This is a genomic window from Anoxybacteroides tepidamans (genome assembly GCF_014201465.1).
GTDB lineage: Bacteria > Bacillota > Bacilli > Bacillales > Anoxybacillaceae > Anoxybacteroides > Anoxybacteroides tepidamans.
The window spans coordinates 445,887-501,792 of record NZ_JACHEP010000001.1 but is presented as its reverse complement, the minus strand read 5'-3'; the positions used below and the strand labels follow the sequence as shown (position 1 = coordinate 501,792).

General features: G+C 45.8%; 66 protein-coding genes and 1 pseudogene (2 of these 67 only partly in view). 57 read left to right on the top strand and 10 right to left on the bottom strand.

Annotation, left to right across the window (positions count from 1 at the left end):
- Positions 1-483, top strand: partial view of a LysM peptidoglycan-binding domain-containing protein gene (locus tag HNQ34_RS02570; protein ID WP_183251172.1) — the 3' portion only. Its footprint begins 114 nt before the window's first position; only the last 483 of its 597 coding nucleotides appear in the window; its start codon lies beyond the left edge, outside the window; it ends in the stop codon at positions 481-483.
- A gap of 133 nt (positions 484-616) precedes the next feature.
- On the top strand, positions 617-1,018 hold the full coding sequence (locus HNQ34_RS02565) for a YpbF family protein (RefSeq protein WP_183251335.1): 402 nt from the start codon (positions 617-619) through the stop codon (positions 1,016-1,018).
- A 32-nt stretch (positions 1,019-1,050) separates the two neighbouring features.
- On the opposite strand, the gene HNQ34_RS02560 is transcribed toward HNQ34_RS02565, so the two are convergent.
- The 3 genes from HNQ34_RS02560 to HNQ34_RS02550 are packed head-to-tail and all read right to left on the bottom strand — an operon-like array spanning position 1,051 to position 2,127.
- A complete protein-coding gene (locus HNQ34_RS02560) occupies positions 1,051-1,620 on the bottom strand; it encodes a manganese catalase family protein (protein ID WP_183251170.1) in 570 nt (189 codons plus the stop codon).
- Between the two features lie 19 nt (positions 1,621-1,639).
- Positions 1,640-1,900 (bottom strand): spore coat protein CotJB, encoded by a 261-nt coding sequence (locus tag HNQ34_RS02555; RefSeq protein ID WP_183251168.1) that lies wholly within the window; start codon positions 1,898-1,900, stop codon positions 1,640-1,642.
- On the bottom strand, positions 1,897-2,127 hold the full coding sequence (locus tag HNQ34_RS02550) for a spore coat associated protein CotJA (RefSeq protein ID WP_183251167.1): 231 nt from the start codon (positions 2,125-2,127) through the stop codon (positions 1,897-1,899). Before HNQ34_RS02550 ends, HNQ34_RS02555 begins: the two co-directional genes overlap by 4 nt.
- A gap of 107 nt (positions 2,128-2,234) precedes the next feature.
- Between HNQ34_RS02550 and HNQ34_RS02545 the strand changes: the two genes are divergently transcribed.
- From HNQ34_RS02545 to HNQ34_RS02520, 6 genes are all read left to right on the top strand, one after another.
- Positions 2,235-2,630, top strand: a complete 396-nt coding sequence (locus tag HNQ34_RS02545) for a hypothetical protein (protein WP_183251165.1) — start codon at positions 2,235-2,237, stop codon at positions 2,628-2,630.
- 8 nt (positions 2,631-2,638) lie between these two features.
- A complete protein-coding gene (locus tag HNQ34_RS02540) occupies positions 2,639-3,412 on the top strand; it encodes a metallophosphoesterase (protein ID WP_183251163.1) in 774 nt (257 codons plus the stop codon).
- A complete protein-coding gene (locus HNQ34_RS02535; protein WP_183251162.1) occupies positions 3,399-4,241 on the top strand; it encodes a MerR family transcriptional regulator in 843 nt (280 codons plus the stop codon). The genes HNQ34_RS02540 and HNQ34_RS02535 overlap by 14 nt, the downstream gene beginning before the upstream one ends.
- Before the next feature lie 123 nt (positions 4,242-4,364).
- Positions 4,365-4,958 (top strand): genetic competence negative regulator, encoded by a 594-nt coding sequence (locus HNQ34_RS02530; RefSeq protein WP_183251159.1) that lies wholly within the window; start codon positions 4,365-4,367, stop codon positions 4,956-4,958.
- 247 nt (positions 4,959-5,205) lie between these two features.
- Positions 5,206-6,483: a Glu/Leu/Phe/Val family dehydrogenase gene (locus tag HNQ34_RS02525; RefSeq protein ID WP_183251158.1), complete on the top strand. Its 1,278-nt coding sequence runs from the start codon at positions 5,206-5,208 to the stop codon at positions 6,481-6,483.
- Between the two features lie 69 nt (positions 6,484-6,552).
- On the top strand, positions 6,553-7,533 hold the full coding sequence (locus tag HNQ34_RS02520; protein WP_183251156.1) for a YpdA family putative bacillithiol disulfide reductase: 981 nt from the start codon (positions 6,553-6,555) through the stop codon (positions 7,531-7,533).
- Between the two features lie 25 nt (positions 7,534-7,558).
- Here the strand turns inward: HNQ34_RS02520 and HNQ34_RS02515 are convergent, their stop codons facing one another.
- A complete protein-coding gene (locus tag HNQ34_RS02515) occupies positions 7,559-8,530 on the bottom strand; it encodes an asparaginase (protein WP_183251154.1) in 972 nt (323 codons plus the stop codon).
- Between the two features lie 93 nt (positions 8,531-8,623).
- Here HNQ34_RS02515 and prsW point away from each other — a divergent pair, with 93 nt between their 5' ends.
- The 9 genes from prsW to fni all read left to right on the top strand — a co-directional run bounded on the left by prsW (position 8,624) and on the right by fni (position 16,216).
- A complete protein-coding gene (prsW, locus tag HNQ34_RS02510) occupies positions 8,624-9,298 on the top strand; it encodes a glutamic-type intramembrane protease PrsW (RefSeq protein WP_183251152.1) in 675 nt (224 codons plus the stop codon).
- Positions 9,299-9,391: 93 nt separating this feature from the next.
- On the top strand, positions 9,392-10,183 hold the full coding sequence (gene sleB, locus HNQ34_RS02505) for a spore cortex-lytic enzyme (protein WP_409978347.1): 792 nt from the start codon (positions 9,392-9,394) through the stop codon (positions 10,181-10,183).
- A gap of 17 nt (positions 10,184-10,200) precedes the next feature.
- A complete protein-coding gene (ypeB, locus tag HNQ34_RS02500; protein WP_183251148.1) occupies positions 10,201-11,544 on the top strand; it encodes a germination protein YpeB in 1,344 nt (447 codons plus the stop codon).
- A gap of 74 nt (positions 11,545-11,618) precedes the next feature.
- Complete coding sequence (locus tag HNQ34_RS02495; protein WP_183251146.1) at positions 11,619-12,290, top strand: flagellar brake protein; 672 nt, start codon at positions 11,619-11,621, stop codon at positions 12,288-12,290.
- Positions 12,291-12,342: 52 nt separating this feature from the next.
- On the top strand, positions 12,343-12,525 hold the full coding sequence (locus tag HNQ34_RS02490; RefSeq protein WP_183251144.1) for a DUF5359 family protein: 183 nt from the start codon (positions 12,343-12,345) through the stop codon (positions 12,523-12,525).
- A gap of 84 nt (positions 12,526-12,609) precedes the next feature.
- The gene (gene cmk, locus HNQ34_RS02485; protein ID WP_183251143.1) at positions 12,610-13,278 is read left to right on the top strand and encodes a (d)CMP kinase; all 669 of its coding nucleotides are present in this window, start codon (positions 12,610-12,612) and stop codon (positions 13,276-13,278) included.
- Positions 13,278-13,865: a lysophospholipid acyltransferase family protein gene (locus HNQ34_RS02480; protein ID WP_183251142.1), complete on the top strand. Its 588-nt coding sequence runs from the start codon at positions 13,278-13,280 to the stop codon at positions 13,863-13,865. The genes cmk and HNQ34_RS02480 overlap by 1 nt, the downstream gene beginning before the upstream one ends.
- A gap of 131 nt (positions 13,866-13,996) precedes the next feature.
- Positions 13,997-15,154 carry a 30S ribosomal protein S1 gene (gene rpsA, locus HNQ34_RS02475; RefSeq protein ID WP_183251141.1) on the top strand — a complete coding sequence of 386 codons (1,158 nt, stop codon included), beginning with the start codon at positions 13,997-13,999 and terminating at the stop codon, positions 15,152-15,154.
- Between the two features lie 12 nt (positions 15,155-15,166).
- A complete protein-coding gene (gene fni / locus HNQ34_RS02470) occupies positions 15,167-16,216 on the top strand; it encodes a type 2 isopentenyl-diphosphate Delta-isomerase (RefSeq protein ID WP_183251140.1) in 1,050 nt (349 codons plus the stop codon).
- A 62-nt stretch (positions 16,217-16,278) separates the two neighbouring features.
- Here the strand turns inward: fni and HNQ34_RS02465 are convergent, their stop codons facing one another.
- The 5 genes and pseudogenes from HNQ34_RS02465 to HNQ34_RS02445 all read right to left on the bottom strand — a co-directional run bounded on the left by HNQ34_RS02465 (position 16,279) and on the right by HNQ34_RS02445 (position 20,666).
- The gene (locus tag HNQ34_RS02465) at positions 16,279-16,503 is read right to left on the bottom strand and encodes a hypothetical protein (RefSeq protein WP_183251139.1); all 225 of its coding nucleotides are present in this window, start codon (positions 16,501-16,503) and stop codon (positions 16,279-16,281) included.
- Entirely contained in the window at positions 16,503-17,702 is a 1,200-nt protein-coding gene (locus HNQ34_RS02460) for a Ger(x)C family spore germination protein (protein ID WP_312856081.1), read from the bottom strand. Before HNQ34_RS02460 ends, HNQ34_RS02465 begins: the two co-directional genes overlap by 1 nt.
- Positions 17,699-18,810, bottom strand: a pseudogene (locus HNQ34_RS02455) (GerAB/ArcD/ProY family transporter). The gene HNQ34_RS02460 and the pseudogene HNQ34_RS02455 overlap by 4 nt, the downstream one beginning before the upstream one ends.
- Positions 18,807-20,381, bottom strand: a complete 1,575-nt coding sequence (locus tag HNQ34_RS02450; protein WP_183251137.1) for a spore germination protein — start codon at positions 20,379-20,381, stop codon at positions 18,807-18,809. The pseudogene HNQ34_RS02455 and the gene HNQ34_RS02450 overlap by 4 nt, the downstream one beginning before the upstream one ends.
- Before the next feature lie 150 nt (positions 20,382-20,531).
- Positions 20,532-20,666 (bottom strand): YpzI family protein, encoded by a 135-nt coding sequence (locus HNQ34_RS02445; RefSeq protein ID WP_183251136.1) that lies wholly within the window; start codon positions 20,664-20,666, stop codon positions 20,532-20,534.
- Between the two features lie 134 nt (positions 20,667-20,800).
- Between HNQ34_RS02445 and HNQ34_RS02440 the strand changes: the two genes are divergently transcribed.
- The 35 genes from HNQ34_RS02440 (at position 20,801) to ypjB (ending at position 51,990) form a co-directional block, all read left to right on the top strand.
- Entirely contained in the window at positions 20,801-21,397 is a 597-nt protein-coding gene (locus tag HNQ34_RS02440) for a YphA family membrane protein (protein WP_458294267.1), read from the top strand.
- A 92-nt stretch (positions 21,398-21,489) separates the two neighbouring features.
- Positions 21,490-22,800: a ribosome biogenesis GTPase Der gene (gene der, locus HNQ34_RS02435; protein WP_183251134.1), complete on the top strand. Its 1,311-nt coding sequence runs from the start codon at positions 21,490-21,492 to the stop codon at positions 22,798-22,800.
- A gap of 19 nt (positions 22,801-22,819) precedes the next feature.
- On the top strand, positions 22,820-23,848 hold the full coding sequence (locus HNQ34_RS02430; RefSeq protein ID WP_183251133.1) for an NAD(P)H-dependent glycerol-3-phosphate dehydrogenase: 1,029 nt from the start codon (positions 22,820-22,822) through the stop codon (positions 23,846-23,848).
- A 234-nt stretch (positions 23,849-24,082) separates the two neighbouring features.
- Complete coding sequence (locus HNQ34_RS02425; protein WP_183251132.1) at positions 24,083-24,286, top strand: DUF2768 domain-containing protein; 204 nt, start codon at positions 24,083-24,085, stop codon at positions 24,284-24,286.
- Between the two features lie 26 nt (positions 24,287-24,312).
- Positions 24,313-25,032 (top strand): hypothetical protein, encoded by a 720-nt coding sequence (locus HNQ34_RS02420; protein ID WP_183251131.1) that lies wholly within the window; start codon positions 24,313-24,315, stop codon positions 25,030-25,032.
- Positions 25,033-25,187: 155 nt separating this feature from the next.
- Complete coding sequence (spoIVA, locus tag HNQ34_RS02415) at positions 25,188-26,666, top strand: stage IV sporulation protein A (protein WP_183251130.1); 1,479 nt, start codon at positions 25,188-25,190, stop codon at positions 26,664-26,666.
- Between the two features lie 328 nt (positions 26,667-26,994).
- Entirely contained in the window at positions 26,995-27,267 is a 273-nt protein-coding gene (locus tag HNQ34_RS02410; protein WP_149917072.1) for an HU family DNA-binding protein, read from the top strand.
- 156 nt (positions 27,268-27,423) lie between these two features.
- Complete coding sequence (gene folE, locus HNQ34_RS02405) at positions 27,424-27,990, top strand: GTP cyclohydrolase I FolE (protein ID WP_183251129.1); 567 nt, start codon at positions 27,424-27,426, stop codon at positions 27,988-27,990.
- 17 nt (positions 27,991-28,007) lie between these two features.
- Positions 28,008-28,229 (top strand): trp RNA-binding attenuation protein MtrB, encoded by a 222-nt coding sequence (gene mtrB, locus HNQ34_RS02400; protein WP_183251128.1) that lies wholly within the window; start codon positions 28,008-28,010, stop codon positions 28,227-28,229.
- Positions 28,230-28,323: 94 nt separating this feature from the next.
- The gene (locus HNQ34_RS02395) at positions 28,324-29,139 is read left to right on the top strand and encodes a heptaprenyl diphosphate synthase component 1 (RefSeq protein WP_312856080.1); all 816 of its coding nucleotides are present in this window, start codon (positions 28,324-28,326) and stop codon (positions 29,137-29,139) included.
- A 4-nt stretch (positions 29,140-29,143) separates the two neighbouring features.
- Positions 29,144-29,848 carry a demethylmenaquinone methyltransferase gene (gene menG, locus HNQ34_RS02390; RefSeq protein WP_183251127.1) on the top strand — a complete coding sequence of 235 codons (705 nt, stop codon included), beginning with the start codon at positions 29,144-29,146 and terminating at the stop codon, positions 29,846-29,848.
- Positions 29,849-29,879: 31 nt separating this feature from the next.
- A complete protein-coding gene (hepT, locus tag HNQ34_RS02385) occupies positions 29,880-30,842 on the top strand; it encodes a heptaprenyl diphosphate synthase component II (RefSeq protein WP_183251126.1) in 963 nt (320 codons plus the stop codon).
- Positions 30,843-30,943: 101 nt separating this feature from the next.
- Positions 30,944-31,390 (top strand): nucleoside-diphosphate kinase, encoded by a 447-nt coding sequence (ndk, locus tag HNQ34_RS02380; protein WP_183251125.1) that lies wholly within the window; start codon positions 30,944-30,946, stop codon positions 31,388-31,390.
- Between the two features lie 77 nt (positions 31,391-31,467).
- Positions 31,468-32,241, top strand: a complete 774-nt coding sequence (locus HNQ34_RS02375) for a CheR family methyltransferase (protein ID WP_183251124.1) — start codon at positions 31,468-31,470, stop codon at positions 32,239-32,241.
- A 114-nt stretch (positions 32,242-32,355) separates the two neighbouring features.
- On the top strand, positions 32,356-33,519 hold the full coding sequence (gene aroC, locus HNQ34_RS02370; protein ID WP_183251123.1) for a chorismate synthase: 1,164 nt from the start codon (positions 32,356-32,358) through the stop codon (positions 33,517-33,519).
- A gap of 2 nt (positions 33,520-33,521) precedes the next feature.
- Positions 33,522-34,628, top strand: coding sequence for a 3-dehydroquinate synthase (aroB, locus tag HNQ34_RS02365; RefSeq protein ID WP_183251122.1), 1,107 nt, complete (start codon positions 33,522-33,524; stop codon positions 34,626-34,628).
- A complete protein-coding gene (gene aroH / locus HNQ34_RS02360; protein ID WP_183251121.1) occupies positions 34,621-35,001 on the top strand; it encodes a chorismate mutase in 381 nt (126 codons plus the stop codon). Before aroB ends, aroH begins: the two co-directional genes overlap by 8 nt.
- A 187-nt stretch (positions 35,002-35,188) precedes the next feature.
- Entirely contained in the window at positions 35,189-36,712 is a 1,524-nt protein-coding gene (trpE, locus tag HNQ34_RS02355) for an anthranilate synthase component I (RefSeq protein ID WP_183251120.1), read from the top strand.
- Complete coding sequence (gene trpD / locus HNQ34_RS02350; RefSeq protein WP_183251119.1) at positions 36,705-37,724, top strand: anthranilate phosphoribosyltransferase; 1,020 nt, start codon at positions 36,705-36,707, stop codon at positions 37,722-37,724. Before trpE ends, trpD begins: the two co-directional genes overlap by 8 nt.
- Entirely contained in the window at positions 37,717-38,493 is a 777-nt protein-coding gene (trpC, locus tag HNQ34_RS02345; RefSeq protein ID WP_183251118.1) for an indole-3-glycerol phosphate synthase TrpC, read from the top strand. Before trpD ends, trpC begins: the two co-directional genes overlap by 8 nt.
- Positions 38,432-39,130: a phosphoribosylanthranilate isomerase gene (locus HNQ34_RS02340; protein ID WP_183251117.1), complete on the top strand. Its 699-nt coding sequence runs from the start codon at positions 38,432-38,434 to the stop codon at positions 39,128-39,130. Before trpC ends, HNQ34_RS02340 begins: the two co-directional genes overlap by 62 nt.
- Positions 39,111-40,325 (top strand): tryptophan synthase subunit beta, encoded by a 1,215-nt coding sequence (gene trpB, locus HNQ34_RS02335; RefSeq protein ID WP_183251116.1) that lies wholly within the window; start codon positions 39,111-39,113, stop codon positions 40,323-40,325. The genes HNQ34_RS02340 and trpB overlap by 20 nt, the downstream gene beginning before the upstream one ends.
- Entirely contained in the window at positions 40,300-41,097 is a 798-nt protein-coding gene (gene trpA / locus HNQ34_RS02330; RefSeq protein ID WP_183251115.1) for a tryptophan synthase subunit alpha, read from the top strand. The genes trpB and trpA overlap by 26 nt, the downstream gene beginning before the upstream one ends.
- A 29-nt stretch (positions 41,098-41,126) precedes the next feature.
- On the top strand, positions 41,127-42,224 hold the full coding sequence (gene hisC / locus HNQ34_RS02325; protein ID WP_183251114.1) for a histidinol-phosphate transaminase: 1,098 nt from the start codon (positions 41,127-41,129) through the stop codon (positions 42,222-42,224).
- Positions 42,225-42,276: 52 nt separating this feature from the next.
- A complete protein-coding gene (locus HNQ34_RS02320) occupies positions 42,277-43,380 on the top strand; it encodes a prephenate dehydrogenase (protein WP_183251331.1) in 1,104 nt (367 codons plus the stop codon).
- Between the two features lie 11 nt (positions 43,381-43,391).
- Positions 43,392-44,684 (top strand): 3-phosphoshikimate 1-carboxyvinyltransferase, encoded by a 1,293-nt coding sequence (gene aroA, locus HNQ34_RS02315; protein WP_183251113.1) that lies wholly within the window; start codon positions 43,392-43,394, stop codon positions 44,682-44,684.
- Between the two features lie 90 nt (positions 44,685-44,774).
- The gene (locus HNQ34_RS02310) at positions 44,775-45,674 is read left to right on the top strand and encodes a hypothetical protein (RefSeq protein WP_183251112.1); all 900 of its coding nucleotides are present in this window, start codon (positions 44,775-44,777) and stop codon (positions 45,672-45,674) included.
- A gap of 13 nt (positions 45,675-45,687) precedes the next feature.
- Positions 45,688-46,947, top strand: coding sequence for a tetratricopeptide repeat protein (locus HNQ34_RS02305; RefSeq protein ID WP_183251111.1), 1,260 nt, complete (start codon positions 45,688-45,690; stop codon positions 46,945-46,947).
- A 54-nt stretch (positions 46,948-47,001) separates the two neighbouring features.
- Positions 47,002-47,535, top strand: a complete 534-nt coding sequence (locus tag HNQ34_RS02300) for a ReoY family proteolytic degradation factor (RefSeq protein ID WP_183251110.1) — start codon at positions 47,002-47,004, stop codon at positions 47,533-47,535.
- 84 nt (positions 47,536-47,619) lie between these two features.
- Positions 47,620-48,075, top strand: coding sequence for a YpiF family protein (locus HNQ34_RS02295; RefSeq protein ID WP_183251109.1), 456 nt, complete (start codon positions 47,620-47,622; stop codon positions 48,073-48,075).
- Positions 48,076-48,221: 146 nt separating this feature from the next.
- Positions 48,222-48,731, top strand: coding sequence for a QcrA and Rieske domain-containing protein (locus tag HNQ34_RS02290; protein ID WP_183251108.1), 510 nt, complete (start codon positions 48,222-48,224; stop codon positions 48,729-48,731).
- A gap of 3 nt (positions 48,732-48,734) precedes the next feature.
- Positions 48,735-49,409, top strand: coding sequence for a menaquinol-cytochrome c reductase cytochrome b subunit (gene qcrB, locus HNQ34_RS02285; RefSeq protein WP_183251107.1), 675 nt, complete (start codon positions 48,735-48,737; stop codon positions 49,407-49,409).
- A gap of 53 nt (positions 49,410-49,462) precedes the next feature.
- On the top strand, positions 49,463-50,230 hold the full coding sequence (locus HNQ34_RS02280; RefSeq protein ID WP_183251106.1) for a menaquinol-cytochrome c reductase cytochrome b/c subunit: 768 nt from the start codon (positions 49,463-49,465) through the stop codon (positions 50,228-50,230).
- A 321-nt stretch (positions 50,231-50,551) separates the two neighbouring features.
- Positions 50,552-51,145, top strand: a complete 594-nt coding sequence (gene lhaT, locus HNQ34_RS02275; protein WP_183251105.1) for a lipoprotein heptaprenylglyceryl N-acetyltransferase LhaT — start codon at positions 50,552-50,554, stop codon at positions 51,143-51,145.
- 59 nt (positions 51,146-51,204) lie between these two features.
- Entirely contained in the window at positions 51,205-51,990 is a 786-nt protein-coding gene (ypjB, locus tag HNQ34_RS02270) for a sporulation protein YpjB (protein WP_183251104.1), read from the top strand.
- Between the two features lie 33 nt (positions 51,991-52,023).
- On the opposite strand, the gene HNQ34_RS02265 is transcribed toward ypjB, so the two are convergent.
- The gene (locus HNQ34_RS02265; protein WP_183251103.1) at positions 52,024-52,899 is read right to left on the bottom strand and encodes a YitT family protein; all 876 of its coding nucleotides are present in this window, start codon (positions 52,897-52,899) and stop codon (positions 52,024-52,026) included.
- Positions 52,900-53,034: 135 nt separating this feature from the next.
- On the opposite strand from HNQ34_RS02265, the gene HNQ34_RS02260 reads away from it, so the two are divergent.
- The 5 genes from HNQ34_RS02260 to HNQ34_RS02240 all read left to right on the top strand — a co-directional run.
- A complete protein-coding gene (locus tag HNQ34_RS02260; RefSeq protein ID WP_183251102.1) occupies positions 53,035-53,370 on the top strand; it encodes a nucleotide pyrophosphohydrolase in 336 nt (111 codons plus the stop codon).
- Positions 53,370-54,170 carry a 4-hydroxy-tetrahydrodipicolinate reductase gene (gene dapB / locus HNQ34_RS02255; RefSeq protein ID WP_183251329.1) on the top strand — a complete coding sequence of 267 codons (801 nt, stop codon included), beginning with the start codon at positions 53,370-53,372 and terminating at the stop codon, positions 54,168-54,170. The genes HNQ34_RS02260 and dapB overlap by 1 nt, the downstream gene beginning before the upstream one ends.
- 13 nt (positions 54,171-54,183) lie before the next feature.
- On the top strand, positions 54,184-54,606 hold the full coding sequence (mgsA, locus tag HNQ34_RS02250) for a methylglyoxal synthase (protein WP_183251101.1): 423 nt from the start codon (positions 54,184-54,186) through the stop codon (positions 54,604-54,606).
- The gene (gene bshB1, locus HNQ34_RS02245) at positions 54,596-55,306 is read left to right on the top strand and encodes a bacillithiol biosynthesis deacetylase BshB1 (RefSeq protein ID WP_183251100.1); all 711 of its coding nucleotides are present in this window, start codon (positions 54,596-54,598) and stop codon (positions 55,304-55,306) included. Before mgsA ends, bshB1 begins: the two co-directional genes overlap by 11 nt.
- Positions 55,307-55,414: 108 nt before the next feature.
- Positions 55,415-55,906, top strand: the 5' portion of a protein-coding gene (locus tag HNQ34_RS02240; RefSeq protein WP_183251099.1) for an RNA-guided endonuclease InsQ/TnpB family protein. The gene runs 669 nt beyond the window's last position; the window shows 492 of its 1,161 coding nt (coding positions 1-492); its start codon is at positions 55,415-55,417; its stop codon lies off the right edge, out of view.

Below are 55,906 nucleotides of genomic sequence, written 5' to 3'. Positions count from 1 at the left end.
AAAGAAAAGCAAACGAAAAAGAAAACGAAATGGAAAATCAAATATCCGCTTATTCGGCTGTTGGCGCTCTTTTTTATTTTGTTGCCGATATCTATTTTAGGCATTTATTATGCGAACGATACGCCGTCTATTGTTACCGTGAAAAAAAGTGCCAGCTATGAGCCGATCGATATCGAAAATGAAACCGCGCCGTCTTCGTCATTGCCATCAGAAAATGAACTGAAAAAAGATCCTCTTTCTGATGCAAAAGCAACAGACAACAAAAAGCCACCTTCCGATTCAAGCGCGTTAGCGGAGAGAGCATCCGATCAACAAGTAATCACGCACGTCGTTCAGGAAAACGAAACGCTCTATAGCATTGCGATGCATTATTACGAAACAAAAGAAGGAATGGACATTATTAAAAAGTGGAACCATTTAAAAACGTCACAGCTTCATAAAGGACAAGTATTGCAAATACCAGTAGTCGACTTGTCAAAATAAAGGGACGAAATGCGTCTCTTTTTTGTTCTAAATGATGGCGCTTGTACATATGTTGGCAATAAAGACGGAATAAAGGAGAACGGTCGTGGTGGATAACTGGCTCTCTGAATTGACAGATGAAGTGACGAAGCAAATGTTATTTAGTGTGATTGAAAAAAAGGAAAAATGGGAACGGTTGAAAATCAAAGTGAAGGTATTGCAAGTTTTTACAAGCGTTGGATTTGCGGTATTTTTCATCTATATCGTTTGGAAATTAATCATCCCAAACGAAACAATCACTTCCGTTACTGCGGCATTTTTAGGCCGCTTGGAACATTTGTATATATTGCTGTTGTTGTTTACATCGTATGGGGGGATTTTGTTTTATAAAAATAAATGCGATAAAGCAGAAGGGGAGTTTCATGCGCTGCGCTGTGAAATTATTCAAAAAAGCGCGGATTTATGGCGAGGCGAACAGGAATGGAACGAACGGCATAAATGGTTTGAAATCATGAAAACGAAATACGGAATCAACTTATTTTACGAAAATAGCTGAATGAACGGTGCCATTCAGCTATTTTCCCATCATTAAAAAATTTTCTTGCGATCACGCTCTTCTTTTAAAATTTCTACCGCTTCTCGAAACCGTTGCGCATGGATGATTTCGCGTTCGCGCAAAAAGCGAAGTCCGTCGTTTAAGTCGGGATCGTCGCTCATGTTAATGATCCATTGGTACGTCGCTCTCGCTTTTTCTTCGGCGGCAATATCTTCATATAAGTCGGCAATCGGATCGCCTTTTGCTTGAATGTACGCCGCCGTCCACGGTACGCCGCCGGCATTATGATAAAAGAGGGCGTGGTCGTGATTGACATAATGGGCGTCTAACCCTGCTTCTTTCAGCTGTTCAGGTGTTGCATCTTTTGTTAATTTATACACCATCGTTGCAATCATTTCTAAATGGGCAAACTCTTCGGTGCCGATATCGGTTAACAGTCCGATCACTTTATCCGGAATGGAATAGCGCTGGTTTAAATAGCGAAGTGCGGCTGCGAGCTCGCCGTCCGCGCCGCCATATTGTTCGATTAAGTATTTGGCTAGCTTCGGGTTGCATGTGCTGACGCGTACCGGATATTGCAGCTTTTTTTCATAAATCCACATGTTCATTTCCCCCTCGATTTTATACTTGCCAAGGCCATGGAGTGTCATCCCAGTTCCAAGGATAGTTTGAGTAGCTGTTTCCGTACTGTTGGAGAGGGCCGTATGTCGTTTCGTATTGCTTTTTCAACTGCTTTCGTTGTTGGGAGAGCTGGTTGAATTGCTGAATCGCTTGATAATCGTTTGGATGGGTATCAAGGTAAAGCGTCAAATCGACTAAGGCAAAATCGACGGTTTGCAGCTGTTCGAGAAGTTCATAATATTCTTTTGGCATTTGTTTCATTGATGATCACCTTTGATATTCATTTCATACGGGCTGTAATACGGATCGTAAAACATTTTCCAAAGCGTTCCTTTTTTTAATGCTTCATGAAGAGGAAATTGCGGCAAGTTCGGCGGTTGAAAGCCGACGTAAAGGTTCGGTGGCGTAACGTACGTTTTGACGCGAATTGGCATGCACGGATCAAACGGGCTTGCGTACGGTTCGTATTGTTTGCGTGTCGTAAACACACATAACCCCTCCTTTGTAAAACAAAGATTCAGTCTATGTTTATGACCGTTTTTTTTTGTTCATTCCTTTCATTTTTATGAATACATCTAAAGGAAGGGGGGGTTCCATGCGCCGTCAACTTTTCTTGATCGCGATCGGGAGTGTATGCGGCTATTTAATGATTTCATGGGTACCGAACGTGACTCCGTTTGTGTGGGCCAATTTTATTACCGATTTTATATTTCGTCCGCTCCGTTCTTTTTTAGCGATGATTTGTTTTTTTGTCGGCTTTTTGGCGAATGCAGCCGTGATTCGGACGTTTATCGAAGGAATGATTCGCTTCATATGGAAGCAAACATCCCACTTTAGGGAATGGTTCGCAAGCTGCGGGATCATCGGAAGTTTTTACTGGCTGTTTCAGTTAAACGCGCGTCTTGCGCTCTTATTTTTCATTTTTTCCGTTGTCTATGGTATGATATCGATAGATTTTGCGGGAAGCCGCCGTTATAAAAAGCTTTTGTAGGAGGAGCTATGTTTGTTGCTATTTTTCTTTTATTATGCTTTGTCGTTTATATGTGGTGGGAAGCGCACCGAAACCGCGTCGTTTCTGTAGAGTTAGCATTGGCGGATTTTCCGGAAAGCGTTCGGGCGTTGACCATCTTTTTTATTTCGGACATTCACCGTCGGAAAGTGTCCGAGGAAATTATTGAGAAAGTGGAAGGAAAAGCAGATTTTGTGCTAATTGGCGGGGATTTGATGGAAAAAGGGGTGCCGTTTGCGCGCGTCAAAGAAAATCTTCGACGGTTAAAGCAAATTGGTCCGGTATATTTTGTGTGGGGGAACAATGACTATGAAGCGGATTATCACGAGCTTGATGCGCTTTTATTGCACGAAGGGGTACGCATATTAGATAATTGTGCAGTGATGTTTGAATCGGAAAAAGGGGAAAAAGTGGCCCTTATAGGCGTAGACGATATTAGCAAACGACGCGCCCGTCTTGATTTAGCGCTATTGGATGCGGATGATGCGGCGTTTCGCATCGTCGCTTGCCATAATCCAGAAATTGTTCGAGCGATTCGTCCTGAGCATCGCATTTCGCTCGTATTAAGCGGACATACGCACGGGGGACAAATTCGTTTTGGGAGTTTCGGACTTTATGAAAAAGGCGGCGTCAAGCAAGTGAACGGAACGACCGTTTTTATAAGCAACGGATACGGAACAACGAATCTTCCACTTCGTTTCGGCGCGCCGGCGGAAACAAATTTGATTACGATCCGACGAGGTGAGGAAGATGACCGCTCATAAAGGAAAATACAACATTAAAGCGGTGTCGAATATGCTTGGAATTCCGCCGGGGACGCTTCGCATGTGGGAGCGGCGTTACCAGATGATCGCGCCAGTGCGAAGTGAATCCGGTCATCGTTTATATACAGATGCGCAAGTGGAACTGTTAAAAAAAATTGTCGCGAAAACGAAAGAAGGGTTGACGATCCGCCAAGCTGTTGCGCTGTTGGAGGAAGCGGAATCGTCGTACGCGGAAGCGGACGACCGATTCGCAGAGTGGCTGCAGGCTGTGGTTTCGTTTGATGACCGACAGCTGCAGCAAGTGTGGGATCATTGGTTTAGCTTATATAGCGTAGAAAAAGTGGTGTGTGATTGGTTTCCGTTGTTTGCATCCCGTCTCAATCAATGGGAACGTGGCGGGAAGCTGACGAGCGCTCACCGGCAGTTTGCTCGTTCGCTTTTAACATATAAACTTGGCATGATGCTGACGACTTTTCCGGTCGTTTCTTCATCTTCTACTGCGCTGTCAATTGTGGGTCCTGATGAAACGGACGAGCTGCCGCTGCTTTTATTTTCTGTTTTTCTTCGCTTAAAGGGCTGCCGCGTCATTTATATAGGAGAGCACGTAGCCGAAACGGATGTGCTGGCGGCGATCGGACAACTCCGGCCGGCGTTTCTTTTTACCATTTGTACGGATCCATCGTCAATTGAACGGGTGAGCGAATGGATTTTGTTCATTGGGCGACATGTTCCTGATGTTTCGATCGGCCTTATCGGCGAAGGGGCAGAACATCATCCGCTCTATATTGGAAAGACGAAAATGGAATGGGAGAAAAAACTGCATATATAAGCATATTATGCTTGTCTAAATCACCAAAAACGATGTAAACTCAATAATAACAATAGAACCATTTGCCGTTTCTTTCATACAATGAACATAAGAAAAGTGCTGTGTAGGTAAGGAGGGGTGTTGATGCGCTTGGAACGCTTAACCCACAATAAAATTAAAATTTTCCTCACGTTTGACGATTTAATGGATCGTGGCTTGACAAAGGACGATTTATGGAAAGATACGTTTAAAGTACAACAATTATTTCGCGACATGATCGAGGAAGCAAGCGAAGAACTCGGCTTTGAAGTGAACGGGTCTATTGCGGTGGAAGTCTACTCTTTACCGGCACAGGGAATGGTTGTGATCGTAACGAGCGAGGACCAAGACTTCGACATCGACGAAGAGTTCACTGATGACGATTATATTGAAATGCAAGTGACGCTCGATGAGAGCGAAGATATATTTTACGAATTTCAAACGTTTGAAGATGTGATTCAGTTAGCTCATCGTCTGTCGACAATCGGCTGCGCAGACGGCACGCTGTATTCATATAATCAACGCTTTTATTTGCACGTATCAGAAGAACCGCCGATTGCAACCGATGATTTTATTGCCATCTTAGCTGAGTTCGGCAGTCCGTCGACGATTACGATTCATCGTGTGGCGGAATACGGAAAAAAATTAATGAACCATCGCGCGATTGAACAGCTTGTTCGTTATTTTCCGACTCGCTAATTTGCCCTAGGCTCCCTCTGTTTAGTGGGGGCTGATTTTATTTTTTTAGAAAACATTATGCGTGAATGAATAGGAATAAGCACGCTGAAAAATTTGTTAGCATAAAAACGATGAAAGCGATTACAAAATAAGGAGTTCCCTCTAAAAAATCGATTTTTTCTGCTTTGCATAAACAGAAGGAAGGTGTATACTATGACATGAAAGGTGGACAATATCATTAAAAGTGAGTTGTATGGGAGGTTTACGTATGGTAGCCGACAAGCATACGAGCGAGGAAAAGCATGAAGAGAAGCACGACGTTTTAAAAGCAACGCAAATCGTCATACATAGAGCGTTGGAAAAGCTCGGATATCCAGAAGAGGTATACGAGTTGTTGAAAGAACCGATTCGCATGCTGACAGTGAAAATTCCTGTGCGCATGGATGACGGTACTGTGAAAATTTTTACCGGCTACCGTGCCCAACATAACGATGCGGTTGGACCAACAAAAGGGGGCATTCGTTTCCATCCAAACGTGACAGAACGAGAAGTGAAAGCTCTGTCGATTTGGATGAGCTTAAAGTGCGGCATTGTCGATTTGCCATACGGCGGGGGGAAAGGCGGCATTGTTTGTGATCCGCGTAATATGTCGTTCCGCGAGCTAGAGCGGTTAAGCCGCGGCTACGTTCGTGCGATCAGCCAAATCGTCGGCCCGACAAAAGACATTCCGGCGCCAGACGTCTTTACAAACTCGCAAATTATGGCGTGGATGATGGATGAATATAGCCGCATTGACGAATTTAACTCGCCTGGATTCATTACAGGAAAGCCGCTTGTGTTGGGTGGTTCACACGGTCGTGAAACAGCAACAGCTAAAGGGGTAACGATTTGCATTCGGGAAGCGGCGAAAAAGCGGGGCATTGAATTGGAAGGAGCTCGCGTCGTCGTTCAAGGATTCGGAAATGCGGGAAGCTATTTAGCGAAATTTATGCACGATGCCGGTGCGAAAGTCATCGGTATTTCCGATGCGTACGGTGCGCTATATGATCCAAACGGATTGGATATTGATTATTTGCTTGATCGTCGCGATAGCTTCGGAACAGTCACGAAGCTATTTAAAAATACAATTACGAACAAAGAATTGCTGGAGCTAGAGTGCGACATTTTAGTTCCGGCAGCGATTGAAAACCAAATTACAGAAGAAAACGCCCACAACATTAAAGCAAAAATCGTCGTCGAAGCAGCAAACGGTCCAACGACGCTCGAAGCGACAGAAATTTTAACGCAGCGCGGCATTTTAATCGTTCCAGACGTACTCGCAAGCGCTGGCGGTGTGACAGTTTCTTACTTCGAATGGGTGCAAAATAACCAAGGCTATTACTGGTCGGAAGAAGAAGTCGAAGAAAAATTAGAAAAAGTGATGGTCAAAGCGTTCAATAACGTATATGAAACGGCGCAAACTCGTCGCGTTGACATGCGCCTTGCGGCATATATGGTCGGCGTTAGAAAAATGGCAGAGGCGTGCCGTTTCCGCGGTTGGATTTAATTGCAATCTGCGGCAAAATCCCCTATCATGTTTACGGTAGGGGATTTTTTGCTGTTAGGAGGGAAAGCCATGAAATTCGAAAAAATCATCATCATTGGCGGCGGGCCTTGTGGACTTGCTGCGGCAATAGCGTTGCAAGATGTTGGTTACAAGCCATTAGTCATAGAAAAAGGAAATATTGTGAATGCGATTTATCATTACCCAACACATCAGACATTTTTTAGCACAAGCGATCGGTTAGAAATTGGCGGTGTTCCATTCATCACCGAAAATCGGAAACCAAAGCGAAACCAAGCGCTCGCTTATTACCGTGAAGTCGTGACACGCAAGCAAATTCGTGTCAATACGTTTGAAAAAGTAGAAGCGGTCGAGAAACAAGCGAATGGGAAGTTTATCGTAACAACGGCAAAGGACAAATACGAAGCCGACTATGTCATTATTGCGACTGGATATTACGACCATCCGAACTACATGAACGTGCCGGGAGAAGAATTGCCGAAGGTGACACATTATTTTAAAGAAGGGCATCCATACTACAACACGGATTGTGTCGTTATCGGCGGGAAAAACTCAAGCGTCGATGCGGCGTTAGAACTTGTCAAAGCGGGTGCACGCGTAACCGTTTTGTATCGGGGCAGCGCGTATTCGTCGAGCATTAAGCCATGGATTTTACCGGAATTTGATTCGCTTGTCCGGCAGGGGGTTATTCAAATGGAATTTAACGCCCATGTGAAAGAAATTACGGAAGATGCGGTCATTTATACAGTCGGTGATGAAGTGAAGAAAATTAAAAACGACTTTGTGTTTGCAATGACAGGGTATCATCCGGATCATGAATTTTTAAAAACGATGGGAGTCGGCATTGATGAAGAAACCGGCCGGCCGCTTTACGACCATGAAACGATGGAAACGAACGTCCGTGGCATTTTTATCGCTGGTGTCATCGCGGCAGGAAATGACGCGAACGAAATTTTTATTGAAAACGGCCGCTTTCACGGGGAGCAAATTGCAGCTTGTATTGTGAAACGGGAAAAAGCCGATCAGCGCTGATCGGCTTTTAGTATTATGCGGATGCTTATTCCATAAATACTTGTTGCAACGTTTGCGGCTCGTTCGTCATTTCAAGCGCCACAAGCAGCTTAATGCGCGCTTTTTGCCCGCTTAATCCGTTGGAAAAGATGACACCCATTTCTTTCAGCTGTTTGCCGCCGCCTTCATAGCCGTATATGTCTTGGACGATGCCATTAAAGCAGCGAGAAACAAGGACAACAGGAATGTTGGCAGCTAACAAGGAACAGACGCCTTTGGCAGCCCTTGGCGGAAGGTTTCCTTGCCCTAGCGCTTCAATAACGACGCCGTCTAAAGGTAGCGTTTGAATCGCTCGAAACAAGCTTTCATCCATGCCGGCATACGCTTTTAATAATATGACGTTTTTAGAAATGCGTTCGATCGGATATGTCGCTCGTTTCGTCGGCGCGTGATGGAAAAACACACCGCGCTTAGTGACAATGCCGATCGGCCCATATTGCGGACTTTGGAAGGTCGCCACGTTTGAAGTGTGCGTTTTTGTGACGTTTTTGGCCGTGTGAATCTCATCATTTAAGACGACTAACACCCCTTTGCCGCGCGCTTCATCGCTTGCGGCGACTTTAACGGAAGAGATGAGATTATACAGCCCATCGGCGCCGATTTCGTTGCTTGAGCGCATTGCTCCGGTAACGACGATCGGCACGTCCGCTTGCACGGTTAAATCGAGAAAGTAGGCCGTTTCTTCTAACGTATCCGTCCCGTGCGTAATCACGACTCCTTCGATTTTTTCTTTTGTCACTTTTTCTTCGATTTTATTGCGCAATACAAGCATTTCCATCGGCGTGATATGCGGCGATGGCAGATGAAACAGCTCTTCAACGTGAAGATCTGCGAGGTTCATGAGCGAGGGTGTCGTGTCATGAAGCGGATTTTTCTCATCCGGTTGAACAGCACCTGTTTTTTCATCTTCTTTCATCGAAATCGTTCCGCCAGTATGAATAATTAAAATTTTTTTCATGCTGTATTCCCTCCATGCGTTGAGCGAAAGGTTATTCTCAATTGTGATAATCTTATGTTACCATATAATAAACAGATGGAAACGGGGATTTATATGTTTACGATTATTTCTGCTGGCATTGCCCCAGGTGTGGCGCTACTCAGCTATTTTTATTTAAAAGACGAATACGAAACCGAGCCGCTGTCGCTCGTATTGCGCACGTTTATATTTGGTGCGATTCTCGTGTTTCCTATTATGTTTATTCAGCATGTCCTACAGCTCGAAGGGGTCGTGACCTCCAAATGGGCGCAGGCGTTTTTATCTTCCGGTTTGCTTGAGGAGTTTGTCAAATGGTTTGTCGTGTACTTTTTTATTTTTGACCATCGCGAGTTCGATGAACCGTATGACGGCATCGTCTATAGCGCCAGCGTGTCGCTCGGGTTTGCAACGCTCGAAAACATTCTTTATTTACTTGCCAACGGTGTCGAGTTTGCCGTCACAAGAGCGCTTCTGCCAGTTTCCAGCCATGCGCTCTTTGCAGTGATGATGGGCTTTTATATCGGAAAAGCGAAATTTCAAGGGCGAAAGCGTTTTTACTTAGTGCTTTCTTTTGTTTTACCGTTTTTGTTGCACGGCACGTATGACTTTATTTTGCTTACGCAAGAAAAGTGGGCTTATTATATGGTGCCGTTTATGCTTATGTTATGGTGGATGGCGCTACGAAAAGTAAAGCAAGCAAAAGGAATGTATGCCAACTCAATCGTTCCTTCCATGAAAAGTCAAGCGTAAAGCTTGGCTTTTTTTTTTGCATAAAAAGGCAATTTAGGCGAAAAATACGGATATAGCCAGATCGATGAAGGAGGGTTATGAATGCGCTGGCGAATGATTGTATGTTTAGTCATTTTTTTATGGACGTATGAATGGTCTACGAAGGAAGTACACGCGTTTTCGAGTCAAGTGATTCAGCGTGGGGCGGTTGGCGACGATGTCATTGAGTTGCAAGCGAGACTGCAATATATCGGGTTTTACAACGGGAAAATTGATGGGGTTTTTGGTTGGGGTACATATTGGGCGGTGCGCAACTTTCAGTATAAGTTCGGACTGCCGGTGGACGGATTAGTCGGCGAAAGCACGAAAGCAAAACTTGTGAAAGTGTCGAAGTATTATGAATCGTTTGTAAAAGAACAAATTCGAAACGGCAATTCCTTTACCCATTACGGCGGGAAACCGTTAAGCGAGCAGGTGAAACGGGAGGGGAACCGAAACCAAAAAGCCGCATCGTCTGGGAGAGCGACAGCGACAAACATTCCAAAAGGGTTTTCGCAAAATGATATTCAATTAATGGCAAACGCGGTATATGGTGAAGCGCGCGGCGAACCTTACATTGGCCAAGTGGCGGTAGCGGCGGTCATTTTAAACCGCCTCGAGCATCCGTCGTTTCCAGATAGCATAGCCGGGGTGATTTTTCAGCCGGGAGCATTTACGGCGGTTGCTGACGGACAAATTTGGCTGACGCCGAATGAAACAGCGAAAAAAGCGGTGTTGGATGCGATTAACGGTTGGGATCCTTCCGGCGGGGCGATTTATTACTTTAACCCGAATACGGCAACGAACGGGTGGATTTGGAGCCGTCCACAAATTAAGCGAATCGGAAAGCATATTTTTTCTAAATAAAAAGGCAGGTGATCAATATGTTACGGGTGTTGCTTATTGGTTTTTTATCGCTTGGCATCGTCGGAACGGCGTATTGGGGATATCGGGAACATCAAGAAAAAAACGCGATTTTAGTGCACGCCGAGAACAACTACCAACGGGCGTTCCACGATTTGACGTACAAAATCGATTTATTGCACGATCAAATCGGCACGACATTGGCGATGAATTCGAAAGTATCGCTATCTCCGGCGCTTACGGAAGTATGGCGCATCGCTTCTGAAGCGCATTCCGATGTCGGACAGCTGCCGCTTTCTCTTCTTCCTTTTAATAAAACGCAGCAATTTTTGTCGCAAATCGGTGCGTTCAGCTACCGCACGGCCGTTCGCGATTTGGAAAAAGAGCCGCTGACAAAAGAAGAATATAAAACGCTCCAGACGCTTTACCAAAAATCGGCAGATATTCAAAACGAACTTCGCAACGTGCAGCATTTAGTATTAAAAAACAATTTGCGCTGGATGGATGTGGAACTTGCGCTGGCAACGAACAATCGGCCGAGTGATAATACGATCATTGATGGATTTAAAGCGGTCGAAAACAATGTCGAATCATTTTCCGAAACGACCGATTTTGCGCCGACATTTACAAGCATTACGAACAGAGAAAAAGGATTTATTCGGGCGCAAGGAAAGCGGATTACAAAAGAAGAAGCAAAAGCGATCGCCACATCGTTTTTAGGACTCAAAGGAACAGAGAAAATCACAGTAGTTCGCAGCGGCAAAGGAGCGGATGACCGCTTTTATAGCTTAACGATTTACGATCCGAAAACGAGAACCGAAACATATATGGATATTACCGAAAAAGGCGGTTATCCGATTTGGGTGATTGATAACCGTCCGATTAAAAAACAAGCGATCAGCTTGCATGAAGCAAGCATAAAAGGGATGGATTTCTTAAAGAAGCATCGTTTTACGAATGTCGAACTTTATGACAGCACGCAATATGACAATATTGCGGTGTTAACGTTTGTCATAAATGAGCGGGGCGTTCGCATATATCCGGAGGCGATTAAAATGAAGGTGGCGCTAGATGACGGAACAGTTGTCGGTTTTTCCGCCCGCGATTACTTATCGTCTCCTGTCGTGCATCATTTTCCGAAACCGGCGATTTCGCTTGCGCAGGCGAAAGCGAAGCTCAATCCGAACGTCAAAGTAATGGAAGAGCGCCAAGCGGTCATTACGAACAACTTAAATCAAGAAGTGCTTTGTTATGAATTTTTAGGCACATTAGGAGACGATACGTATCAAATTTTCATCAATGCGCAAAACGGCATCGAAGAAAAAGTCGATAAACTGCAAAACGCAGAGCGCACGTACGATTGAAGGAAAAGCTTGTCAAGAGCTTTTCCTTTTTGTTTAAATATAAAGAAGAGATGGATAAATGTGAGGGAGAACAGATGATTAAAATTGGGGATACGCTAATTCTTGAATCGAGAAATGAAAAAGAAGTGCACGAATACAAAAGCAAAGTGGTCGAAATCTTTCCGGATCTTATACATATCGATTATCCGGTCAATAAAAAAACGGGGAAAACAGTGTATTTAATCAACGGCATGCAATTTAAAGCGAGTTTCGTTGGGAAAGATGAATGCCTTTATTTATTCGATACGGAAGTGAAAGGGAAAGTGCGCGATCCGATCCCGATGATTGTCCTTTCGTATCCGGGCGATGATCAACTTGTTCGCATTCAGCGCCGCCAATATGTTCGCGTCGAAGCGAATGTCGATATAGCGATCCATCCGCTTCACGGCGAGTTTTTGCCGTTTGCGACGATGACGACTGATATAAGCGCAGGGGGCGCCGCGATCGTGTTGCCAGAGCGAGCGGCGACGATTCTTCCAGGAACGGTCGTCGAAGCATGGCTTGTTTTGCATATGAAATCAGGCGATTACCATTATATAAAAGTGCCGGCGAAAATTGTGCGCATTTTCCAAGCAGAAGGGAGCCATGTGTATAAAGCATCACTGCAATTTTTGACGATGGAGCCAAAAGAGCGCGTGCTATTGATCCGTTACAGCTTTGAAAGACAATTGGAAATGCGGAAAAAAGAAGAAGGGATACAAGAATAACCGAAAGAAAAATGTGGAAGGATAAAAGCAAAAACGAAAAGGCGGTTGCTGGATGAAACAAATCGAACGAGTCTTGATCAAAATCGTGATCGTTCAATTTCTCTTTTTATTGCTCGCGCAATGTTTGCTTTTATACACACCGCTTGCGCCGTACGTCACGAAAGTGTATGAATACGAAGGGGTCACAAAACAAGAAAAGACGAAAACGATCGAAACAACCGTCGACCGTTCATAATTCATATGATAAAATATCATCGAAGTACGCAGGGTTCTCCTGCTTTTTTCTTTGAAAAAATACGGATGATTATTAGGAGGTTTTATGAAGCAAATATCGATTGCCATTGATGGACCGGCTGCAGCAGGAAAAAGCACGGTCGCCAAAAAGCTGGCAGAAAAACTTTCTTATCTTTACATTGATACGGGAGCGATGTATCGGGCGCTCACTTATCTCGCTTTGCAAAAAGGAATCGATGTGGACGATGAACAGGCGCTATTGCAACTATTGCGCAATACATATATTGAATTGAAACCGTCTGAACACGGACAACGTGTATTTGTCAACGGGGAAGATGTAACGAACGTCATTCGCAGTGAAGATGTGACAAATAACGTTTCGTTCGTGGCGAAGCATTCGCTTGTGCGCGAAGAAATGGTGGCGCGCCAGCAAGCATTAGGAGCTCAAGGCGGCGTAGTGATGGATGGGCGCGATATTGGCACGCACGTTCTTCCGCATGCAGAAGTGAAAATTTTTTTAAAAGCATCTGTTGAAGAGCGGGCAAAGCGCCGTCATGCGGAAAATATCGCCAGAGGGTTTGCCTCAGATTTAGAAACGTTAAAGGAAGAAATCGCTCGTCGCGACAAAATCGATTCCGAGCGGGAAGTTGCACCGCTTAAAAAAGCAGAAGATGCCGTTGAAATTGATACCACTTCTTTATCAATTGACGATGTCGTAAACGAGATTATGAAAATCGTAAATGAAAGGATTTGATGGCTTTGGACTTTTATTCGTTTGCGAAGGGAGTTGTATCGAGCGTTTTAAAGCCGCTTTACCGTGTGGAAGTGATCGGTATAGAACATTTTCCGAAAGAAGGGGGCGTGCTTCTTTGTTCGAACCATATTAGCAACCTTGACCCTCCGATCGTTGGCATTACCGCTCCACGACCGATTTATTTTATGGCAAAAGAAGAGCTGTTTCGCGTACCGGTTTTAAAAAAGCTACTTCCGCCATTGCACGCGTTTCCTGTCAAGCGGGGCATGAGCGACCGCCAAGCGTTGCGAACAGGGTTAGAGGTATTAAAACAAGGACATGTGTTAGGTATTTTTCCAGAAGGAACGCGAAGCAAAGACGGAAAGCTGAAAAAAGGACTGTCCGGCGTTGGATTTTTTGCGCTTAGGACCGACGCCCAAGTCGTTCCTTGCGCGATTATCGGCCCGTACCGTCCGCTAAAAAAATTGAAAGTCGTATACGGTGCGCCGATTGCGATCGATTCATTGCGCGAGCGGAAAGCATCGCCGGAAGAAGCGACGGAATATATTATGAGCCATATTCAAGCGCTATTAGATGCATATCAATAAGCATCCGAATACATGCTTTTTGAAAAAATATGGTATAATAAATAGAAAAGTGGGCCTTGTGGAAAAATCGGTACGTTTTTCCGGATGGTCGTGCTTTAGCCATGTGGGTAGTTGACGAAGGAGGGTTTTGAATGGTAGAGGACATGAATGTGGAAGTAAACGTATATAAGGTAGGTGATCTCGTTCGCGGAAAAGTGGTGAAAGTCGAAGACAAGCAAGTGCTTGTCGACATTGAAGGCAGCAAGCAAAGCGGCCTCATCCCGATTAGCGAGCTTTCAAGCCTTCACATCGAAAAGACGAGCGATGCCGTTTCCGTCGGCGACGAGATTACAGCAAAAGTGAAAAAAGTAGAGGAAGGCGAAAACGAAGACGAAGGATTGTTAATTTTATCGAAAAAAGCGGTCGATGCCGATCGCGCTTGGGAAGAGTTAGAGAAGAAGTTTGAAAGCGGCGAGGCGTTTGATGTCGTGGTGAAAGACATCGTCAAAGGCGGACTTGTGGCGGATGTCGGCGTGAGAGGATTCATTCCGGCGTCGTTTGTGGAAACACATTTTGTTGAAGATTTTTCCGACTATAAAGGCCGCACGCTGAAAGTGAAAGTCGTCGAATTAGACCGTGAGAAAAATCGCGTTATTTTATCGCATCGTGCGGTTTTAGAACAAGAACAGGAAGAAAAGCGGAAGCAAGCGTTCCAAAATATCAAAGCAGGACAAGTGCTTGAAGGAACGGTGCGCCGCATTGCCGATTTCGGCGTGTTTGTCGACATTGGCGGCTTTGATGGACTCGTACATATTTCACAGCTTTCACACGCTCGCGTCGCCCATCCGTCCGAAGTCGTTCAAGAAGGTGAAACAGTGAAAGTGAAAGTGCTGTCCGTGAGCGAAGAGAGCGGCCGCATTTCGCTGTCAATCAAAGAAGCGCTGCCGGGGCCGTGGGAAGGAATTTCGGAAAAGTTAGCTCTTGGCGATGTCGTCACTGGAAAAGTGAAACGGCTTGTACCGTTTGGCGCGTTCGTCGAAATTTTCCCTGGCGTCGAAGGACTTGTGCATATTTCACAAATTTCGAACAAGCATATCGGTACGCCGCACGAAGTGTTAAAAGAGGGCGATGAAGTGAAAGCGAAAGTGTTGGAAGTGAATGAAGCGGACCGCCGCATCTCATTAAGCATGCGCGAACTAATGGGAGAAACGTCTGTTGAAGAAGATTACAGCCAATATACAAAGCCGGCTGAGTCAACGGGATTCCAGCTCGGTGAAGTGATCGGTGAACAATTAAAGAAATTAAAATAATGGTGATAGATAGTGAACAGGGCTAGACGGAAACTCGAACATATTCAACATGCGCTTTTGCTCGAGCAAGAAGGCGCAAACGGGTTCGATGACATCGTGTTTGTGCATCAAAGCCTGCCTGGCATCCGGACAAATGATGTGAAGTTGCATACAACTTTAGGCGAACTTTCATTAAGTTCGCCTCTTTTTATCAATGCGATGACGGGCGGAGGAGGGCAGGCGACGCTTGACATTAATAAAGGATTGGCAGAAGCGGCGAAAGCATGCGGCATCGCCATGTCTGTCGGTTCGCAAATGGCGGCGGTGAAAGATGCAAGTGAACGTCCGTCGTTTGAAATTGTGCGTCAAGTGAATCCGAACGGCCTCATTTTTGCCAACATTGGCAGCGAAGCGACCGTGGATGAAGCGAAGCGGGCGGTTGAGATGGTTGAAGCAAACGGCTTGCAAATTCACCTTAACGTCGTGCAAGAGCTCGTCATGCCGGAAGGGGATCGCGATTTTACCGGGGCGCTAGCGCGCATTGAGCGAATTGTTCGCGATGTCGGCGTACCGGTGATCGTCAAAGAAGTCGGTTTTGGCATCAGCAAAGAAACGGCGTTGCAGCTTGTAAACGTTGGGGTGAAGCTAATTGATGTCGGCGGTTTTGGCGGAACGAATTTTGCGCGCATTGAAAACAAACGGCGTGAAGAGATGATCTCATATTTTAATGACTGGGGCATTTCAACCGCCGCTTCGATTGTGGAAGTATTGCAAGGTGCTCCATCTGTTGCAGTGATCGCGAGCGGCGGAATTCGCACCGCTTTCGATGCGGCCAAGGCGATTGCACTCGGAGCGAATGCCGTCGGTGTCGCTCGCCCGTTTTTGCAAGAGCTTGTCGGACGAGGAATGGAGTCGGTCGTTGCTTTAATTGAGGCGTGGCATACGGACCTCGTGCGGTTGATGACCGCTCTTGGCGCTAAAACGATCGAAGAGCTGCAGAGCGTTCCTCTCGTCATTCGCGGCGATACGCATCATTGGTTGACGGAGCGGGGATTTGATACGAAAGCGTATAGCCGCAGATAAAAAGCTGACCTAAAAGTCAGCTTTTTATCTGCCTTCGGCTAGGCAGTCGCCTCCGCTTCCTATTATTCAAGCCTCCGCCCGAGCGATTTGTAAATATAGTCGATCAGTTGCGTCGGGCCGGGAATGTCGGGGTAGTATAACAATACGATGGCCAATGCCGCCCCCATGCCTAATAAAATGGCGAATACGGTCTTTTCTTTTTTCGGAGCACGTTTGAACCGCGGCCATTCGAATGCCCAAATACATGTAACGAGCATAACGATACCGAAAATAAACCCGAGCTTCATTACTTTTTCACCTCTTGTTCCGGAAACCCTTGTGGAGCGGCGTTCATGCCCGGCCGGCGGACGTATGCTTTTGTTTTCACCACGACTTCAACGGTCGGGAAAATGTCGTCCCACCGATCTTTCACGCGGTTCCACTCTTTTGGGTAGGCGCGGTGAAATTCGTCGGCAAATCCGAAAATGTCAGCATTCATTTCTTTTTGCACTTTTTGCAGCGCCGCTTTTACCCGGGCGGTCGCTGTATGAGCCAATTCTTTTTCCAGCATATGAAGATGTTTTTCATTGTACAAACTCAAATTCGTTCCGTTTAGTAATATATCGTCTTCTGACGTTATGTTCACAATCATTTTCCATTTCCCTTTTTCATATTTCGGAATTAATTCAGCATGTGCCCGAATGATTGTTGCTGTAATTTTTCCTTTCGTTCCTTTGATCGAAACGGTAATATTCGCTTGTTTAATTTCGTTTCGAATCCAGAGCACGCCGCGCGTCAATTTATCATCAATTGATCCAATCATTTTATCTTTTTTAAAGATGGCGGTGCGTTGAATAAATGCAATTGTTTCCAGTTCTTTTTTCCCTTTTTCTAAAGGCAGCCTTTTTACCATCGGAAATGCGGCTGCTCCAGTGTCACTACTGAGCATTTGCAAAGCATCTTTCAGCGTGACGTTCAATAAAATTTGTGATTTAGATAACTCTCGCAACACTTCAGCAGAACTTTGCTCGATCGGTGGAAGCAGTTCAAGCACGCTTTTTGCCGTTCCGCTGGCAATTAATACGTTGGAACGAAGGCGCGTTTGCGGCTGGCGGCTTAAAAAATCCAGATGTTGCCGAATGCCCGCTTTTGCCGCTTTTTCCCCGAACACGATCGCTTTAACGTGCCCCCAAAAGATGCGGCGCGGCAGTTTTTCTTGCAAGTTGGCAATGGCATCCGCTATTGTCCGTCCAGTTCCTGATAGAACGATTGTTGCTCCTCCTCCTCCGATATTGCTTCCACTCATTGCCGTTCCGGCTCCAAGCTGTTTCGGAACGACAAGCTGGCCGGTCAGCATAACATACTTTCCTTTTTGGTCAATGCCGATCCCTGTGACGAGCGCTAAATCGTTTAACTCTGTTCGGTCCCAGCAGCCGCTTAATATGAGAAAATGTATGCCAACTAAAAGAAAAATAAAAGCTTGTTTCCATCGCTTAATCCAATTCACGATTGTTCCACTCTCATGTCGTTTGTATTCGGCTGCTTTCGCCATTTAGCGATCAGTAGAAGCAGAAGAGGTAACGCTGTTTGGACAGAACTCAAATAAAACGGGGCTGTTGTTCCTAAAAAATGGGATAATTCCATTAAATTAGGCGCGACCCACACGGCAAATAAAAGCAATAAAAAGCCGATTGGAAATACGATGAGACGATAGTCTGACAAATGAAGCCATTGCGCTGTGCCAAGCACTAGTACGTAATAAAATATAGCAATTTTTAAAAATGTTCCTGCGACCCAAATCGCCATCACAAACGCTTCAAGATGTTCGAGAAAATCGGCAAGGCTAATGTACCGGACTGAGCTCATAACAGGATAAACGAAGCGAGCTGTAATTCCGCCTAACACGAAAAGAACGGATATATTGACGAGGAATAACGTGAATAAGACAGCTGTTACCGAGATCATCCCCCATTTTTGTCCGTTTTCTCGATCGGCGACGTACGGAAGCAAAAAGGAAATGAGAAAAAATTCGCTAAACCAGCTTTGTGGCGTCACCGCTCCTTTAATGGAAGGCAGCAATCCTTTTTCCATGACCGGTAGCATATTTGCTATTTTCATATCAGGAATTAACAGAATAATAAAAAAAGAATGATGGTCATTACGATCGGAACGATTAGTTCTGAAAGTCTTCCAATTATTTCTACACCGCCACGAACTGCAAACGCACATACGAAAATCATGCTTCCCATCACAAAGATTAGTGGTGTGCGAACAAAAAAATTACCAACGATAAACTCGCCATATTCGCGAACAATAATTCCAGTTACATGCAAATAAAAAAATAAAAAAATGAAACTAACGATTTTTCCGAGAAACTTTCCAACGATTTGTTCGCTATATTCGATCACTGTTTTTTGCGGATAACGGTTATGCAACTGAACGGCGATATATACTGTCAAAAAACCGACAAGTGACGCCCAAAACGGAGATATCCACATATCTTGTTTCGCATCATGGGCGGTAATAGCGGGAACTAATAAAATGGCGGTGGCGGTGATGGCTGGATGCATTATTATTCCCATTTGTACTGCCGATATTTTTCCTTTTTCCATCATGCTCCTCCTCCTTTTTCCATTTTGTCATCACCGTCAAGCGGATTCGGTTTTTGCTCGGGACTTTGTCGGGTGATATTTTTCGTTCCTGTTAAACGCGGACGTGTATTTCGTTTCCATAAAGGTACACGAATGAGCACATCTTTCATTTCGCGTCCTTGCATCGGCGCTATCGGCGATAAGTACGGAACGCCGAATGAACGAAGCGTCGCCATATGAGTCAGTATGAGCAAGATGCCAAGCATAATGCCGAGCAGTCCTAATGACCCAGCCAAAAAAATCATCGGAAAGCGCAACATGCGCAACGCAATTCCAGCCGCATAGCGCGGTATCGTGAACGATGCAATTCCTGTTAAGGCGACGACCATAATCATCGGAGCGGATACAATTCCAGCTTGAACGGCCGCTTGTCCGATGACGAGCGCTCCGACGATGCTGACCGCTGCTCCTGCTTGCTTCGGAAGGCGCACCCCTGCTTCCCGCAACGCTTCAAATACAATTTCCATCATTAACGCTTCCACTAGAGCAGGAAACGGAATGAGCTCTCGCGAAGCAGACATCGTAAATAATAGAGAAGTTGGTACCATTTCTTGATGAAAGGTGAGAATAGCCACGTACAATGATGGTAGTAAAAGCGATATGAAAAGAAATAAATACCGCAACCAGCGAATGGCTGTCCCAATTAACGAGCGATGATAATAATCCTCACTTGACTGCAGCAACGAATAAAATGAAACTGGCACAATTATCACGAAAGGAGTGCCATCTTGTAAAATGGCGACACGGCCTTCTAGCAAGTTCGCCGCTACGACGTCCGGACGCTCCGTATTTAATACTTGCGGAAACGGAGAATATGGATTGTCTTCGATTAGTTCTTCAATGTAGCTCGTTTCTAAAATGCCGTCGATATTAATGCGATGAAGCCGCGCTTCGACTTCTTCAAGCAACGTCGGACTGGCAATTTCCTCAATGTAAGAGATCGCCACTTCCGTTTGCGTATACGTTCCAATTTTCATTGTTTTCATTTTTAACTGCGGACTTTTAATTTTTCTCCGCAATAATGAAAGATTTGTTCCAAGTGATTCCGTAAATCCTTCGCGCGGTCCGCGGATGGTTGACTCTCCCGTTGGTTCCTCGATCGAACGTTTTTCCCATTTCGATATGCCTAAAGCGAACGCTTTGTTTTGGCTGTCAATAAGCAAAACAGCGCTGCCAGAAGAAATATGCTCGATACATTCGGCGATCGTTTGTATTTTTTTTGTTTTTGAAACGGTCAACGTTTGTTCGAGTAGACGATCGATATCGATTGATATATTGGAAAAAGGGTGCTTCATTAAAGAAGGAAGCACGACCGAATCAAGTTCTTCGATGTTTACGAAGCCGTCGATATAAATGAGCGCCGCGTTTGTCGTTCCACCGATTTGAAACGAGTGAAAAACGACGTCCATGCAATTGTCATAGACGTTTTGTAACACTTGCATGTTTTGCTTTAAATCGAAAGAAAGAACGTGTAGTTGCTCGTGTTGGTGTTCTATGTGCAGGTTTTGTGCACTGTTTTTCTTAAAAAAACGCATTTACATCCCTTCTTTCTAACGCTCCATATGTTTATCGCTAGTTTTCCCATTTTAGCGGTAAAATAATCTTTTAGAAGAAGGAAACGTATAAAAAAAGGCGCCCAAACGAGTCAACGTTTGATCGCCTGTAAGGAACGGAGACGGGAATGGTTAATGTTGATTGCGCTCTCTTGCATCGTCTGGTGTTTCGAGTCGTGTGGCGCCTTTGTTTGCGACGGACGGGTCACGATCCGATTCGACGCGGCGCGATTCTTTTAATTTTTTCTCTTGACGGTCTTTTCCCATGGACAATTCCTCCTTTTTCTTTCATGTCGTCATTAGTCTTTCTACGTTTTTCTTCTTCTATACAAGATTATTTTTTTGAAAATATGAAATAATGGAATTGTTAGGAGTTTGAAAACAGGGAAGCAGGTGTAGGGATGGAAGGGTCTTATTTTTATTGGTGTTCATGGGTATGTTGGATATGGGCGACGTTTTTGATGAAAAAGACGAAACGGCGCACGTTTTTTGCGGCTAGTGTTCTTTTATTGATCATTTTTTCCACCTATCGCATGGTGATGGGGACTTTTTCTGTCACGCTTTCTTTTTTGTTTCTCCTTTTCGTGTCATTATATGTGGTCAGCCAAAACAGCGGTTGGAAGTTCGGTTATATGTTTGTGTCGACGATGACCATTGCGTTTTTGTACGCTGCTTTCCGCTTGCTTGCAATTGTGGATCCGGTTTGGGTGTGGATGGATGAACGATGGATGATAGCGATTGTGATCGTCGTTATCAGTTTAATGTTACATCACGATTTAGCGGTCAGAATGTTATCGATGATCGTTGGAAGCTGTCAAGGCGATATCGTGTATGCCGCGGCAGTAAAGGGAGTTTTTCCATATACGATCGGTTCGCTTTCATTTTTTGATGTGCTATCGCTTTCTTGTGCGTGCTTGGTCGGTTGGTCAGTGCTTGAAAATATGCCGGTCTATGCTGATGTGATTCAAAAACAAATGAGGAGAAATAAGCCGTTGTAGCGCTCTTTCTATTGTTGAGCGTCATCGTTTTTGATAAAATAAAACAGCTGTGTTTTTGATTCGCCGCAATGATGAAAAGAAAGGGTGATACAATGGCCAATCCAGTGGTAGCGATTGTTGGTCGTCCGAACGTCGGCAAATCAACGATTTTTAATCGAATTGCAGGCGAGCGTATTTCGATTGTTGAAGATGTACCAGGAGTGACACGGGATCGAATATACAGCAGCGCAGAATGGCTAAATTATAAGTTTTATATTATTGATACAGGCGGGATTGATATCGGGGATGAGCCGCTACTCGTGCAAATCCGCCAGCAAGCGGAAATCGCCATCGATGAAGCGGATGTTATTATTTTTATGACGAACGGACGCGATGGTGTGACAGCGGCAGATGAAGAAGTCGCCAAAATTTTGCACCGTTCGAACAAACCGGTCGTGCTAGCAGTCAATAAAATTGATAATCCAGACATGCGCGATCTCATTTACGATTTTTATGTGCTCGGATTTGGCGAGCCGTATCCGATTTCCGGATCGCACGGAACAGGGCTTGGTGATTTGTTGGATGCGGTCGCCCAGCATTTCCCGAAGCGAAGCGAAGAAGATTATGAAGATGATGTGATTAAGTTTTGTTTAATCGGCCGTCCGAACGTTGGCAAATCGTCGCTTGTGAATGCGATTTTAGGTGAAGAGCGCGTCATCGTCAGCGATATTGCCGGAACGACGCGCGATGCAGTTGACACGACGTTTACGCGCGAAGGACAAGAATATGTGATCATCGATACGGCCGGAATGCGAAAAAGAGGAAAAATTTATGAAACGACTGAAAAATATAGTGTATTGCGCGCGCTTAAAGCGATTGAACGATCTGACGTCGTGATAGTCGTGCTCAACGCGGAAGAAGGCATTATTGAACAAGATAAAAAAATTGCCGGATATGCTCACGAAGCTGGGCGCGGCGTCGTGATCGTCGTCAACAAATGGGATGCGGTTGAAAAAGATGATAAAACGTTGATCGAATTTGAGCGGAAAATTCGTGACCATTTCCAATTTCTCGATTATGCCCCGATATTATTTGTATCGGCGAAAACGAAGCAGCGCTTACATAAATTGTTGCCGCTTGTAAAAATGGTGAGCGAAAACCACGCGATGCGCGTGCAAACGAACGTATTGAACGAAGTGATTATGGATGCGGTGGCGATGAATCCGACACCGACGCATAATGGTCAGCGGCTGAAAATTTACTACGTCACCCAAGTAGCGGTCAAGCCGCCGACGTTTGTCGTATTCGTCAACGATCCAGAGCTCATGCATTTTTCGTATGAACGCTTTTTAGAAAACCGTATTCGTGATGCGTTCGGTTTTGAAGGCACCCCGATTAAACTCATTGCGAGGCCGAGAAAATAAAATGAGGAAGTGATATAGGGTGGAACAAATTGCGGTGTTAGGAGCAGGAAGCTGGGGAACGGCGCTGTCGATCGTGCTCGCTGATAATGGGCATGCCGTTCGTTTGTGGGGGCAGCGCCCGGAGCAGATCGAAGAGATTAATCATAAGCGAACGAATGAAAAGTATTTGCCGGGAATTCAGCTGCCTGAAGCGATCGTTGGTTATTTGTCCCTTTGCGGGGCGCTGGAATCAATCGAAACGGTCGTGCTTGCCGTACCGACGAAAGCGATTCGCGACGTGCTGAAAAAGGTGCGCGAATGCATTCGACAGCCGATTACGATCGTCAGCGTCAGCAAAGGAATCGAGCCGGATACGCATAAGCGCATTTCGGAAATTATTGAAGAAGAAATGGGTTCGCTTTTACAAGATGTTGTTATTTTATCAGGACCGAGCCATGCCGAAGAAGTGAGTTTGCGCCATCCGACGACAGTAACCGTTTCTTCAAAAAATATGAAAGCGGCGGAACGCATCCAAGATTTATTTATGAACTCGCAATACTTCCGCGTCTATACGAATCCGGATTTAATCGGTGTTGAAATCGGTGGGGCGCTCAAAAACATTATCGCCCTTGCCGCAGGTATTACCGATGGATTAGGCTATGGCGATAACGCGAAAGCGGCTCTCATGACAAGAGGGCTTGCTGAAATTGCGCGGTTAGGCTGCACACTCGGCGCCAATCCTCTCACGTTTTCTGGATTGACAGGAATCGGCGATTTAATCGTCACGTGCACGAGCGTTCATTCGCGTAACTGGCGGGCGGGACATTTGCTTGGAAAGGGGAAGCCGCTTGACGAAGTGCTAGAGAGTATGGGGATGGTTGTCGAAGGAGTGCGAACGACAAAAGCCGCCTATCAGCTCGCGCAAAAACTCGGTGTGAAAATGCCGATTACGGAAGTGCTTTATGATGTATTGTTTAACGGCAAAGACCCGAAAGAAGGGGCAGACTCTCTCATGGCGCGCGTCAAAACGCATGAAATGGAAGATTTGGTCAATATTTTAGGAAAATAGGCATTCGACGATGCAGTGGGCTTTGTCCGTGCATACAATATGGCGAACAATCATAGACTTGAACTTCCGGACAAAGGGTATCTAGTTTACTGAAGTAAAGAGCCCCGCTTTACTTCAGTTTTTTTTGCAAGTATAAAATTTAAGTCTTTTTACAGCTATTTTATTGGTTAAGCGCTCGCTTCCGCTTTTCGTAGGTATCTTGTATAATAATTGTCGAAAAAGGGGGGGGGAGAAATGTCGCCAGCGTTAGCGAAAATGTGGATTGCACTGACTTCGATGGCATTTATGTTTATTTCTGTTTTTTCGATTTATTTTAGCCGCTATAAAGCAAAAAACAAAATCGTTAAAGTGGTGCTAGCATTCATTGCGTATATACTAATGATTTTAGCCGGAATCATCATTATTTTCGTTGTTTTTAGCGGACCAACGCCACAATAATGGACAAGTAAAAGGATGGAGTTTATATGAAACGTGCTTTTCGATGGGTTGTCGCTAGCGTGATTATGTTGTTGTTGTCTGGATGTTTGTATCCGGACGAGCGATTAAAGCAAAATCAAATTCCGTATAAAGACCAAGTGGCCAGCGTGCAAGAGGCGGTCAATCAATATCGCAAAGCGACCGGAGGATTGTTGCCGATCAAAACGCGCGATATGAAAACGCCCATTTATCAAAAATATCCGATCGATTTTCAAAGGCTGATCCCGCGCTATATGCAAGAGCCGCCGGGCAACGCCTTTGAAAGCGGGGGTGTTTTTCAATACGTCATCGTTAATGCCGAAACGAACCCGACCGTTAAACTGCTTGATTTACGCATAGCGGAACAAATTCGCGATATCAACTTGCGCTTAAAAATGTATCGCGACTCGTACGGATATCCGCCGTTTAAAAAAATGATTGCCAAAGGAATTTTTACGCTCGATTATAAAAAGCTAGGATATAAAGAACCACCCTATGCCATAAGTCCGTTTTCCGGGAACAACTTGCCGTTTGTCATTGATTATAACGGGGACGTTTATGTCGATTACCGTATCGATTTATATGAAGCATTGAAAAAAACGAAACATTCGTACAAGCCGGGTGATGATATTCGTGATCTATTAGTGAAAGATTCACTGTTTGTTCCTGCTTACTCCCTTCCGTATACAGTCGATGCGCATAATGAACCGGTTTTTTTAACGAAATAAGTTATGATCTCTTCTCTCATGAATATATTCTAGAGAAGGGATTTTTTTCTTGTTTTAGTCATAAATGAATAGGACAACATCATATTCATATAGTGTCCTACAATATTCGCATGGGTCAACTGGCCTCAACGACTCAAAGACTGGAGGGGAGTCATTTGGAAAAAGTCGACATTTTTAAAGATATCGCAGAACGAACGGGCGGCGATATTTATTTAGGCGTAGTCGGTGCTGTTCGAACCGGAAAATCCACGTTTATAAAAAAATTTATGGAACTTGTCGTTATTCCAAATATCGGAAATGAAGCGGATAAGGCGCGTGCGCAAGATGAATTGCCGCAGAGCGCCGCCGGCAAAACGATTATGACAACAGAGCCAAAATTTGTGCCAAACCAAGCTGTCAAAGTAAAAGTCGATGACGGATTGGAAGTGAACATTCGCCTCGTCGATTGCGTTGGCTACGCGGTGCTGGGCGCAAAAGGATACGAAGACGAAAACGGCCCGCGCATGGTTCACACGCCATGGTATGAAGAGCCGATTCCGTTTCAAGAAGCGGCGGAAATCGGCACGCGAAAAGTCATTCAAGAACATTCGACAATCGGTGTCGTTATCACGACAGACGGGACGATTGGCGAAATTCCGCGGCAAAACTACGTCGACGCAGAAGAACGGGTCATTCAAGAGTTAAAAGAAGTCGGGAAACCATTTATTATGATCATCAATACCGTCCGCCCACATCATCCGGAAACGGAGGCGCTTCGCCAGCAATTGTGCGAAAAGTACGACATTCCGGTGCTGGCGATGAGCGTGGAAAGCATGCGTGAAACGGATGTTTACAACGTACTTCGTGAGGCATTATATGAATTTCCGGTGTTAGAGGTGAATGTCAATTTACCGAGCTGGGTGATGGTTCTTCGTGAAGATCATTGGCTTCGTGAAAGCTATCAAGAAGCGGTAAAAGATACGGTGAAAGATATTAAACGGCTTCGCGACGTCGACCGCGTCGTCCAGCAATTTGGCGAATATGATTTTATCGAAAAAGCAAGCCTTGCTGGCATCGAAATGGGGCAAGGGGTAGCGGAAATCGATTTATATGCGCCGGATGATTTGTATGATCAAATTTTAAAAGAAGTCGTCGGTGTCGAAATTCGTGGCAAAGACCATTTGCTTCAGCTCATGCAAGACTTTGCCCATGCGAAAGCGGAATATGATCAAATTGCTGATGCGCTCAAAATGGTGAAACAGACAGGTTACGGCATTGCGGCTCCGGCGCTTTCCGATATGAGCTTAGATGAACCGGAAATCATTCGCCAAGGCTCGCGGTTTGGCGTGCGGTTAAAAGCAGTAGCACCGTCCATCCATATGATTAAAGTCGATGTCGAATCTGAATTTGCGCCAATTATCGGAACGGAAAAGCAAAGTGAAGAGCTTGTCCGCTATCTCATGCAAGATTTTGAAGATGATCCGCTTTCGATTTGGAATTCCGATATTTTTGGCCGCTCGCTTAGCTCGATCGTGCGCGAAGGCATTCAAGCGAAACTTGCTCTGATGCCGGAAAACGCCCGCTATAAATTGAAAGAAACGCTCGAGCGCATCATTAACGAAGGTTCGGGAGGATTAATCGCCATTATTTTATAACTGCGGACTCCGATTCGGGGTCTTTTTTGCTTGTCATGGGAGCAGACGACTATTTTTCGAGAAAAATAGATAAAAGCCTTGAAAAACAAGGATTTCTTCTTGCGAACATGTAAGACATATGATAATCTTTTATCAGCAAAACTTAGTTTCTTTGGTGAAATGTGACTAAATTGCATTGATTTGCTGAAAAGATGTTGAATTATGCCGATGAATCGTTTAAGATAGGCATGTCGACAATTTAATATCGCTTGAATATGTATAGAAATAGGAAAAATGGTGAAGAAATGAAATAAGTATGTTGATTCGTCCTTGGGAGGAGGTGAATGGCATGAACAAAACAGAACTAATCAATGCGGTTGCAGAAACTAGCGGCCTTTCTAAAAAAGATGCAACAAAAGCAGTCGATGCTGTTTTTGAATCCATTACAGAAGCACTTAAAAATGGTGATAAAGTTCAACTAATTGGTTTTGGGAACTTCGAAGTGCGCGAGCGTGCAGCACGCAAAGGACGCAACCCACAAACGGGGGAAGAAATGGAAATCCCTGCAAGCAAAGTTCCTGCATTTAAACCAGGCAAAGCTCTTAAAGATGCTGTAAAGTAATCGCTACATAAAAAGAGCTCGAAAGAAGGGCAAGCTAGACTCGCTGCCCTTCTTTTTTTGCTTTTTTTTTCGCATATATGCTAGAATCGGATTACGGGAACTCCCGTTTGTACATACAAATGGAGATTTTGTTGGATGCAGGAGGATATAGGCACGATGCTAAATGTGAATTATGAGCAAATTGAATACGCGGTTCGCTTGATTTTAGAAGCGATTGGTGAAGATCCGAATCGTGAAGGATTAATCGATACACCAAAACGAGTAGCGAAAATGTATGCGGAAGTATTTTCAGGGATGAACGAAGACCCGAAGGAGCATTTTCAAACGATTTTTAGCGAAGAACATGAAGAGCTAGTATTAGTGAAAGATATTCCATTTTTCTCGATGTGCGAGCATCATTTAGTACCATTTTTCGGTGTAGCTCACGTTGCGTACATTCCGCGCGGCGGAAAAGTGACGGGATTAAGCAAGCTTGCGCGCGCAGTAGAGGCGGTCGCGCGCCGCCCGCAGCTGCAGGAGCGGATTACAGCAACGGTTGCCGACTCGATCGTGGAAACACTGGAGCCGCACGGCGTGATGGTCGTCGTTGAGGCTGAGCATATGTGCATGACGATGCGCGGCGTGAAAAAGCCAGGCGCCAAAACAGTGACGATGGCGGTTCGCGGAACATTTGAAACAGACCATGTCGCACGCGCGGAAGTGCTTTCGCTTATTAAAGGATAACAAAAAGGGGGACGTTTATGTATAATAGTGACTATATCGTCATTAAAGCGTTAGAAGACGGCGTCAATGTCATCGGATTAACAAGAGGGGCGGATACGCGCTTTCACCATTCGGAAAAGCTTGACAAAGGCGAAGTGTTGATCGCTCAATTTACGGAACATACATCGGCAATTAAAGTGCGGGGAAAAGCGCTCATTCAAACCCAGCACGGCGAGATTTATTCGGAAGGGAAAAAATGATCCAATGTCTCCAGTTTTCCGTTTTTTCTATGAAACAAAGGTTTTTCATGTTATAATTAAAGGCGTTATGTTTTGAAACTTTTGGGGAACAAGGGTGATTAGATTGAAACATATCTTAAAAAAAATGGCGATGTTAAAAGAACAAATCGAGCGTTTTCTTCATCATCCGTATTTGTTGCATCATATACCGATGCAGTCGATCGATGAAGACCGGATTTTATTGTCGTTATCGATGCTTGAAGATGCGCATCTTTCATCTGAAGAGATGGACGGTTATGTTGTTCCGATGATGCTTGTACAAATCGCCCTTGATACCCACGATGAAGTGACGAATTCGCTTCCGCATCAAGAAGAGGATGAATTAAAGACGAGGCAGTTGACAGTGCTTGCGGGAGATTTATATAGCGGACTTTATTATGATTATTTGGCGAAGCGAAGCGATCTTGCGACGATTCATGTATTTGCCGAAGCGATTAAAGAAATTAACGAGCATAAAATTCGCTTATATCAGAAAGATATCGGGAAGATCGAATCGCTGTTTCATAGTATGGCCGTCATTGAGTCATCGTTAATTTACAAAATCGGGGAACATATTTCGTTGCCGTTGTGGTCGAAATTTGCTTATTATTATTTGCTATTAAAGCGTCTTGTCCGCGAAAAAGAACTGTTTATGAAACAAGGGACGTCCGTTCTTTTTGAACAAATGGCGAACATTGTCTTTCAAAAAAATAAAGCGATGGCAAAAGAGCAAAAGCATTATTTATCCCATATTTGCAATCGCTATATCGAACACTGCAAAGAAGAGCTGTTGGGCATCGAACTTGAATGCAACGAACTATTGCAAATGCGCCTTTCCGAATTGATCGGCAGCTTTTCCGTCATTGCCAAAAAGACAGTGGAAGAAGGGTAGAACGATGCAACGATCGAAAGAAGAACGGGTTCATCATGTGTTCGAAAAAATTTATGAAAATTACGATAAGATGAATTCGGTGATCAGCTTCAAGCGTCATATTCAATGGCGCCAAGATACGATGAAACGGATGAACGTGCAAAAAGGCGCTAAAGCGCTTGATGTGTGCTGCGGTACAGCGGACTGGGCGATCGCACTTGCCGAAGCCGTCGGTCCTGAAGGAGAAGTGTACGGGCTTGATTTTAGCCAAAATATGCTTCGTGTTGGCGAGCAAAAAGTAAAAGAGCGGCATTTGCAAAACGTTATGCTCATTCATGGAAATGCGATGGAACTTCCGTTTCCTGACAATACGTTTGACTATGTGACGATCGGATTTGGATTACGAAACGTGCCGGATTATATGACGGTGCTTAAAGAAATGCATCGCGTCGCAAAACCGGGCGGGAAAGTCGTTTGTTTAGAGACGTCACAGCCGACGCTAATCGGCTTTCGGCAATTGTATTATTTTTATTTTCGATTCATTATGCCGCTGTTTGGAAAAATTTTGGCGAAAAGCTATGAAGAATACTCATGGCTTCAAGAATCGGCGCGCGAGTTTCCGGGGATGGACGAGCTGGCGCAAATGTTTCGCGCAGCCGGCTTTGTTAACGTTGAAGTGAAGCCATATACGTTTGGTGTAGCGGCGATGCATCTAGGGTATAAACCGTGACGCATTACAAAAGATGATTAAGGTGAACATGATGAAGTTAAAAGCGATGTATTCGTTTTTGAATGCTGATTTACAATTGGTGGAAAAAGAATTGGAAGCGGCGACCCAGTCGGACTATTCGTTGTTGAGCTCAGCTGCGCTTCATTTATTGCAGGCAGGCGGAAAGCGGATTCGTCCTGTATTTGTGTTGCTTTCTGGAAAATTTGGCGAGTATGATATCCAACGAATAAAACATGTTGCAGTCGCTTTAGAGCTTATCCATATGGCCTCACTCGTGCACGATGATGTCATTGACGATGCGGAAATGCGGCGCGGTCGGGAAACGATCAAAGCGAAATGGGACAACCGCTTTGCGATGTATACGGGAGACTACATTTTCGCCCGCTCGCTTGAATGGATGACACGCCTTAACAACCCGCTCGCTCATCGTATTTTGGCGCGCACGATTGTCGAGGTGTGCCGCGGGGAAATCGAACAAATTAAAGATAAATACCGCTTTGACCAAACGCTCCGCTGCTATTTGCGGCGCATTAAGCGGAAGACGGCGCTTTTGATTGCCGTCAGTTGCCAGCTCGGTGCGATTGCAGCGAACGCTCCGAAAGAAGTGGCGGATCGCCTTTATTTATTTGGCTATTATGTCGGAATGTCGTTTCAAATTACCGATGATATTCTTGATTTTATCGGCACACAAGAGCAGCTCGGCAAGCCGGCCGGAAGCGACTTATTGCAAGGAAACGTGACATTGCCTGTGCTGTTTGCGATGGAAAATGTGCACGCCAAAGAAAAAATTGTCCGCGTTCATCCGCACACATCCGCAGATGAAATGAACGAAATTATTACCCTCATTAAACAAACAGGGGCGATTGAACAATCGTATGCGATGAGCGACCGCTATTTGCAAAAAGCGTTTGCCGTATTAGAAACGCTACCCAAAAATAAAGCGCGCTCGGCGCTGTATGAAGTAGCGAAATATATCGGCAAAAGAAAGTTTTAACCGCTTTCAGACCTATATTGCGAATCATGAAAAACAATGTTACTATTTTGATGGGAATCGTGTTTCCTAGTACATAATTTTGTAGGGGTGGAGTATTGGCGATGGAAAGAACATTTTTAATGGTCAAACCAGATGGGGTTCAACGCAATCTCATCGGCGAGATTGTTGCCCGCTTTGAGAAAAAAGGGTTTCAGCTTATTGGCGCAAAATTAATGCAAGTATCGCGTGAATTAGCGGAACAACATTACGCTGAACATAAAGAGCGTCCGTTTTTCAGCGAGTTAGTTGATTTCATCACATCCGGTCCTGTATTTGCAATGGTATGGGAAGGAGAAAACGTCATTGCGACAGCACGCCAGATGATGGGCAAAACGAATCCGCAAGAAGCAGCGCCTGGCACGATCCGCGGCGACTTTGGCGTAACGGTTGGCAAAAACGTCATTCACGGTTCTGACTCACCAGCAAGCGCAGAGCGTGAGATCAACTTATTCTTCAATGAAGAAGAGCTTGTCAATTATTCGAAGTTGATCCATGAATGGGTGTATTAATACAATAAGCGATTGGCTCTACATGTGAGTCAGTCGCTTTTCTTATAACGGAGATGTAAGAAAAGGGGAAGTTGGAAATGAACGATTATCAACAATTTATTATGAACATCAAAAAGAAGACGGGTATCGATTTAGCGCAATATAAAGAGGCGCAAATGAAACGGCGGATGACGTCGCTCTATGAAAAGCGGGGCTTTAAAAACTTTCAAGAATTTTTTAAAGCAATGGAAACAAACGACGCGCTTTTTCATGAATTTCTCGATCGCATGACGATTAATGTTTCCGAGTTTTACCGAAATGCTAATCGATGGGCAGTGTTGGAAAAGAAAATTTTCCCGAAACTTCTTGAGCGAAACCGCCGTTTAAAATTATGGAGTGCTGCTTGTTCGACAGGAGAAGAGCCGTATACGTTAGTCATGGTTTTGGCGCAATTTATGCCGCTGTCGCAAATTTCTGTGCTCGCGACCGATATTGATGAAAACGCGATTTCCCGCGCGAAAATCGGCGTTTATTCGGAGCGTTCGCTGCAAGAAGTGCCGGAAGATGTGAAAAAAAAGTTTTTTACAAAAGAAGGAATGTATTATAAAATAGATGAAAATATAAAAAAGGCGGTCACGTTTAAAAAACATAATTTGCTGGCCGACCCGTTTGACACAAATTACGACTTAATCGTTTGCCGAAACGTGCTCATTTATTTTACGGAAGAAGCAAAGCAAGTACTTTACCATAAGTTTAACAAAGCGTTGCGCCCTGGCGGCATTCTGTTCGTCGGCAGCACGGAACAAATTTTTAATCCAGCTTCCTATGGATTCGATACGGAAGATACATTTTTTTACCGGAAAATGGAATAGTTCGGAAAGAGTTCATCGAAATGATGAATTCTTTTTTTATAAACACTTTTCATTTTATGAAATTATGATATATTGTTACATAAACGCGTTAAAGAGTTGAAGGGAGAGAAAAGGATGAGGTACTTGACAGCAGGGGAATCGCATGGTCCGCAGCTAACGACGATTTTAGAAGGCGTTCCGGCCGGCTTGACGCTTTTAAAAGAACATATTGATGAAGAGCTGGCGAGAAGGCAAAAAGGATATGGACGCGGCAGAAGAATGCAAATTGAAAAAGATGAAGTAAACATTTTAAGCGGGGTACGCCACGGCCAAACGTTAGGGTCTCCGATTACGCTTGTCGTTGAAAACCGCGATTGGAAACATTGGACAAACATTATGGCGATCGAGCCGACCGAAGAGGAGGATGTGAAGCGGAAAGTGACGCGCCCGCGGCCAGGACATGCCGATTTAAACGGTGCGATTAAATACGGGCATCGCGATATGCGCAATGTGCTGGAGCGCTCTTCCGCTCGCGAAACGACGGTGCGCGTTGCGGCCGGGGCGGTGGCGAAACGCATTTTAGCCGAGCTTGGCATTCAAGTAGCGGGGCACGTGCTTGAAATTGGCGGCGTGCGCGCAACGAATCTTGCCTATGAATCATTAGAACAGTTGCGACATGTTACTGAGCAGTCTCCGGTGCGTTGTTTTGATGAAGAAGCGGCGGTGAAAATGATGGAGGCGATCGACCGCGCGAAAGAAAATGGCGATTCGATCGGCGGCATCGTCGAAGTGATCGTCGAAGGCGTGCCGGCGGGAGTGGGCAGCTATGTTCATTACGACCGGAAGCTCGATGCGAAAATTGCGGCGGCGATTGTCAGCATTAACGCTTTCAAAGGAGTGGAATTTGGCATCGGTTTTGAAGCGGCCCGCCTTCCGGGAAGTAAAGTGCATGATGAAATTATTTGGAGCAAGGAAGAAGGATTCCGTCGCCGTACGAATCGCGCCGGCGGCTTTGAAGGCGGGATGACGACCGGCATGCCGATTGTCGTGCGCGGCGTGATGAAGCCGATTCCGACGCTGTATAAGCCGCTTGCGAGCGTCGATATTGACACGAAAGAGCCGTTTGCCGCGAGCATCGAGCGTTCCGACAGCTGCGCCGTTCCAGCAGCGAGCGTCGTCGCCGAAGCGGTTGTAGCGTGGGAAATTGCCACAGCGATCGTCGACCAATTCGGCCAAGACCGAATGGACTTGATTAAGGAAAATATCGAAAATATGCGCCGATATGCAAAGGAGTTTTAACGATGGAGCGAATGACCATTCAAACCGCGACAAAGCAATATCCGCTTTTTTTAGGGGAAGGAATGATCGAATCGCTGCCGCAGCTGCTCGCAGAGTTAGGTTTTTCAAGCGGCACGAAACTATTGATCGTCACCGATGAAACGATTGAAAAATTGTATTTATCGGAGCTTCTCGTTTCGTTGCGTCGTAGTTATGACGTCTATACGCACATCATTCCGAGCGGGGAAGCTGCCAAGTCGTTTGAGCATTATTATGCGTGCCAAACGGCGGCGCTTGAGTATAGACTTGACCGCCATTCGCTCATCATCGCTTTTGGCGGCGGAGTCGTTGGCGATTTAGCAGGATTTGTGGCGGCAACGTTTATGCGCGGCATCTCCTATATTCAAGTGCCGACGACATTGCTTGCTCACGATAGCGCGGTCGGCGGAAAAGTAGCGATCAATCATCCGCTCGGGAAAAATATGATCGGCGCGTTCCATCAGCCGGAAGCGGTTATTTACGATATTCAATTTTTGCAGTCTCTGCCGGAGCGCGAATTGCGCTCTGGGTTTGCCGAAGTGGTAAAACACGCATTGATCGGCGATCGCGCCTTTTATGAATGGTTGAGAAACAATATTCATAGCTTAGAAGATATAAAAAGGGAAAAATTGCGATATTGCATCCGAAAAGGGATCGAAGTAAAGGCGCGCATCGTATTAGAAGATGAAAAGGAAACTGGGGTCCGCGCTCATTTGAATTTCGGTCATACGCTCGCGCACGCAATTGAAAGCGAACTTGGATATGGTGCAACGACACATGGCGATGCAGTAGCGTTAGGCATGCTATTTGCGGTTTTTGTCAGCGAGCGCGTTTACGGCTTGTCGTTTGCCGGTGAACATTTTACGAAATGGTTTCAATCGTACGGTTTTCCTGTTTTGCTGCCGAAACAGCTCGATCCGAAGCAGTTGCTGCAAAAAATGAAAGGGGATAAAAAAGCGAGAACAGGCAACGTTCGCATGGTGCTTTTGAAAGGCATTGGCAACGTGCAAGTTGAAACGATCGACGATGAGCAGTTGTTATCGTTGCTATATGAATTTTCGCAAAGAGGGGAAGAAAGAGTTCATGATTAGAGGGATTCGAGGAGCGACGACGGTCACGAACAATGATGCAGCAGAAATCGTAAATGCGACGGAGGAACTGCTGTGGGAAATGATTCGTGCCAATGATGTGAAAGCAAGCGATGTGGTATCCGTCTTGATTTCGGTGACGGACGATTTGACCGCTGCGTTTCCTGCACAAGCGCTTCGCCGCATCGAAGGATGGACGTACGTGCCGGTGATGTGCATGCGGGAAATCCCGGTTCCCGGCTCCTTACCGCGCTGCATTCGCGTCATGATGACAGCAGAGACACCGAAAGCGCAAGAAGAGGTAGTTCATATTTATTTGCGAAACGCCGTCCAGCTCCGGCCAGATTTGTCATTGACAAGAAAAAGCGAACTGTAATATTATATAGGTTAAGTGATGAGTTGAGTGAATGAGTATAGGGTAGATGAGAATGAGTGAGTTTAGCTGAGGTGAGCGGAGTATACGCATGGAACAATCTACCCAAAGGCTGTAGCGTCTTTGGGTTTTCCTCTTTTTATGCCTCATAAACCCTCATTCTCCATCCGAACAAACGGAGGAGAGAAGAATGAAAAACTGCACATTGGCTACGTTTTTAGAAGATGCAAATCAGTTTCACACGATTCCGATTGTGCGCCGTTTTTTTGCAGATGCATTAGAGCCGTTGCAACTGTTTGAAAATTTAAAAAGCGAAGCGAGCTTTTTGTTAGAAAGTAAAGATGAGCAATCGCCATGGTCGCGTTATTCGTTTATCGGTCTTTCCCCGTTTTTGATAATTGAAAGCGAAACGGGACAGTCGTTTTCGGTCGTTGATGAATACGGAGCGATAATGGCGTCGGCTTCATCATTGAAAGAGGCGTTTTTATACGTCGAGCAAAAGCTGAAAGTCAAACCGATTAAAACAGACATTCCGTTTGTCGGCGGCGCCGTCGGATTTTTAGGCTATGACTTCATTTCAGCTATTGAAAAAGTTCCCTTTCATTCTTACCGTGATCTGAATATGAAAATTGCCCATTTTGTCGTTTGCCAGTCGTTGATTGCCTTTGATCATCTGAAGCGGGAAGTCGTATTGCTTCATTACGTTCGTTTGCAGGAAGAAGACAACGAGCAAACGAAGCGGCAAAAGTACGAAGAAGCGCTAAAGACGATTGAAGCGCTGATGAAAAAGGCGACAAGTGGAAGCCAGCCGCTCTTGCCGCTGTTTGAAGAGGAACAAATAAAACACGTATCGTTTGAACGTGTGACATCGACATACGATCGAGCTGCTTTTTTGCAAGATGTTGAAACGATCAAACAGTACATCGCAGCGGGCGATATTTTTCAAGCGGTGCTGTCACAGCGGTTTTCCCTTCCGGTTCGCATCACTGGATTTCAATTGTACCGCATGCTTCGGAAAATCAATCCATCGCCATATATGTTTTATTTGCAAACGAGCGACGCCGAAATTGTCGGAAGTTCACCGGAGAAGCTCGTTCAAGTACAAAACCGGCAAATCGAAATTCATCCGATCGCCGGCACGCGCCGGCGCGGGCGGACGGAACAGGAAGACGGCATGCTTGCCGAAGAGCTGTTGAATGACCCGAAAGAGAGGGCAGAGCATTATATGCTCGTCGATTTGGCGCGAAACGATATCGGAAAAGTGGCGAAATACGGCACGGTAAAGACGCCGGTGCTACTAGAAATCGGGAAGTTCTCTCACGTGATGCATCTCATTTCGAAAGTGACGGGAGAGTTGAAAGAGGACGTTCATCCAATTGATGCGCTGCTTTCGGCGTTTCCGGCAGGAACGGTCAGCGGAGCGCCAAAAGTGCGGGCGATGCAAATTTTAAACGAGCTAGAGCCAACGGCAAGAGGGATATATGCCGGCACGGTTGCTTACATCGGGTTTGACGGAAACATTGATTCATGCATCGCCATTCGCACGGCGGTGGTCAAAGACGGATATGCGTATGTGCAGGCGGGCGCAGGGATTGTTGCTGATTCGGTGCCGGAACTGGAGTGGAAAGAAACGCGCAATAAAGCAAGCGCGCTCATTAAAGCGATTGAACTAGCGGAAACGGTATTTGCAAAAGGAGGGAGTTTATATGTTTAAGCAGCTACTAGCGAAATGCATTGAGGGAGAGACGTTGACGGAACAAGAAGCGTATGAGGCGATGGTGGCGATCATGTCAGGGGAAGTTACCGCCAGCCAAATTGCGAGCTTCCTATCAATTTTGCGTCTGCGCGGCGAAACGGTCGATGAATTAACGGGATTAGCCCGCGGTATGCGCAGCCGAATGCTCGCTGTCGATTGCGAGGACGATGTTATCGATACGTGCGGGACAGGGGGCGATGAAAAAGCGACGTTCAACATTTCCACTGCGGCAGCGATTGTGGCGTCTTCGCTCGGTGTGAAAGTCGCCAAGCACGGGAACCGAGCCGTATCGTCGAAAAGTGGCAGCGCCGATGTGTTAGAGGCGCTTCACATTCCGATTCAAGCGACACCGGAAGAAGCGAAAGCGGCGCTGCAAACGAAAGGATTAGCGTTTTTATTTGCGCCGCTATACCATGCGGCGATGAAACATGCGGCTATTCCACGTAAAGAAATCGGCTTCCGCACCGTCTTTAATTTGCTTGGACCGCTTTCCAATCCGGCGCGCTGCAAGCGGCAAGTGATCGGTGTGTACTCGACGCGCTATGCAGAAAAGCTGGCCGAAACGTTAAAACGGCTCGGTTCTTCCCATGTCTTGTTCGTGACGGGGCGAGACGGATTAGATGAATGTAGCATTACGACGGAAACGGACGTCGTCGAATTAAAAGACGGCCAAATTCGCCGGTTCGTCTTAACGCCGGAAGCGTGCGGTTTGCCGCGCGGAACATTAGAAGACATTCAAGTTCATGCGGTGGCGCAAAGCGCTGCGCTGCTTCGTGCCGTGATGGAAGGGGCGGCGAACGAAAGTGCGATCAATATTGTCAGCCTAAATGCCGGAGTTGCTCTTTATGTAGCTGGAAAGGCAGCATCGATTCGTGAAGGAGTCGATATGGCGAAAGAAGCGATTATGACAAAGCGGGCGCTTGTTCAATTACGCCGTTTGCAAACGAAAGAGGTGGAACATTATGCTTGAGCAAATTCTTGCCACAAAACGAAGCGAAATAAAAGCGTTAACGCTGCCGCCGAAGTGCGATGTTCCACGCTTTTCGCTATCAGCGGCGCTAAAAAATCGAACGCGTTCGGTCGGGATCATCGCCGAAGTGAAAAAAGCGTCGCCGTCAAAAGGAATCATTCGCCCTGATTTTCATCCGGTCGATCACGCAAAAGCGTATGAACAGGCGGGGGCGGATGCGATTTCCGTTTTGACCGATGAAGTGTATTTTCAAGGGCATCGGCAATATTTGACGGATATTAAACAAGCGGTCGGCGTTCCGGTTTTGCGCAAAGACTTTATTATTGACCGCCTGCAAATTGAAGAAAGCGTCCGAATTGGCGCTGATGCGATTTTATTAATCGGCGAAGCGCTTTCACCAAAAACGTTATACGAATTATATGAAGAAGCGTATGAAAAAGGGCTAGAATGTTTAGTGGAAGTGCACAGTCGTGAAACGTTAGAAAACATTTTAGCGTTGTTTACGCCGGACATTATCGGGATTAATAACCGCAATTTGCATACGTTTACGACGTCGCTTGACACGACGAAAGAAGTCGTGCCGTTTGTGCCGAAAACGAGCGTGATCGTCAGCGAAAGCGGCATTGCCACTTCCGTCGATTTGCAGACGGTGCACGCGTATGGGGCGCATGCCGTGTTAGTTGGCGAATCGCTTATGAGGCAGGACGATGTCGCTCAAGCAGTGCGCGATTTATATAAGGGGGTCGAAGATTTTGTCCGTCCTTCTTAAATATTGCGGCCATCGTTCGCTTGCTGATTTACAAAAAGGAGCTAGCAGTCAAGCAGACTATCTCGGCCTCATTTTTGCGGAAAGTAAGCGGAAAGTCGAGGCGCAGCAAGTGAAAGAATGGCTTGAAGCGGTGCTGCTTCACGGCAAAAAACTCGTCGGTGTGTTTGTTAACGAAACGACGGAACGTATTTGCGAAGTAACTCGCCTCGTTCCGCTTTCGGTGATTCAATGCCACGGCAATGAGTCGGTCGAGCAAGTGGCGAAAATTAAAGAGGCGACGGGACTTCCCGTCTGGAAGGCGATTCATCATGGTGAAGACGCGCTGACGAAAATGAAACAATACGCGCATGTCGCCGACGGATATGTCGTGGACAGCCGAGTGCGCGGCGCATGGGGCGGAACGGGAGTGTCGTTTGATTGGGCGGCGGTGCCGTTTTATCTCGAAGAAGCAGAGCGGCAATCGGTACCTTGCTTCATCGCAGGAGGAATTACGCCTGAGAATGTTGAACAACTTCTTTCTTACTGTCCGCACGGATTGGATATAAGTAGCGGCATTGAAGAGAATGGCGAAAAAAGCATAGAAAAAATGATCGAAATCGAAAAGAAGGTGACCCGATATGTACAATGTGCCAAATGAAAATGGAAGATTTGGCGAGTTTGGCGGCAAATTTGTCCCAGAAACGTTAATGCTTCCACTTGAAGAGATCGAACGAGCACTTGAACAAGCTCTTGCAGATGAGTCGTTTCGCGCAGAATATGTTTACATTTTAAAAGAGTATTCCGGCCGCCCGACGGCGCTAACGTTCGCCGCAAACATGACGAAACAATTAAACGGAGCCCGCCTTTATTTGAAGCGAGAAGATTTAAACCATACCGGTGCTCATAAAATTAATAACGCCATCGGACAGGCGCTGTTGGCAAAGCGGATGGGGAAGAAAAAATTGATCGCCGAAACGGGTGCGGGACAACACGGAGTGGCAGCTGCGACCGTTGCTGCCCGCTTCGGAATGGAATGCATCGTGTTTATGGGCGAAGAAGATATCAAACGGCAGGAATTGAATGTGTTTCGCATGAAATTATTAGGGGCGGAAGTTGTGCCGGTTTACAGCGGCAATCGGACGTTAAAGGATGCAACGAACGAAGCGATTCGCTATTGGGTGCAACATTGCGACGACCATTTTTACATGATCGGCTCTGTCGTCGGTCCGCATCCGTATCCGAAAATGGTGCGCGAATTTCAGCGCATTATCGGCGATGAAGCAAAAGAGCAGTTTATCAAACGGGAAGGGAAATTGCCAGACGTTGTTGTGGCGTGTGTCGGCGGCGGTAGCAACGCGATCGGTATGTTTTATCCATTTTTAGAAGACGATGTCGAACTTGTCGGGGTTGAAGCGGCCGGAAAAGGTGTTAATACACCGTATCATGCCGCGACGATTACGAAAGGGACAAAAGGCGTCATTCATGGCTCGATGACGTATTTATTGCAAGATGAATACGGTCAAATTATCGAACCGTACTCAATTTCCGCCGGGCTTGATTATCCGGGCGTCGGACCGGAGCACGCGTATTTAGCGAGCATCGGCCGTGTTCGGTATGAAAGTGTGACGGACGAAGAAGCGTTGGAGGCGTTTCAACAGCTTGCCCGAGAAGAAGGAATCATTCCGGCGATCGAATCAGCGCACGCGCTCGCTAAAGCGTTTCAAATCGCTAAGCAGCGTTCTAAAGACGAAACGGTGCTCATTTGTTTATCGGGCCGCGGCGATAAAGATGTGCAAGCGATGATGAACCATCTGAAAGGGGAGAGCGATGTTGCAATTGTCCGCCATTACTAAAACGATGTTTATTCCGTTTCTTGTCGCCGGAGATCCGCATCCTGATATCACCGTGGAACTGGCGCTTGCACTGCAAGAAGCCGGAGCGGATCTATTGGAGCTTGGCGTTCCGTATTCGGATCCGCTCGCAGACGGTCCGATTATTCAGCGCGCGTCTGCCCGGGCGCTACAGCAGCGCATGACGCTTCCGAAAGCAGTGGAGCTAGTGGCAGTCATGCGAAAAAAAGGCATGAAAATTCCTATTATTATCTTTACGTATTACAATCCTGTGTTACAATTAGGAGAAGAATCCTTTTTCGCTTTAGCGAAGAAAAATGGAGTGGACGGCGTCTTAATTCCTGATTTACCATTTGAAGAAAGCGAACCGATTCGTCGGTTGAGCGCGGAAACAGGCTTGCCGCTCATTTCGCTAGTTGCGCCGACATCGAAACAGCGCATTGAAAAAATCGCTTCGTGTGCGCAAGGCTTTTTGTACTGTGTGTCATCGCTCGGTGTGACTGGCATCCGCGATACGTTGCCAGCTGAGATCGACCAGTTTTTAGCAGAAGTGAAGCGGTATAGCCGCGTTCCGGTCGCGGTCGGCTTCGGCATTTCGACAAGCGAACAAGTCAGCATGCTGAAAAACTATTGCGATGGGGTTGTCATCGGCAGCGCGCTCGTGCAAAAAGTGGAAGAGCTTGCCGACCGGCTTTTGCAAGAAGAAACGAAACAAGAAGCGCTCAACGAGTTTCGCCGCTATGCGCAAATGTTAGTTGCACCATTAGGTAAATGAGGCGCCAATTTTCGCAATGGGGTGAGGACATGAAAATTAAAAATCAATTGCAAGGGCTACCCCCTTACCAGCCTGGAAAATCGCTCGAAGAAGTGAAGCGGCAGTACGGCTTGACGAATGTCATTAAGCTTGCGTCGAACGAAAATCCGTATGGCTGTTCACCGGCTGTGAAAAAAGCGATCACAGCCGAACTCGACCGGCTTGCATTATATCCGGACGGATATGCGCGCATACTCCGCGAAAAAGTCGCTCAGCATATTGGAGTAAAAGAAACACAGCTTATTTTCGGAAACGGCTCGGATGAAGTCGTCCAAATTATTTGTCGCGCTTTTTTATCAGCTGGCACAAACACGGTGATGGCGGCGCCGACGTTTCCGCAATATCGCCATAATGCGGTCATTGAAGGGGCGGATATTCGCGAAATTCCGCTCGTGGAAGGTCGCCACGATTTGCCGAAAATGCTCGAAGCGATCGATGAACAGACGCGTATTGTCTGGGTGTGCAATCCAAACAACCCGACGGGAACGTATGTCAATGAAACGGAGTTATCCGAATTTTTGCGAAAAGTTCCAAAGCACGTGCTTGTCGTATTGGACGAAGCGTACTATGAATATGCGACGGCTGATGATTACCCGCAAACGGTTCCGCTGTTATTTGAATATGACAATCTCATGATTTTGCGGACGTTTTCCAAAGCATACGGATTAGCGGGATTGCGCGTTGGTTACGGCATTGCGAGCGAGGCGATCATTCAGCAAATCGAACCGGCGCGCGAACCGTTCAATACGTCAAGCGTTGCCCAAGTAGCGGCAGCGGTAGCACTCAGCGACCAAGCGTTCATCAAGCAATGCGTCGCGAAAAATAAGCAAGGGCTTGCAGCGTTTTATCGTTTTTGCGAAGAAAACGGTTTGCGCTATTATCCTTCCGAAGCGAACTTCATTTTAATTGATTTTGGCATCGAAGGAAATCAAGTATTTCAATATTTGCTGGAGCGGGGAATCATCGTTCGGTCTGGCAATGCGCTCGGATTTCCGACGTCGGTGCGCATTACGGTCGGGACGGAGGAACAAAACGAGCAAGTGTTTGCGGCATTGACGCAGCTATTAAAAGAAAAACAATTCGTCTAAAAAGCTCGCCGCAGACCGCGGCGGGCGCATTTTATAGGAGAAGGTGAAACGGTTGGAAGGAACGGTATTTGTCGTCGGACTTGGGCTCATTGGCGGTTCGATGGCGCTCGCAATAAAAAAAGAGCATCCTGAGTCTGTCGTGCTTGGCTTGGATGTCAATGAAGACGAAATGAAGCTTGCGAAGACGCTTGCGGTCATTGATGACGCTGTTTTTTCGATGGAAGAAGGGATGGCGCAAGCGGACGTCATCATTTTAGCAACGCCGGTCATGCAGACGGAAAAAATTTTAGCGGAAATGCTTACCTACCGCTTGAAGCCGTCTGTTATTGTGACCGATGTCGGCAGCACAAAGCAGCGAATCGTCAACCATGCGAAGCGGCTATTGGAGAAAGGGATTACGTTTATCGGCGGACACCCGATGGCCGGCTCTCATAAAAGCGGGGTAGCGGCAGCAAGGGCGCATTTATTTGAAAATGCGTTTTATATTTTAACACCGACGGAAGAAGTGTCGGAAAGCGAAGTCGAGCGATTGAAACAATGGCTGAAAGGGACGAAAGCGCATTTTGTCACGCTTTCGCCAAAAGAACATGATCGGATTACCGGGGTCATTAGCCATTTTCCACATATTATCGCCGCGGGCCTCGTTCATCAGGCACAGCAATACGAGCAGAAAGACGAGCTTGTCAGCCGGCTTGCCGCGGGTGGGTTTCGCGATATTACGCGCATCGCGTCAAGCAATCCGGAAATGTGGCGCGATATTTTCATACATAATAAAGATGAGCTTCTTTCGCTATTTGACCGGTGGATTTTAGAAATGAAAAAAATCCGCTCGTTTGTTGAGCAAGAAGAAAGCGAAGCGATTTACCGCTATTTTTTAGAAGCAAAACAATTTCGCGACGGGCTGCCGGTACGGACGAAAGGAGCGATTCCGTCGTTTTACGATTTATATGTCGATGTGCCGGATTATCCGGGGGTTATTTCCGAAATTACAGGCTATTTAGCGCAAGAGCGCATCAGCATTACGAACATTCGTATTATTGAAACGCGCGAAGAAATTTACGGCGTATTGCGCTTAAGTTTCCAAAGCGAAGAAGACCGCCAAAGAGCGAAAGAATGCATTAGGAAGCATACGAATTACGAAACATATGAAGGATAAGGAGGAGCCATATGCAGCCGTTACAAACGAACGTTTCGTCGCTGCGAGGAACGATTCACGTTCCCGGCGATAAATCGATTTCCCATCGGGCGGTTATGCTTGGGGCGATTGCGGAAGGGACGACGACGATTGCGAACTTTTTGCCGGGGGAAGATTGTTTAAGCACGATTGATTGCTTTCGCAAAATGGGAGTAGCTATTACGCAAAACGGCACAGACGTCGTCGTCGAAGGAAAAGGAATCGACGGGCTACAAGAGCCGACCGACATTTTAAACGTCGGCAACTCTGGGACAACGACGAGATTGTTGCTCGGCATTTTAGCGGGATGTCCGTTTCATGCATGCTTAATTGGCGATGCGTCGATTGCGAAACGGCCGATGGCGCGGGTGACAAAGCCGTTAACGATGATGGGAGCGCATATTGATGGACGAGCTGGCGGCAACTTTACGCCGCTTGCGATTCGCGGCGGCAATTTGCGCTCGATTCAATACGAATCAAAAGTTGCCAGCGCGCAAGTGAAATCAGCGATTTTATTGGCAGGGCTGCAAGCAGAAGGGACAACAACGGTGACCGAACCGGCAAAATCGCGCGACCATACGGAACGGATGGTACGTTTATTTGGCGGCGAAGTGGTTGTCGACGGATTGACCGTGTCGGTAAGCGGCAAACAAAAGCTAAAAGGAACAGATGTGTACGTCCCTGGCGATATTTCGTCCGCTGCCTTTTTCTTAGTTGCTGGTGCGATTGTACCAAATAGCGAAATCGTCTTAAAAAACGTTGGGCTAAATCCAACGAGAACGGGCATTATTGACGTGCTCGAGCAAATGGGAGCGGAGCTTTCGATTGAAAACGTCCGCAACGAAGAAACAGAACCGATTGGCGACTTAACGATTCGTACGTCGAACTTGAAAGCAACGGAAATCGGTGGAGCCCTTATTCCGCGCTTAATCGACGAAATTCCGATCATTGCGCTATTGGCGACCCAAGCGGAAGGGACGACGGTCATTAAAGATGCGAGCGAACTGAAAGTGAAAGAAACGAACCGCATCGATACGGTCGTATCCGAATTAAGAAAGCTTGGCGCTGATATTGAGGCGACGGATGACGGCATGATTATCCGCGGCAAAACGACGCTAACAGCAACTAACATAACGGTCGATAGCCACGGCGACCACCGCATCGGCATGATGCTGGCGATCGCTGCTTGCATCACCGAAGGAACGATGTCGCTTCATCGCTCGGAAGCGATCGCCGTATCGTACCCGACATTTTTTGACCATTTACAATTACTGCTTTCAAGCTAATGAAGAGGTCGTTTTGGCCTCTTTTTTTCAAAAAAACGTTCATACTCCCCTCCATTCCCTCATAGCTTGTCTTAAAGGGGGAATGGAAACGTGCCATATATTATCGATGAAGCGCATGTTGTGAAAAACGGGAAACTCGAGCGTTGTTCGTTCGTTGTTGACGGAAATCGCATCGATTACATCAGCGAGAAAATGAATTCGTCTCGATGGATGCGCATGCCGGTCGGTGAATTTTTATTGACACCTGGGCATGTCATGCTCGACTTTTCTTTCGACGAGCCTCGCACTTTTTTGGAATTTAAACAATATATGCAGCAACATTTTCTTACAAAAGGATGTACCGCATTGCTTGCAGTGTGCAGTGTGTTGTACGAAAAGCAGCTGTCAAAAGCGTTGCAGCAATTGCGCAAATATTTGCTTAACAGTCCCATTGATTATTTCATCGGCGTGAAAATACCTCTCCGTACCCTTACTCCGTCGTTTGTCAGAGCGTGTAAACGGCTCAAAATTCCCGTTATTTTTCTCGAACTGCACGGAAATGAACCGTTGGAAGACGTGGCGTGGAGCTGGATGTATGAAACGTTTGCTTCATATCCGCTTCCGCTCGTTCCATATTGGATGGAAAAACCGTCTAAGCGAATGGAAGAGCGTTGGAGAAACGTCTTGTCCGCTCATCGTATTCCGTTTATACCGGTTTCGTTGAAAGAGCGCACGCCGCTATCGTTAGATGTATTAAAAAAAATCGGCATTTACCCGCAAAAAGGAGATGTTCGCATTGGCGGCGAAGTAGATTATAACTTGTATGCGCGTCCATTGTTGAGCGGCTTAGTTGCCGAAACGGTTATTGTCGATTATGATAAACATGTTCCGATGATTACCGTTCATAATGGAAGAGTGGTCAAAGCAAACGATCAATTGTTTTTCTATCCCGGTTTTGGCAAAGAGCGGACGATTTATGCGCCGGGAATGTTTTCCACATATTTTGCATAAGGAAGTGTGAAAGATGAGTCGAATCGAACAAATCGTTCAGCTTGTCGAAAACGGCGACGTCGAACGTGCGCTTGCTCTCATTCCAAAAGTGAAAGCGGAAGCGAGCGATGAAGAAAAATATATGCTGGCTGACCAGTTGTTTTCATGGGGAATGCTTGATGAAGCGTGCGCGATTGTCGAAGAGCTTTCGCTTCGCTACCCTGATGAAGGTGACGTATTGTTATTTTTAGCAGAAATTTATATTGAACTAGATGAAGAAGAAAAAGCGCTGGAAATTTTAACGGACATTCACGAAGAAGACCCACTTTTTCCGCGGGCATGCCTGCTCGCAGCGGATCTTTACCAAATGCAAGGGCTCGATGAAGTAAGCGAGCAAAAGTTGTTAAAAGCGCACGAAAAGCTGCCGAATGAGCCGATCGTTCAATTTGCACTCGCTGAACTTTATTTTGCGAACGGACAGTACGCGAAAAGCATTTCGTTTTATGAAAAAGTGCTCGAACACGAAACGACGGTTGCCGGCACGTTTATCCCGGAGCGATTGGCTGAAGCGCTTAGTTTGTTAGGGGAGTTCGAACAAGCGCTTCCGTATTATGAGCAAACGGTGCAAAAGAAAATCGACAGCCACACGTTGTTCGGCTACGGCTTTACCGCGTTTCAGGCGGAATATTATCAAACGGCAATTGAAAAGCTCACGCAGCTAAAAGAGTTAGATCGCGATTATATACCGCTTTATTTGTATTTAGCGAAAGCGTACGAACATGAAGGCGATACGAAAAAAAGCTATGACATTGCGAAAGAAGGTTTGCTTGTCGACGAATGGAACAAAGAGTTATTGCTATACGCTGGAAAAATTGCGTTAAAACTCGGCGAGCAAGAGGAAGCGGAAACGTATTTGCGAAAGGCGGTCGATATCGACTCAGGCTATGTCGAAGCACTTTTAGCGTTAGCGGGGGTGCTTATGCATAACGAGCAATATGACGAAGTCGTTGATTGCCTTGAATATGCGATGAAACAAGGGGAATATGATCCGCAATTTGAATGGTATCTTGCCCGTGCGAAACATAAGCTCGAGATGTATTCCGATGCATTAAATCATTACCAAGAGGCATATACTTTCTTTAACAATGACGTTGATTTTCTTGAAGAATATGGATATTTTCTCATTGAAGAAGGAGATCGCGAACGTGCGAAGGCGATGTTTCAAGAGCTCGTGCGCCTTGATCCTGCTCATACAGAGGCTGCGCAAATACTGCTGCAATTAGAAGAAGAGTAAGGGACTTGCGGTGAACATCACCTCTTTCTTGGAAAACGATAAAGGGGAGAGAGAATGATGACAGTATCGGTGAATGAAAAAAAAGAGTTTATTCGCTGGTTTTTAAGCCATTACCAATTAAAAAGACGCGAGTGCGTGTGGATTTTAAACTATTTAATGAGCCACGATCAATTAATGCAAAAAGTTCATTTCGTTGAAAACGCGCAATATTGTCCGCGCGGGATGGTGATGTCGACCCATTGCGTCGATGACGTACCGTTCCGATTTTATAAAGAAAGTGTGATGACAACGGATGCGGAAAAGTCGTTTCACGATATTCGCCTCAACCGCGACGAAGATATTTACATTCAACTCAACTTCCGAGCTTCTTTTCATTCACCACAATATGTTGCCGTGTTAGAGGAAAATCCGTACGCCCCGAAACATTTGCAAGTAAACGAAAAAGACAAAATATTGGCGGAACAGTTTTTAGAAAAATCGCTACACGATTTTCAAAAAGAGCGGCTGATGAAACTTATTGATGAGGCGTTAGACCGTCAAGACGAACAAGAATTTAAGCGGCTGACCGAACAATTAAGGCGGCTGTAAACCTTGCGGAAAGCAAGGTTTTTCTTTTTTACGCAAGTGTGGTATGTTGATAAAGAAATATCGAAAAAGAGAGGAGAATAAATCGTGAAATGGACGGTATACGACGTTGAAATGTATGAAAAAGAAAAGCAATATATTGACACAGTTGTTATTCCTCTAATGCCGCTTACGCTATCAAGCGGGGCGAAAGCAGCGGTTTCCGGTGGAGAGTTCGTTCAATTGTTGACAAACGAAATCGAACGGCAGTTAAAAGGGCGCCTTTTTTTACTTCCGCCGTTTACATACTTTGTGACAGAACCGATTAGTGAATGCACAAAACGATTGAACGATTGGACGAACGAGCTAAAAGAAAGCGGGATGGATCATGTTTTTTATGTGACGAGCGACCGCCAATGGAAAGAAATCGAGCAACAGCTTTCTGGAACGCTTTTTTCGTTTCCAGCTGTTCCGTTTGAACATATGGACGAGGCTTACAAGCGTCAAATTGTTCAAGAACAAACGACCAAGCTATTAAACGCTTTCATCTCACAATGGACGTAGCGAATATCGTTTGGATGTTAGCGTTTTCATTGACGACTATATTGACCTTGTCCTCATCTTGAGCTATCATTAGAATGTCCTAGTTTTATATGTGTTATACGATTGCGTCCGGATGGACTTAACTTTGTTATAGAGGGGGGAAAATGATGAGCGAAAACAAACACCGTGTATCGAGACGTCAATTTTTAAACTACACGTTAACGGGTGTAGGCGGATTTATGGCCGCAGGAATTCTCATGCCGATGGTTCGTTTTGCGTTAGACCCAATCTTAAAAGAAGAAGCAGGGACAGAAATGGTGCCGGTTGCGCAAGTGAAGGACCTCACGACAGAGCCGCAACGCTTCGACTTTAAAGTGAAAGTCAAAGACGCTTGGTATGAGTCAGAAGAGCCAAAATCGGCATGGGTGTACAAAGATGAGAAAGGCGAGGTTATCGCATTATCGCCAATCTGTACACATCTCGGCTGTACCGTCAACTGGAATGGCGATAAAGCGCACCCAAACCAGTTTTTCTGTCCATGCCATTTCGGCCGCTACACAAAAGATGGCACAAACATTCCGGGAACGCCGCCACCTGCTCCATTGCATCGTTACGAGTACAAAGTAAAAGATGGAAAGTTATATTTAGGTAAAGCGAAACCACGAGGGGAGGTGTAATACGTGTTAAATAAGATTTATGACTGGGTGGACGAACGTCTAGATATTACGCCTTTGTGGCGAGATATCGCTGACCATGAAGTTCCGGAACATGTGAACCCGGCGCACCATTTTTCTGCGTTCGTTTATTGTTTTGGTGGATTAACGTTCTTTGTCACCGTCATTCAAATTTTGTCTGGAATGTTTTTAACGATGTACTACGTTCCGGATATAAAAAATGCTTGGGAATCGGTATATTACTTACAAAACGAAGTCGCTTTCGGTCAAATTGTGCGCGGTATGCACCACTGGGGAGCAAGTCTTGTCATTGTCATGATGTTTTTACATACGTTACGCGTCTTTTTTCAAGGGGCATACAAAAAACCGCGTGAATTAAACTGGATCGTCGGTGTATTAATTTTCATGGTCATGATGGGACTTGGATTTACAGGGTATTTATTGCCTTGGGATATGAAAGCGCTATTCGCGACAAAAGTAGGTTTGCAAATTGCAGAAGCAACTCCTGTCATTGGTACAGCGGTGAAAACTTTGTTAGCGGGTCACCAAGAAATCGTCGGTGCCCAAACGTTAACGCGCTTCTTTGCGATTCACGTCTTCTTCTTGCCAGGTGCATTGCTTGGCTTAATGGCAGCGCACTTTTTAATGATTCGCAAACAAGGTATTTCTGGTCCACTGTAAAATGTACGGATCGTTGTTTGTTTAGTCTATGAGACAAAGGAGGGAAACGTGATATGCATCGCGGAAAAGGGATGAAATTCGTCGGCGATTCCCGCGTTTCTGCTGTGAGAAAGCCGAATATCCCGAAGGATTATTCGGAATATCCAGGGAAAACAGAAGCGTTTTGGCCGAACTTCTTGCTGAAGGAATGGATGGTTGGTTCCGTCTTTTTAGTCGGTTTCCTGTCTTTAACTGTTGCGCATCCATCTCCGTTAGAGCGTGTTGCTGATCCAACAGATACGTCGTATATTCCGCTTCCAGACTGGTATTTCTTATTTTTATACCAATTGCTGAAATATTCGTACGCTTCTGGTCCTTATACGGTGATCGGGGCGATCGTCATGCCGGGGCTAGCGTTCGGAGCGTTACTGCTTGCACCGTTTTTAGATCGCGGGCCGGAGCGCCGTCCAACGAAGCGTCCGGTGGCAGTTGGCATGATGCTATTGACGCTTGCGGCGATGATTTTCTTAACTTGGGAATCGGTTGTGACACACGACTGGAAAAAAGCAGCTGAGCAAGGAAAAATTCGCGCTCAAGTCGAAATTGACAAAAATGCGGAAGGCTATAAAATTGCGCAAGCAAATACATGTATTACGTGTCATGGCGAAAACTTATCGGGCGGACCGGCTGCACCGTCCCTTGTCGGCACAGGTTTAAGTGCGGAAGAAATAGCGAAGATCGCGAAAGAAGGTAAAGGCAACATGCCACCAGGCGTTTTCAAAGGTACAGACGAAGAGTTGAAAAAGCTTTCCGAATTTATCGCTGGATTAAATGCGAAATAAGCAACGCAACAGGAAAAAGCTGGCTACTGTTAGTCAGCTTTTTTCTTTACAGAACACGAGTGTTTATTTTACTAAAAAACATAGAATCATATGGCTGAACACAAGCTTTTCTGCCTTTTCCCTCGAACAAGAACGCCGGCGGGCAAATATAATTTTCCCGCAAAGCGTTCATCGTTCGAGGAGGGCACGCGTACAGCATGCCCAGTCGGCAAACAGTTCGTTTGCTGACAACGGCAGAAAAGCTAGGAAAAGAGTGATGTCAACTTGTTTTTATTGGTTAATCAACACGCTTGTTTACAGAATATAGAAAGTAGGTGCCATATGAAGTGGATATTTTCTTTGCTTGCTCACCGTTCCGTCCTTTGGATGTTGCTTGTTGCGAACATCGCTGGTACGATTTACGGATACATATGGTACGGTCAGCAACTTGCAGAAACGCCAGCTAAATTTTTATTGTTTGTACCTGACAGTCCAACGGCTAGTTTATTTTTTGTATTTGTTTTGATCGCCTTTTTATTGAACAGAAATTGGCCGCTACTGGAAGCATTGGCGGTGGTCACATTGTTTAAATACGGAATTTGGGCCGTTGTAATGAACTTATTAGTTTGGAAAGTAACAGGCACGCTTGACTGGGTGGGATGGATGTTAATTCTCTCTCATAGCGCCATGGCGATTGAAGGGTTGCTATATACCCCGTTTTATCGCATGAAAGGCTGGCATTTAGCGCTTGCGGCTGTTTGGACGTTGCATAACGATGTCATTGATTACGTATTTCGCATGATGCCGCGCTACAGCATGCTCGACCAATACGTTCCGCAAATCGGCTATTTTACGTTTTGGCTAAGCATCGCTTCCATCATGATTGCTTATGTTTTGTGCGTCAAAGCAAACCGGCTGCAAATTCCGTTGAAATGATGGTCTAACCTTGTCCATCTCCTCATACATTGGTAGTAGTTAGTGGAGGAGGGACAAGAATGAGGCAAATAGCGGTTTTATTGATTATTATAATCGTTTATGTATTTCCATCGGCCGTATACGCTACATATCATGATGGGTGGCAGCGGCTCGATAAGATTTCCGATGAAGCGTTGCAGCTTGCGAAAAACAAACGATTTGAAGAAGCGAAAGAAGTGTTGGACTATTTTGCAAATGAATTTTTCAAATTGAACGCGCGAGAGCGACTCCAATCGATGGATGAGCTTCGCGCGATTACAGTGACGCACGAAAAAGCGTTAAAAACGATTACCGCCTCGACATTGCCGGCTGAGGAGCGCATTGATCAAGTGGCACAGTTTCGGCTTGTCATTGATGCAGTTCATTCGAATTATCAGCCGCTTTGGACCGAGATGGAGCAGTCAGTGATGGAAGCATTTCACCAAGTCGAAAAAACGGTGAAACAAGGAAACAGCCGTCAGTTTCAAATAGCGCTCGCGAAGTTTTTACACCAATACGAAATCATTGAACCGAGCGTAAAAATTGATGTAAAACCGGATTGGGCGAAAAAGGCAGATGCGGATATTGCACAACTGCAAACGCCCCAATTTCAAGCTTTAACCCAAGCCGAGAAAGTGCAAGTGCTAGCGCAGATGAAAGAAGATATGCAGGCGCTCTTTGACCATGTGAAAAAAGACGAAGCTGATCCATCATTATGGTGGGTGATGATTTCAACAGGGGGCATGATCGTGGCAACATTGATTTATGTCGGCTGGCGAAAATATCGTGGTGAAAAACAAAAAACTCGTTCACACGAAAAACAATGAAAGGGCTGATGATTGCACCACTCAGCCCTTTCATCATGATCGATCGATCGGCTGTTTGTTTTCGTCAAGGGTAAAACCTTCGCCAAGCACGTCATGGACGTCAGTGACGGCGACGAAGGCATGCGGGTCGACGGAAATAATGACATTTTTCAAGCGCGGCAATTCGTTTTTCGCCACAACGCAATAAAGCACGTCGCGCTCGCGTTTTGTATACGAACCGCGTCCTTTTAGTACCGTGACGCCACGCTCCATTTCCGTTAAAATTTTATTGGCAATTTCTTCGCTTTTTTCGGAAATAATCGTCGCCCCTTTTGCTGCATATCCGCCTTCTTGCATAAAATCGATGACGCGGGCAGCGACAAAGACAGCGACAAGCGTATACATTGCTTCCCGATATGAAAGGTATAAAAGAAGTGAAAGCGTAATCACGACTGCGTCAAACGCAAACATCGTTTTCCCCATGCTGATTCCTTTATATTTGTAAACAAGACGGGCGATAATGTCGACGCCGCCGGTCGTGCCGCCGTAACGGAAAATAATGCCGAGTCCGATTCCGACAAACACGCCCGCAAACAACGCAGCAAGCGTTAAATCATGCTTTAGCGGCATATGAATCGCATAGCGCTGGAAAATCCAAAGAAACAGCGATAAACCGACCGTTCCGATAATCGTATATAAAAAAGACTGGCGACCGAGCAGTTTCCAGCCAAGAAAAAAGAGCGGAATGTTGAGCACTAAGTTCGTAATCGACGGGTCAATTTCGAACAAAAAGTAAAGAAGAAGCGTAATTCCTGTAAATCCGCCTTCCGCCAAATTGTTTTGCATATTAAAATGAACGAGTCCGAATGCAAAAATTGCGGCACCAAGCAAAATAAAAAAAATATTTTTGATTTTAAGCCCAAAAACCATACTACACCTCCGCGCAATCAATAATAGTCGGTGCCCTTAATTATAGAGGAAGTTGTCCATTTGAGCAATGCGGCATAAAATATTTGTCAAAATAGCGGCTTTTAGCTAACATGAAAGCATGAGAGGTGACATGTTGTGGCAGAAAAAACGGTGAAACAACTGCAAGAAGAAGTCGATGCGTACATTAGCCAATTTAAAGAAGGGTATTTCAGCCCGCTGGCGATGCTCGCAAGACTGACAGAAGAATTGGGCGAATTGGCGCGGGAAGTGAACCATTATTACGGGGAAAAGCCGAAAAAGAAAACAGAAAAAGAAAAAACGATCGAAGAAGAACTAGGTGATTTATTGTTTGTTCTCATTTGTTTTGCCAATTCGCTTCATATTGATTTGCAAAAAGCCCACGATTTCGTGATGGAAAAGTTTCGCACACGTGATCAAAACCGTTGGACGAGAAAGGAAGGACAAGAATGATGGAAACGATTAAAGTAGCTGTCGCGGGACCGCGCGGACGAATGGGACGGGAGGCGGTATCGCTCGTTCATCATACCGAACATTTTCAGCTTGTGGCGGTGATCGACCGCATAAATGATGGAAAAGATTTGGCGGATGTTGATCATTTCTCTTGGATTCATGCGCCGATTTATACTGATATCGAACGTTGTTTTCGAGAAACGAAGCCGGATGTCCTCATTGATTTAACGACGCCGGAAGCTGGCAAACATCATACTGAAATCGCTTTGCGCTACGGTGTCCGCCCGGTTGTTGGAACGACGGGATTTACGCCGGATGACATTGAACGGTTGACGAAGCTCGCCGAAGAAAAAGAAATCGGAGCGATCATTGCGCCGAACTTTGCCGTTGGGGCGATTTTAATGATGAAATTCGCGCAAATGGCGGCAAAATATTTTACCGATGTGGAAATTATTGAACTTCACCACGACCAAAAATTAGACGCGCCATCGGGAACGGCTGTCAAAACGGCGCAGCTTATTTCAGCGGTGAGACCGTCGAAAAAACAAGGACATCCGGATGAAAAAGAAACGCTCGAAGGAGCGCGCGGAGCGACATATGACGGCATTCCGATTCATAGCGTGCGCCTGCCGGGATTTGTGGCGCATCAAGAGGTTATTTTTGGCGGGAATGGACAAGCGTTAACAATTCGCCACGATTCATTCCATCGTGGATCGTTCATGTCCGGCGTAAAGCTGTCCGTGGAAACGGTCATGAAGCTGCGCACACTTGTTTATGGATTAGAGCATATTATCGAATAGCGGGGGTGTTCGTGTGAAAATTGCTTTGATTGCACACGATAAAAAGAAAGCGGATATGATTCAATTTGTGACGGCGTACCAGCCAATTTTAGCCCAGCATGAGCTGTATGCAACTGGAACGACCGGCTTGCGTATTGAAGAGGCGACGGGTTTGCGCGTCCATCGATTTCGCTCCGGTCCGTTAGGAGGGGACCAAGAAATTGGTGCAATGATTGCGCGCAATGAAATGGATATGATCATCTTTTTCCGCGATCCGTTAACCGCGCAGCCTCATGAGCCAGATATCAGCGCTCTGATGCGCTTATGTGATGTGTACGCTGTGCCGCTGGCGACGAATATGGGCACGGCGGAAATTTTAATTAAAGGGCTTGAGCGCGGTGACTTGGCATGGCGAAACATCGTTCACGAAAGACAAGGTGAGCAGCATGGATCATGAACAGCTGCACATGTTAGCATTCGGCGCCCATCCGGACGATGTCGAAATCGGTATGGGCGGAACGATCGCTAAATATACGAAACAAGGCTATCAAATTGGCATTTGCGACTTAACGTTAGCCGAGTTGTCGTCAAACGGCACGGTTGATATTCGGCAACAAGAGGCCGAACGTGCTGCTCAACTGTTAGGAGTGAAAACACGGCTTAATCTTCGCCTCCCAGACCGCGGCTTGTATAAAACAGAAGAAGCGCTCCGGCAAATTGCCACGGTCATTCGCCAATACCGCCCGCGCATTGTTTTTGCGCCGTATTGGGTCGACCGTCATCCGGACCATGCGAATTGCGCATTTCTTGTCGAAGAAGCAGTGTTTTCAGCAGGCATTCATCGCTATGAAGCAGGTGGATATTCTGCCCACCGTGTGCGGTCGCTTTATTATTACATGATTAATGCGTACGATCGTCCGCATTTTGTCGTTGATATTAGCGGCACGATTGAAACGAAGCTTGCAAGCTTGCGCGCGTATGAAAGCCAATTCGAAAAGACGGCGCAATCGGTCGATACACCGTTAACGAACGGATATATCGAAACGGTCGAAAGCAGGGAGCGGTTATGGGGAAAACAAGTCGGTGTCGAGTTTGCCGAAGGATTTATAACGAAACAGCCGCTCATTATTTCACATGATTTAGTAGGAGTTGTTTAATTGTTTTTAAAAATGCACACATGATGTTCATAAGTGATAAAATGCGTATACAAAGAAAAGACTGGTGCATAAGCGAAAAACAGAACAACATTCAAGGGGGAGAGGATGTTGTTAAAAACATACAAAACGGAGATTAAACCGAATGCTGAACAGAAACGAAAAATTCACCAAACGCTTGGTGTTTGTCGGTTTGTGTACAACTTTTTCATCTCTCATAATAAAGAGCGATACGAACAAGGACAGTCATTTATGTCAGGGATAGACTTTTCCAAATGGCTCAACAACGACTTTATTCGGAACAACCCCATGTACAAATGGATCAAAGACGTATCATCGAAAGCGGTCAAGCAATCGATCATGAACGCTAGTCAAGCGTTTGAAAAATTTTTTAGGAAAAAAGCAGGTTTTCCGAGGTTTAAACGGAAGAAAGACCAAGATGTGAAAGCATATTTTCCGAAAAACAACAAAACAGATTGGCAAGTGGAAAGACATCGCGTGAAAATTCCAACGCTTGGCTGGGTGCGGGTAAAAGAGTTTGGCTACATTCCACCGAAAGCGAACGTGCGAAGCGGAACCGTTTCGTTCAAAGCAGGGCGGTAT

What these genes read in the sequence shown, in the direction of transcription:
- HNQ34_RS02565 (WP_183251335.1), top strand. Translation starts at nt 617, where the DNA reads ATGTTATTTAGTGTGATTGAAAAAAAGGAAAAATGGGAACGGTTGAAA.
- HNQ34_RS02560 (WP_183251170.1), bottom strand. Translation starts at nt 1,620, where the DNA reads ATGTGGATTTATGAAAAAAAGCTGCAATATCCGGTACGCGTCAGCACA.
- HNQ34_RS02555 (WP_183251168.1), bottom strand. Translation starts at nt 1,900, where the DNA reads ATGAAACAAATGCCAAAAGAATATTATGAACTTCTCGAACAGCTGCAA.
- HNQ34_RS02545 (WP_183251165.1), top strand. Translation starts at nt 2,235, where the DNA reads ATGCGCCGTCAACTTTTCTTGATCGCGATCGGGAGTGTATGCGGCTAT.
- HNQ34_RS02540 (WP_183251163.1), top strand. Translation starts at nt 2,639, where the DNA reads ATGTTTGTTGCTATTTTTCTTTTATTATGCTTTGTCGTTTATATGTGG.
- HNQ34_RS02535 (WP_183251162.1), top strand. Translation starts at nt 3,399, where the DNA reads ATGACCGCTCATAAAGGAAAATACAACATTAAAGCGGTGTCGAATATG.
- HNQ34_RS02530 (WP_183251159.1), top strand. Translation starts at nt 4,365, where the DNA reads ATGCGCTTGGAACGCTTAACCCACAATAAAATTAAAATTTTCCTCACG.
- HNQ34_RS02525 (WP_183251158.1), top strand. Translation starts at nt 5,206, where the DNA reads ATGGTAGCCGACAAGCATACGAGCGAGGAAAAGCATGAAGAGAAGCAC.
- HNQ34_RS02520 (WP_183251156.1), top strand. Translation starts at nt 6,553, where the DNA reads ATGAAATTCGAAAAAATCATCATCATTGGCGGCGGGCCTTGTGGACTT.
- HNQ34_RS02515 (WP_183251154.1), bottom strand. Translation starts at nt 8,530, where the DNA reads ATGAAAAAAATTTTAATTATTCATACTGGCGGAACGATTTCGATGAAA.
- prsW (WP_183251152.1), top strand. Translation starts at nt 8,624, where the DNA reads ATGTTTACGATTATTTCTGCTGGCATTGCCCCAGGTGTGGCGCTACTC.
- sleB (WP_409978347.1), top strand. Translation starts at nt 9,392, where the DNA reads ATGATTGTATGTTTAGTCATTTTTTTATGGACGTATGAATGGTCTACG.
- ypeB (WP_183251148.1), top strand. Translation starts at nt 10,201, where the DNA reads ATGTTACGGGTGTTGCTTATTGGTTTTTTATCGCTTGGCATCGTCGGA.
- HNQ34_RS02495 (WP_183251146.1), top strand. Translation starts at nt 11,619, where the DNA reads ATGATTAAAATTGGGGATACGCTAATTCTTGAATCGAGAAATGAAAAA.
- HNQ34_RS02490 (WP_183251144.1), top strand. Translation starts at nt 12,343, where the DNA reads ATGAAACAAATCGAACGAGTCTTGATCAAAATCGTGATCGTTCAATTT.
- cmk (WP_183251143.1), top strand. Translation starts at nt 12,610, where the DNA reads ATGAAGCAAATATCGATTGCCATTGATGGACCGGCTGCAGCAGGAAAA.
- HNQ34_RS02480 (WP_183251142.1), top strand. Translation starts at nt 13,278, where the DNA reads ATGGCTTTGGACTTTTATTCGTTTGCGAAGGGAGTTGTATCGAGCGTT.
- rpsA (WP_183251141.1), top strand. Translation starts at nt 13,997, where the DNA reads ATGGTAGAGGACATGAATGTGGAAGTAAACGTATATAAGGTAGGTGAT.
- HNQ34_RS02465 (WP_183251139.1), bottom strand. Translation starts at nt 16,503, where the DNA reads ATGAAGCTCGGGTTTATTTTCGGTATCGTTATGCTCGTTACATGTATT.
- HNQ34_RS02450 (WP_183251137.1), bottom strand. Translation starts at nt 20,381, where the DNA reads ATGCGTTTTTTTAAGAAAAACAGTGCACAAAACCTGCACATAGAACAC.
- HNQ34_RS02445 (WP_183251136.1), bottom strand. Translation starts at nt 20,666, where the DNA reads ATGGGAAAAGACCGTCAAGAGAAAAAATTAAAAGAATCGCGCCGCGTC.
- HNQ34_RS02440 (WP_458294267.1), top strand. Translation starts at nt 20,801, where the DNA reads ATGGAAGGGTCTTATTTTTATTGGTGTTCATGGGTATGTTGGATATGG.
- der (WP_183251134.1), top strand. Translation starts at nt 21,490, where the DNA reads ATGGCCAATCCAGTGGTAGCGATTGTTGGTCGTCCGAACGTCGGCAAA.
- HNQ34_RS02425 (WP_183251132.1), top strand. Translation starts at nt 24,083, where the DNA reads ATGTCGCCAGCGTTAGCGAAAATGTGGATTGCACTGACTTCGATGGCA.
- HNQ34_RS02420 (WP_183251131.1), top strand. Translation starts at nt 24,313, where the DNA reads ATGAAACGTGCTTTTCGATGGGTTGTCGCTAGCGTGATTATGTTGTTG.
- HNQ34_RS02410 (WP_149917072.1), top strand. Translation starts at nt 26,995, where the DNA reads ATGAACAAAACAGAACTAATCAATGCGGTTGCAGAAACTAGCGGCCTT.
- folE (WP_183251129.1), top strand. Translation starts at nt 27,424, where the DNA reads ATGCTAAATGTGAATTATGAGCAAATTGAATACGCGGTTCGCTTGATT.
- mtrB (WP_183251128.1), top strand. Translation starts at nt 28,008, where the DNA reads ATGTATAATAGTGACTATATCGTCATTAAAGCGTTAGAAGACGGCGTC.
- menG (WP_183251127.1), top strand. Translation starts at nt 29,144, where the DNA reads ATGCAACGATCGAAAGAAGAACGGGTTCATCATGTGTTCGAAAAAATT.
- hepT (WP_183251126.1), top strand. Translation starts at nt 29,880, where the DNA reads ATGAAGTTAAAAGCGATGTATTCGTTTTTGAATGCTGATTTACAATTG.
- ndk (WP_183251125.1), top strand. Translation starts at nt 30,944, where the DNA reads ATGGAAAGAACATTTTTAATGGTCAAACCAGATGGGGTTCAACGCAAT.
- HNQ34_RS02375 (WP_183251124.1), top strand. Translation starts at nt 31,468, where the DNA reads ATGAACGATTATCAACAATTTATTATGAACATCAAAAAGAAGACGGGT.
- aroC (WP_183251123.1), top strand. Translation starts at nt 32,356, where the DNA reads ATGAGGTACTTGACAGCAGGGGAATCGCATGGTCCGCAGCTAACGACG.
- aroB (WP_183251122.1), top strand. Translation starts at nt 33,522, where the DNA reads ATGGAGCGAATGACCATTCAAACCGCGACAAAGCAATATCCGCTTTTT.
- aroH (WP_183251121.1), top strand. Translation starts at nt 34,621, where the DNA reads ATGATTAGAGGGATTCGAGGAGCGACGACGGTCACGAACAATGATGCA.
- trpE (WP_183251120.1), top strand. Translation starts at nt 35,189, where the DNA reads ATGAAAAACTGCACATTGGCTACGTTTTTAGAAGATGCAAATCAGTTT.
- trpD (WP_183251119.1), top strand. Translation starts at nt 36,705, where the DNA reads ATGTTTAAGCAGCTACTAGCGAAATGCATTGAGGGAGAGACGTTGACG.
- trpC (WP_183251118.1), top strand. Translation starts at nt 37,717, where the DNA reads ATGCTTGAGCAAATTCTTGCCACAAAACGAAGCGAAATAAAAGCGTTA.
- HNQ34_RS02340 (WP_183251117.1), top strand. Translation starts at nt 38,432, where the DNA reads ATGTCGCTCAAGCAGTGCGCGATTTATATAAGGGGGTCGAAGATTTTG.
- trpB (WP_183251116.1), top strand. Translation starts at nt 39,111, where the DNA reads ATGTACAATGTGCCAAATGAAAATGGAAGATTTGGCGAGTTTGGCGGC.
- trpA (WP_183251115.1), top strand. Translation starts at nt 40,300, where the DNA reads ATGTTGCAATTGTCCGCCATTACTAAAACGATGTTTATTCCGTTTCTT.
- hisC (WP_183251114.1), top strand. Translation starts at nt 41,127, where the DNA reads ATGAAAATTAAAAATCAATTGCAAGGGCTACCCCCTTACCAGCCTGGA.
- aroA (WP_183251113.1), top strand. Translation starts at nt 43,392, where the DNA reads ATGCAGCCGTTACAAACGAACGTTTCGTCGCTGCGAGGAACGATTCAC.
- HNQ34_RS02305 (WP_183251111.1), top strand. Translation starts at nt 45,688, where the DNA reads ATGAGTCGAATCGAACAAATCGTTCAGCTTGTCGAAAACGGCGACGTC.
- HNQ34_RS02300 (WP_183251110.1), top strand. Translation starts at nt 47,002, where the DNA reads ATGATGACAGTATCGGTGAATGAAAAAAAAGAGTTTATTCGCTGGTTT.
- HNQ34_RS02290 (WP_183251108.1), top strand. Translation starts at nt 48,222, where the DNA reads ATGAGCGAAAACAAACACCGTGTATCGAGACGTCAATTTTTAAACTAC.
- HNQ34_RS02280 (WP_183251106.1), top strand. Translation starts at nt 49,463, where the DNA reads ATGCATCGCGGAAAAGGGATGAAATTCGTCGGCGATTCCCGCGTTTCT.
- lhaT (WP_183251105.1), top strand. Translation starts at nt 50,552, where the DNA reads ATGAAGTGGATATTTTCTTTGCTTGCTCACCGTTCCGTCCTTTGGATG.
- ypjB (WP_183251104.1), top strand. Translation starts at nt 51,205, where the DNA reads ATGAGGCAAATAGCGGTTTTATTGATTATTATAATCGTTTATGTATTT.
- HNQ34_RS02265 (WP_183251103.1), bottom strand. Translation starts at nt 52,899, where the DNA reads ATGGTTTTTGGGCTTAAAATCAAAAATATTTTTTTTATTTTGCTTGGT.
- dapB (WP_183251329.1), top strand. Translation starts at nt 53,370, where the DNA reads ATGGAAACGATTAAAGTAGCTGTCGCGGGACCGCGCGGACGAATGGGA.
- bshB1 (WP_183251100.1), top strand. Translation starts at nt 54,596, where the DNA reads ATGGATCATGAACAGCTGCACATGTTAGCATTCGGCGCCCATCCGGAC.